42 protein-coding genes and 1 tRNA gene are annotated in these 53,659 nt (G+C 38.1%); 16 read left to right on the top strand and 27 right to left on the bottom strand.

Annotated elements, in window-relative coordinates:
* Positions 1 to 411 precede the first annotated feature (411 nt).
* Positions 412 to 484 (bottom strand) — tRNA-Met (locus ACTBZY_RS02220).
* A 136-nt stretch (positions 485 to 620) separates the two neighbouring features.
* Here ACTBZY_RS02220 and ACTBZY_RS02225 point away from each other — a divergent pair.
* The 5 genes from ACTBZY_RS02225 (at position 621) to ACTBZY_RS02245 (ending at position 5,950) form a co-directional block, all read left to right on the top strand.
* A complete protein-coding gene (locus ACTBZY_RS02225) occupies positions 621 to 2,087 on the top strand; it encodes an acyl-CoA synthetase (RefSeq protein WP_463044734.1) in 1,467 nt (488 codons plus the stop codon).
* A gap of 13 nt (positions 2,088 to 2,100) precedes the next feature.
* Complete coding sequence (madL, locus tag ACTBZY_RS02230) at positions 2,101 to 2,463, top strand: malonate transporter subunit MadL (RefSeq protein ID WP_463044693.1); 363 nt, start codon at positions 2,101 to 2,103, stop codon at positions 2,461 to 2,463.
* A gap of 2 nt (positions 2,464 to 2,465) precedes the next feature.
* Positions 2,466 to 3,209 (top strand): malonate transporter subunit MadM, encoded by a 744-nt coding sequence (madM, locus tag ACTBZY_RS02235; protein ID WP_463044694.1) that lies wholly within the window; start codon positions 2,466 to 2,468, stop codon positions 3,207 to 3,209.
* Between the two features lie 81 nt (positions 3,210 to 3,290).
* The gene (locus tag ACTBZY_RS02240) at positions 3,291 to 4,895 is read left to right on the top strand and encodes a sodium/sugar symporter (protein WP_463044695.1); all 1,605 of its coding nucleotides are present in this window, start codon (positions 3,291 to 3,293) and stop codon (positions 4,893 to 4,895) included.
* A gap of 365 nt (positions 4,896 to 5,260) precedes the next feature.
* Positions 5,261 to 5,950 carry a hypothetical protein gene (locus ACTBZY_RS02245; protein WP_463044696.1) on the top strand — a complete coding sequence of 230 codons (690 nt, stop codon included), beginning with the start codon at positions 5,261 to 5,263 and terminating at the stop codon, positions 5,948 to 5,950.
* A 77-nt stretch (positions 5,951 to 6,027) separates the two neighbouring features.
* Here the strand turns inward: ACTBZY_RS02245 and ACTBZY_RS02250 are convergent, their stop codons facing one another.
* The 7 genes from ACTBZY_RS02250 to ACTBZY_RS02280 form a co-directional block, all read right to left on the bottom strand.
* Positions 6,028 to 6,939, bottom strand: coding sequence for a carboxylesterase family protein (locus ACTBZY_RS02250; protein ID WP_463044697.1), 912 nt, complete (start codon positions 6,937 to 6,939; stop codon positions 6,028 to 6,030).
* Between the two features lie 325 nt (positions 6,940 to 7,264).
* Positions 7,265 to 8,812, bottom strand: coding sequence for a long-chain-fatty-acid--CoA ligase (locus ACTBZY_RS02255; RefSeq protein ID WP_463044698.1), 1,548 nt, complete (start codon positions 8,810 to 8,812; stop codon positions 7,265 to 7,267).
* Between the two features lie 4 nt (positions 8,813 to 8,816).
* On the bottom strand, positions 8,817 to 10,244 hold the full coding sequence (locus ACTBZY_RS02260) for an aldehyde dehydrogenase family protein (RefSeq protein ID WP_463044699.1): 1,428 nt from the start codon (positions 10,242 to 10,244) through the stop codon (positions 8,817 to 8,819).
* Between the two features lie 26 nt (positions 10,245 to 10,270).
* Positions 10,271 to 11,335 (bottom strand): 3-oxoacyl-ACP synthase III family protein, encoded by a 1,065-nt coding sequence (locus ACTBZY_RS02265; RefSeq protein WP_463044700.1) that lies wholly within the window; start codon positions 11,333 to 11,335, stop codon positions 10,271 to 10,273.
* A gap of 6 nt (positions 11,336 to 11,341) precedes the next feature.
* The gene (locus ACTBZY_RS02270; RefSeq protein WP_463044701.1) at positions 11,342 to 12,184 is read right to left on the bottom strand and encodes a sterol desaturase family protein; all 843 of its coding nucleotides are present in this window, start codon (positions 12,182 to 12,184) and stop codon (positions 11,342 to 11,344) included.
* 122 nt (positions 12,185 to 12,306) lie between these two features.
* On the bottom strand, positions 12,307 to 13,911 hold the full coding sequence (locus ACTBZY_RS02275) for a GMC family oxidoreductase (protein ID WP_463044702.1): 1,605 nt from the start codon (positions 13,909 to 13,911) through the stop codon (positions 12,307 to 12,309).
* A gap of 45 nt (positions 13,912 to 13,956) precedes the next feature.
* On the bottom strand, positions 13,957 to 14,409 hold the full coding sequence (locus tag ACTBZY_RS02280) for a regulatory protein RecX (protein WP_463044703.1): 453 nt from the start codon (positions 14,407 to 14,409) through the stop codon (positions 13,957 to 13,959).
* 128 nt (positions 14,410 to 14,537) lie between these two features.
* Here ACTBZY_RS02280 and sppA point away from each other — a divergent pair, with 128 nt between their 5' ends.
* On the top strand, positions 14,538 to 16,292 hold the full coding sequence (gene sppA / locus ACTBZY_RS02285) for a signal peptide peptidase SppA (RefSeq protein WP_463044704.1): 1,755 nt from the start codon (positions 14,538 to 14,540) through the stop codon (positions 16,290 to 16,292).
* Between the two features lie 12 nt (positions 16,293 to 16,304).
* Here sppA and ACTBZY_RS02290 read toward each other — a convergent pair whose 3' ends face one another.
* From ACTBZY_RS02290 to ACTBZY_RS02315, 6 genes are all read right to left on the bottom strand, one after another.
* Entirely contained in the window at positions 16,305 to 16,982 is a 678-nt protein-coding gene (locus ACTBZY_RS02290) for a response regulator transcription factor (protein ID WP_463044705.1), read from the bottom strand.
* A gap of 1 nt (position 16,983) precedes the next feature.
* Complete coding sequence (locus tag ACTBZY_RS02295; RefSeq protein WP_463044706.1) at positions 16,984 to 17,745, bottom strand: sensor histidine kinase; 762 nt, start codon at positions 17,743 to 17,745, stop codon at positions 16,984 to 16,986.
* Positions 17,724 to 18,371: a hypothetical protein gene (locus ACTBZY_RS02300; RefSeq protein WP_463044707.1), complete on the bottom strand. Its 648-nt coding sequence runs from the start codon at positions 18,369 to 18,371 to the stop codon at positions 17,724 to 17,726. The genes ACTBZY_RS02295 and ACTBZY_RS02300 overlap by 22 nt, the downstream gene beginning before the upstream one ends.
* 15 nt (positions 18,372 to 18,386) lie before the next feature.
* Positions 18,387 to 18,824 (bottom strand): hypothetical protein, encoded by a 438-nt coding sequence (locus ACTBZY_RS02305; protein WP_463044708.1) that lies wholly within the window; start codon positions 18,822 to 18,824, stop codon positions 18,387 to 18,389.
* Between the two features lie 86 nt (positions 18,825 to 18,910).
* Complete coding sequence (locus ACTBZY_RS02310; protein ID WP_463044709.1) at positions 18,911 to 20,239, bottom strand: hypothetical protein; 1,329 nt, start codon at positions 20,237 to 20,239, stop codon at positions 18,911 to 18,913.
* A 350-nt stretch (positions 20,240 to 20,589) separates the two neighbouring features.
* On the bottom strand, positions 20,590 to 21,771 hold the full coding sequence (locus ACTBZY_RS02315) for an acyltransferase family protein (RefSeq protein ID WP_463044710.1): 1,182 nt from the start codon (positions 21,769 to 21,771) through the stop codon (positions 20,590 to 20,592).
* A gap of 162 nt (positions 21,772 to 21,933) precedes the next feature.
* Between ACTBZY_RS02315 and gyrB the strand changes: the two genes are divergently transcribed.
* Positions 21,934 to 23,889: a DNA topoisomerase (ATP-hydrolyzing) subunit B gene (gyrB, locus tag ACTBZY_RS02320; protein WP_463044711.1), complete on the top strand. Its 1,956-nt coding sequence runs from the start codon at positions 21,934 to 21,936 to the stop codon at positions 23,887 to 23,889.
* 234 nt (positions 23,890 to 24,123) lie between these two features.
* On the top strand, positions 24,124 to 25,836 hold the full coding sequence (locus tag ACTBZY_RS02325) for an AMP-binding protein (protein ID WP_463044712.1): 1,713 nt from the start codon (positions 24,124 to 24,126) through the stop codon (positions 25,834 to 25,836).
* Positions 25,837 to 25,915: 79 nt separating this feature from the next.
* Here ACTBZY_RS02325 and ACTBZY_RS02330 read toward each other — a convergent pair whose 3' ends face one another.
* The 9 genes from ACTBZY_RS02330 to fmt form a co-directional block, all read right to left on the bottom strand.
* Positions 25,916 to 27,433, bottom strand: coding sequence for a hypothetical protein (locus ACTBZY_RS02330; protein ID WP_463044713.1), 1,518 nt, complete (start codon positions 27,431 to 27,433; stop codon positions 25,916 to 25,918).
* Positions 27,434 to 27,436: 3 nt separating this feature from the next.
* Complete coding sequence (locus ACTBZY_RS02335) at positions 27,437 to 28,003, bottom strand: RNA polymerase sigma factor (protein ID WP_463044714.1); 567 nt, start codon at positions 28,001 to 28,003, stop codon at positions 27,437 to 27,439.
* A 93-nt stretch (positions 28,004 to 28,096) separates the two neighbouring features.
* Positions 28,097 to 29,140: a bifunctional diaminohydroxyphosphoribosylaminopyrimidine deaminase/5-amino-6-(5-phosphoribosylamino)uracil reductase RibD gene (ribD, locus tag ACTBZY_RS02340; RefSeq protein ID WP_463044715.1), complete on the bottom strand. Its 1,044-nt coding sequence runs from the start codon at positions 29,138 to 29,140 to the stop codon at positions 28,097 to 28,099.
* A gap of 38 nt (positions 29,141 to 29,178) precedes the next feature.
* Positions 29,179 to 30,180 carry a glycosyltransferase gene (locus tag ACTBZY_RS02345; RefSeq protein ID WP_463044716.1) on the bottom strand — a complete coding sequence of 334 codons (1,002 nt, stop codon included), beginning with the start codon at positions 30,178 to 30,180 and terminating at the stop codon, positions 29,179 to 29,181.
* An 8-nt stretch (positions 30,181 to 30,188) separates the two neighbouring features.
* On the bottom strand, positions 30,189 to 31,085 hold the full coding sequence (locus tag ACTBZY_RS02350; RefSeq protein ID WP_463044717.1) for a glycosyltransferase family 2 protein: 897 nt from the start codon (positions 31,083 to 31,085) through the stop codon (positions 30,189 to 30,191).
* Positions 31,086 to 31,189: 104 nt separating this feature from the next.
* Complete coding sequence (locus ACTBZY_RS02355) at positions 31,190 to 32,422, bottom strand: glycosyltransferase (protein ID WP_463044718.1); 1,233 nt, start codon at positions 32,420 to 32,422, stop codon at positions 31,190 to 31,192.
* A gap of 8 nt (positions 32,423 to 32,430) precedes the next feature.
* Positions 32,431 to 33,426: a glycosyl transferase gene (locus ACTBZY_RS02360; protein ID WP_463044719.1), complete on the bottom strand. Its 996-nt coding sequence runs from the start codon at positions 33,424 to 33,426 to the stop codon at positions 32,431 to 32,433.
* 152 nt (positions 33,427 to 33,578) lie between these two features.
* A complete protein-coding gene (gene typA / locus ACTBZY_RS02365; RefSeq protein ID WP_463044720.1) occupies positions 33,579 to 35,393 on the bottom strand; it encodes a translational GTPase TypA in 1,815 nt (604 codons plus the stop codon).
* A 191-nt stretch (positions 35,394 to 35,584) separates the two neighbouring features.
* A complete protein-coding gene (fmt, locus tag ACTBZY_RS02370) occupies positions 35,585 to 36,529 on the bottom strand; it encodes a methionyl-tRNA formyltransferase (RefSeq protein WP_463044721.1) in 945 nt (314 codons plus the stop codon).
* Between the two features lie 279 nt (positions 36,530 to 36,808).
* Here fmt and greA point away from each other — a divergent pair, with 279 nt between their 5' ends.
* From greA to ACTBZY_RS02385, 3 genes are all read left to right on the top strand, one after another.
* Complete coding sequence (gene greA, locus ACTBZY_RS02375; RefSeq protein WP_463044722.1) at positions 36,809 to 37,282, top strand: transcription elongation factor GreA; 474 nt, start codon at positions 36,809 to 36,811, stop codon at positions 37,280 to 37,282.
* A 14-nt stretch (positions 37,283 to 37,296) separates the two neighbouring features.
* Positions 37,297 to 37,686, top strand: coding sequence for an HIT family protein (locus tag ACTBZY_RS02380; RefSeq protein ID WP_463044723.1), 390 nt, complete (start codon positions 37,297 to 37,299; stop codon positions 37,684 to 37,686).
* 66 nt (positions 37,687 to 37,752) lie between these two features.
* Positions 37,753 to 37,956 carry a dodecin family protein gene (locus tag ACTBZY_RS02385; RefSeq protein WP_463044724.1) on the top strand — a complete coding sequence of 68 codons (204 nt, stop codon included), beginning with the start codon at positions 37,753 to 37,755 and terminating at the stop codon, positions 37,954 to 37,956.
* 3 nt (positions 37,957 to 37,959) lie between these two features.
* On the opposite strand, the gene ACTBZY_RS02390 is transcribed toward ACTBZY_RS02385, so the two are convergent.
* From ACTBZY_RS02390 to ACTBZY_RS02400, 3 genes are all read right to left on the bottom strand, one after another.
* A complete protein-coding gene (locus ACTBZY_RS02390; protein WP_463044725.1) occupies positions 37,960 to 38,949 on the bottom strand; it encodes an NAD(P)H-dependent glycerol-3-phosphate dehydrogenase in 990 nt (329 codons plus the stop codon).
* Between the two features lie 81 nt (positions 38,950 to 39,030).
* On the bottom strand, positions 39,031 to 40,416 hold the full coding sequence (locus tag ACTBZY_RS02395) for an efflux RND transporter periplasmic adaptor subunit (RefSeq protein ID WP_463044726.1): 1,386 nt from the start codon (positions 40,414 to 40,416) through the stop codon (positions 39,031 to 39,033).
* A gap of 17 nt (positions 40,417 to 40,433) precedes the next feature.
* The gene (locus ACTBZY_RS02400) at positions 40,434 to 41,885 is read right to left on the bottom strand and encodes a TolC family protein (protein WP_463044727.1); all 1,452 of its coding nucleotides are present in this window, start codon (positions 41,883 to 41,885) and stop codon (positions 40,434 to 40,436) included.
* A gap of 197 nt (positions 41,886 to 42,082) precedes the next feature.
* Between ACTBZY_RS02400 and nhaD the strand changes: the two genes are divergently transcribed.
* The 4 genes from nhaD (at position 42,083) to ACTBZY_RS02420 (ending at position 49,705) form a co-directional block, all read left to right on the top strand.
* Positions 42,083 to 43,348 (top strand): sodium:proton antiporter NhaD, encoded by a 1,266-nt coding sequence (nhaD, locus tag ACTBZY_RS02405; protein ID WP_463044728.1) that lies wholly within the window; start codon positions 42,083 to 42,085, stop codon positions 43,346 to 43,348.
* Between the two features lie 335 nt (positions 43,349 to 43,683).
* Positions 43,684 to 46,848: a SusC/RagA family TonB-linked outer membrane protein gene (locus ACTBZY_RS02410; protein WP_463044729.1), complete on the top strand. Its 3,165-nt coding sequence runs from the start codon at positions 43,684 to 43,686 to the stop codon at positions 46,846 to 46,848.
* A 19-nt stretch (positions 46,849 to 46,867) separates the two neighbouring features.
* Positions 46,868 to 48,418, top strand: coding sequence for a SusD/RagB family nutrient-binding outer membrane lipoprotein (locus ACTBZY_RS02415; protein WP_463044730.1), 1,551 nt, complete (start codon positions 46,868 to 46,870; stop codon positions 48,416 to 48,418).
* Positions 48,419 to 48,517: 99 nt separating this feature from the next.
* Positions 48,518 to 49,705 (top strand): hypothetical protein, encoded by a 1,188-nt coding sequence (locus ACTBZY_RS02420; RefSeq protein ID WP_463044731.1) that lies wholly within the window; start codon positions 48,518 to 48,520, stop codon positions 49,703 to 49,705.
* 2 nt (positions 49,706 to 49,707) lie between these two features.
* Here the strand turns inward: ACTBZY_RS02420 and ACTBZY_RS02425 are convergent, their stop codons facing one another.
* Positions 49,708 to 52,971 carry a VCBS repeat-containing protein gene (locus ACTBZY_RS02425; RefSeq protein ID WP_463044732.1) on the bottom strand — a complete coding sequence of 1,088 codons (3,264 nt, stop codon included), beginning with the start codon at positions 52,969 to 52,971 and terminating at the stop codon, positions 49,708 to 49,710.
* 138 nt (positions 52,972 to 53,109) lie between these two features.
* Here ACTBZY_RS02425 and ACTBZY_RS02430 point away from each other — a divergent pair.
* The coding region (locus tag ACTBZY_RS02430) for a sulfatase-like hydrolase/transferase (RefSeq protein ID WP_463044733.1) at positions 53,110 to 53,659 on the top strand (550 nt) is incomplete at its 3' end.

Raw genomic sequence — 53,659 nt, forward strand, 5'->3', positions numbered from 1 at the left:
TATCCTTATCGACCTTTATCAGATTGAAATTATCGACTAACAATTCGGGCAACAATAGCTTTACTAGTTCTTCCAATTTTATAGATGTTAAATTTCTCCAAAATTCAGAATTTAACAGCTATCCCCCAACTTTTGTTCTTGGTCCTAGAATACTCCAAACGACAAATATTTAAATTTATACTTTGGCTTATTTATAGTTTTCAGAAAGCTTTGGGCTATATAGATCTTAAGGGGTATAGGAATTTAACCCAGTGTGAAGTGTAAGTACTTTTTGATAAAAATGAAGTTGTGAAGGTGCTTTTGTGGGTTAAGGCTTTTGTGTTCAGTTGGTTATATGCAAGTTGTCTGATTCTGTGAGCCTAAGAATTGGACATAAAAAAAGAGGTCAGAAGACCTCTTTTTCGTTTCGAGTAGCGGGAGTAGGACTCGAACCTACGACCTTTGGGTTATGAGCCCAACGAGCTGCCAACTGCTCCATCCCGCGATATTGGATTGCAAAAGTACAACTTAATTATTAAGATACAAGGGTTGGGGTGTAAAATATTAAAGATTTATTTTCTTTTGGTTTAAATACCCTTCCCCTTCCTATATTGCTATACAAACCTATATTGAAAATAGACTTGATTAACATCGTAGAACGAGCTCAGGCTCATTTAGACAGAATAGCTGTCCGCAGTGAAGAGAAAGATTACGCTTATCAGGATCTTTTAAACTCTTCTGAACAAATTTCTTTGGCTTTGCTGAAAGGCAGAGAAGACTTAAATGAAGCTAGAATTGCATTTATTATAAATCCAGGATTTGAATATGTGGCCATACAATGGGGTATTTGGAGAGCCGGCGGAATAGCTGTTCCGCTTTGCATTAAGCATCCTTACGAGTCTTTGAAATATGTAATTGAAGATACAGAGGCGGAAACCATTATTTATTCAGATGAATATAAGCCTTTGCTTTCCAAGTTTGATAAGGACCTATTATTGAATTTAAATGATATTTCATCAGGCACTGGTATTTTACCCAAAATAGATGAAAGCCGAAGAGCTATGATCCTTTATACCAGCGGAACTACAGGATCTCCTAAAGGTGTGGTGAGCACACATGCCAATATTGAAGCCCAGGTTACCTCTTTAGTGGAGGCTTGGGAGTGGAAAAAGGAGGACAGGATTTTGAATGTGCTGCCTTTGCATCATGTGCATGGTATTATAAATGCCACTGGCTGTCCACTTTGGAGCGGAGCTTGTGTGGCGTTTATATCAAAGTTTAGCCCGAAAGGAATTTTTGATGTTTTCTGTGAAGGAAAGGTGAACCTTTTTATGGCGGTGCCTACGATCTATTATAAGCTGATTACATATTATAATGACATGGAGGAGACTAGGCAAAAGCAAGTTTCTGAAGCCTTACAGAAATTTAGATTTATGGTTTCTGGTTCTGCGGCTTTACCAATTTCTGTTTTGGAACAATGGAGGGTCATTAGTGGTCAAACACTTTTAGAAAGGTACGGCATGACAGAAATGGGGATGGCCATCTCTAATCCATATAAAGGGGAGCGGAAGCCAGGTTATATCGGTCAAGCTCTGCCAAATGTTACGGTTAGGCTTGCCGATGAAAAGGATGAGGAGATTTTAGACGGAACACAAGGAGAAATTCAGATAAAAGGAGCCAACGTCTTCAAGGAATACTGGCAAAAACCAGAAGCTACCACGGAGGCTTTTACGACCGATGGCTGGTTTAAAACCGGCGATATTGCTGTTTTTGAAGACGGTGCTTACAGGATTCTTGGAAGAAATTCGGTGGATATCATTAAGTCGGGAGGTTATAAGATTTCTGCTTTGGAGATTGAGGAGGTTTTAAGAAAGTACCCTGGAATAAAGGATTGTGGCGTAGTGGGCATCCCTGACGATGAGTGGGGAGAGATTATCGCTGTTAGCCTAATTGCTAACGAATATCAAATTGACTTAAAAGCACTTCATACTTGGTTAAAAGAAAAACTGCCGAATTATAAAATGCCACGTAAGTATATTTTTCAAGACGACTTGCCTAGAAATGTAATGGGCAAGGTGACCAAAAATGAATTGAAGAAGTTGTTTTAAACCTAATTATCATATGAAGATTTACGGTGTTGCTTTATTGGCATTTTGTTATTTGATGGGCAAGTTAGTGGGCACTTTTTTAGGTGAAATGATAGGCGTAAATGGTGACGTAGGCGGTGTGGGTTTTGCTATGTTGCTGCTGATTTTGCTTAATGCTTATATGAAAAAGAAAGGTTGGCTGGAAGCAGAAACAGAGAAAGGGATTTTGTTTTGGAGCTCTATGTACATTCCCGTCGTGGTGGCTATGGCGTCTATTTTAAATGTAAAAGCAGCCCTTTCGGGTGGCTGGGTTGCGGTGATGGTAGGCGTATTGGTCACCTTGGCTTCGTTTTTTTTAGTCCCTGTCATCTCTAAAATAGGGAAACCGAAAGCCTAATCATGGATTTAATAAAAACCCTAATTGACAAGAACGGATTAGTCTTCGCCTTTTTACTGGTCGGCATCATCATGCTGTTTTCGTTCTGGTTTTCTGGAAAGTTTTTGAGGAAAAAGATACCAGGAGTAGCTATAGCCGTTCTGATAGGCCTTTGGTTGGCCACCTTTGGCGGTGAAAATGGGATTTCTGATGTGCCTTATTTTGCAGGAATGGCTCTTCTTGGTGGTTCTATGCTTAGAGACTTTAGTGTAGTGGCTACAGCCATGGGAGCAGATCTGAACAAAATTAAACACGCTGGCTTGGCAGGCGTGGTGGCACTTTTTGTTGGTGTTATATTTTCCTTCTTTTTTGGTGTTAGTATCGCGGCAGCCCTCGGCTACAGCGATGTGATAAGTTTAACCACTATAGGTGCTGGGGCCTGTACTTATATTGTAGGGCCTGTTACGGGTTCGGCTTTAGGGGCAAGCTCTGATGTTATAGCCATAAGTATTGCTATTGGCGTCATAAAAACCGTGGTGACCACCATTTTAACGCCTTTGATTGCGAAAAGAATTGGTTTAGATAATCCACATGCTGCCATCGTTTTTGGAGGTTTATTAGGAACATCAAGTGGTGTTACCGCGGGTTTGGCAGCTACAGATCCTAAACTTGTGCCATACGGAGCTTTAACGGCTACTTTTTACACTGGTTTGGGTTGTTTGCTGTGTCCTTCTTTATTTTATATTATCCTCAACGCACTTGTTTAAGGCTTTTAAATGCATTTTTCCATTGACAATCTTATATTTGTCGCAGTTTGAATTATTACTCTAATCTATATAAATAATTTTATGAATTTCTCAACCTTAGATTATGTCATCTTTGGAGCTTATGCTGTCTTAATCCTTGGGGTTGGACTCTGGGTTTCAAGAAAAGGTGAAAAAACATCTGAAGACTACTTCCTCGCCAGTAAATCACTCCCTTGGTGGGCTATTGGAGCTTCTTTGATAGCAGCCAATATTTCTGCCGAGCAATTTATTGGAATGTCGGGTTCTGGTTTTGCAGGTGGTCTAGCTATTGCTTCTTATGAGTGGATGGCTGCCATTACTTTGCTTATTGTTGGTAAGTATTTCTTGCCTATTTTTATTGAAAAGGGGCTTTATACTATTCCTGAGTTTGTTGAAAAGAGGTTTAGCACGCAGCTAAAAACCATTTTAGCCATCTTCTGGATTGGTCTTTACGTTTTCGTTAATCTTAGTTCTGTGCTTTATTTGGGTGCCTTGGCACTGGAGACCATTATGGGTGTACCTATGATGTACGGAGTTGCTGGTTTGGCTCTTTTTGCTACCGCCTATTCTTTATATGGTGGTCTTTCTGCTGTGGCTTGGACAGACGTGGTTCAGGTGGTATTCTTGGTACTTGGTGGTTTATGTACAACATATTTGGCTTTGGATACGCTTTCAGATGGTGCTGGAATAATTGTTGGTTTCAAGCAGGTTTTTGCTGCGGTACCAGAGAATTTTCATATGATTTTAGACCAATCGAATCCAGAGTATAAGAACTTACCAGGTATTTGGGTATTGGTAGGTGGGCTTTGGGTAGCCAATCTTTACTATTGGGGTTTTAATCAATATATCATTCAAAGAACGTTGGCGGCAAAGTCGCTTAAAGAGGCTCAAAAAGGTATTGTTTTAGCCGCAGGCTTGAAATTGTTGATTCCTTTTATTGTGGTCATTCCGGGTATTGCGGCTTACGTTATGGTCAATGACCCAGAAGTGATGGCAAGATTAGGAGCCTTAGGCCAAACGAATTTGCCAAGTTTAAGTCAGGCAGATAAAGCTTACCCATGGTTGTTACAATTATTGCCTTCTGGTCTTAAAGGGATAGCTTTTGCAGCTTTAACAGCGGCCATTGTTTCATCATTGGCATCTATGCTGAATTCTACTTCTACCATTTTTACAATGGATATTTATAAAGAGTATATCAACAAAAATGCTTCTGAGGGGAAATTGGTTAACGTGGGTAGAATGTCTGCATTTGCCGCTTTAGTTATTGCCTGTATTATGGCTCCACTTCTAGGTGGAATAGACCAAGCATTCCAATTTATTCAGAAATACACAGGAATGGTGAGTCCAGGTATTTTAGCGGTATTTATGTTAGGTCTTTTTTATAAGAAAACGACAAACAAAGGTGCAATTTGGGGTGCTTTATTGTCCATTGTGATTACAGCGTCTTTCAATATATTCACTGATTTACCATTTATGCATCAAATGGGATTATCTGCTGTATTGGCTGCTTTAGTTATCGTGATTATTAGCCATCTTGATGGCAATGGTGAAGAAGATCCAAAAGGTATAGAATTGACAAAGAAAACTTTTGAAACCAGTGCTACTTTCAACATCTCGGCTTTCGCAATAGGAATAGTGGTGATAGCATTATATGCTTTGTTCTGGTAGGTCTATCTAATTGACGGAAGGATAATTAAATCCGTGTCAGCCGATAGGCTGGCGTGTCAAATCCAAAAAAACCGTGTTTCATCATTAAGATAGAACACGGTTTTTGTTTTTAGATAAGTAGGATTAGATTTCTTTATGAATTAAAACCATTTTCTAAATTGCCGAAGAACTCTTAAGTTTGAATTCTTATAGTAAATTTAAAATGAAACACACCTTTAAATACCTTCTATTGTTTAGTTCAAGCATTTTGATATCAAGTTGTTTAAGTCAAAAAGAAGCGGAATTTGAAGAATTATGGTTCCTTTGGTTTGCGTGCTCCCAATACTGTTCTTGTTAATGATACTTTGTTTTGTGACCAAACGGAAATGTCAAATATTGATTGGCTGTTTTATGAGTGGGGAGTTAAGAAGGTTTATGGAGATTCATTAATTCAGCACAAGTTGCTTAAACTTGACAGCGATGGAATAGATGGAGCTGAGAAGGGTTATCTAAGAAATCCAAAGGTCAGACTTTTTCCTTTAGTTTCAGTTAGTTTAGAACAAGCTAAAGAATTTGCAAAATGGAGGACTAGAGCACTTTTTACGTCCTATACCGAAGCAAGAGGTTTAATACCAAAGGGAACTCTTACTGGAGGAAGGTTAGTAGAAATAAACGAGTTCTTTAATTCACATCCAGAATTGAAGGATAAGCTATACTATTTTGAGTACCGAATACCCACAGAGGAGGAGTGGAGGCTTTCCTTCAAATATGCCATTGAAATAGAATTAAAATATGGCAAAAAGCATAGACAGCTTCGTGGCAGAAAATCAAAATCGGAAGCGTGGGAAATAGAGAACGGATTGTCTAATGTTTTAATAGGCAATCAGGTGGCTGAACGCAGAAACCCTATTCTTAAAATGAATGAAAATGTCTCAGAAATAATCCTAGAAGAAGGTTATTCTATGGGTGGAAATTATTTTGAGAAAGACCCTGAAGGCATTAAGAATAAATTTGAACGTCCTAATGCATGGACAGGTTTTAGGTGTGTAGGTTCTTGGAAGAAATGGGGGGAATGAGGACCTTTCAAACTCAATTTACCCTTAGTATGTGATGGCGAATAACTGAAAAGTATTCTGGAGTTGTCTAAAATGACTTACTTCTTTTTGTACTGTAACATCCAGTCATAAATGTTCATATCGAATTTGCTATAATTAACGCCAGTCACTGCGAACTGGTTTTCATAGGGTCTTGTCCAGGCGTTATGCCCTGTGTTTAAGAATAGCGTTACTTTTGCTGGAATTATTGGGTTTTGAGCATTTATAGCTTCTACCATGGTTACAGAACCATAATTATTAAATGGGTGCACCAGGCCATCAGTGTCTCCATGAAATGCCCAAATGGGCACGGTTTTAAGGTTTTTAACAAGGTGAATATCCCCGCTAGCACTAATGGGTACTATGGCCGCAGCATAATGATTATCAATTTCACCTACATAATACCAGCTGCCACCACCACCTTGACTTAATCCTGTAACGTAAATTCGTTTCTTGTTGATACGGTATTTTTTAAGCAGATATTTAATGAAATCATGGACTTCATTTGGAGCCCAATATTCAGTTACTAGTTGTGGCGAAGCCACAATGAATGGATAGGAAGGATTCCACCTACCAGCTTCTATTAATTTGGGTGGTCCCCAAGTTTTTACCCTATTTAAGATGCTGGAATCAATCCTACTGTCTCCTCTTTCACCATAACCGTGCATAAATAATATGAGAGGATAATTAGAGGTATCACTATCATAGCCACTTGGTGTGTAGAGATAATGGCCAAATACAGCGTCTGTCGTACCTAAGGGATATGCCGCATGTTGACCTCCCAGATCTTTAGGTAAATAGAATAAATCTGTAGTGTCAATATTGGCCTTAGGTAATTCAGTACTTATTTCACCTTCAAAAACTTTTTTCGGAATTGCTTCTTGTTTTTCAGTACAAGAAAAAACAATCGTAATTAAAGTTATAAAGAGGGCTGTAAGGGTGCTCGTTGAAATGGATTTTCTAAAATTCATTAAATACAAATTTCGTTTTTTTAGTGTGGTTCTACAACCCGATTTATGCATTAGGAAATCTCCCGAAAGCTATCGGAACCATAACTAAATTACTTTAAATCAGTTCGTAAACCCATTTAAACGCAATCACCATAGCCCTTCAACATTAGCTCAGGGTAAACGCTATGCTAATCTCATTTAAATGTCTGATTTATTACACTTTAGCTACTCATTACAATTCTCCAATGCATAAACCGGGTTCAAGCGAATTTAAAATGACAAATCTGAAAAGAAAAAATCCATGTTCCATAAATTAATAGCACAAGCATGAGACAGGGATTTTTGCTTAATCCCTAGAAATCTCTTTTTTCAATATTTTACCCGTAGCACTCATAGGAAGTGCATCCATAAATCTGATTTGTCTTGGATATTTATAAGCGGCAATTCGTTCTTTAGTCCAAGCTATTAAAGTCTCTTCGCTGATAGATTGACCAGGTTTTAAAACCACACAAGCTCTTATTTCTTCACCTCTTCTTTCATTTGGTATTCCTATTACGGCTACCATAGAAACCATATCATGCTGCATAATTACTTCCTCCACCTCTCTTGGATAAACATTTAGTCCACCTCTGATAATCATTTCTTTGGTTCGGTCTACAATGAAAAAGAATCCGTCTTCATCTTTTACGGCCACATCTCCAGAGTAAAGCCAGCCATCTTTTAGCGTTTTGGCGTTGGCTTCTGGTTTTTTATAGTAGCCTTTCATGACATTATGACCCCTGTAAATCAGTTCTCCCTTTTCGCCAATTGGCACTTCATTATCTTCGGTATCCACAATTTTGACATCAATTCCCCAAACGGGTTTCCCTACGGAGCCTGGTTTTCTTCCTAATTCTAGTTGATTAAATGTGACCACCGGAGATCCTTCCGACATGCCGTAACCTTCTAAAATATCCACTTTAAATCTGGCTTCAAATTCTTCTAGCACATTAACAGGCAGTGCAGCTCCTCCTGAAGCACAAATCTTCAAATTCGCCGCTATCTGGGGATAGTCAAATTTATCTTCTGTGTAATTTAATAGACCCCAATACATACTCGGGACACCAGCAAAAACGCTCACCTTGTGTTTTTGTAATAGTGAGAAAACTGCTTCTGCGTCAAATTTTGGTAACAAAATAGATTTAGCTCCTCTGTAAGCGGCAGCGTTCATTAAAACCGTCATGGCGAAAATATGAAACAAAGGCAATACGATGAGCACGGTGTCGTCAGCGTTCATGGTGACCAAATCTGCCGAAAGGATAGCATTTTGAAGCAAATTACTATGTGTCAATTCTGCTCCTTTAGGTTTGCCAGTTGTTCCTGAGGTATAAATAATTACGGCGGTATCTTCAGCACCAGTTTGAATGGTGTCAAACAATGGCGATTGACCGTTCATTAAACTGCCTAAAGTTTGTGTTCCTTCTATAGAAGATGGCATTTCTGGCTTTGGCATGATCATGAAAAAGCTTTCGCAAGAGTTGGCTTGCTGAAAACCATCATAACCCATTTTTCCCATCGGAAGATCCTCTGTTCCTATAAAGCAAAAGTAAGCTTTGGCGTCGCTATCAGATAAATGATAAGCTATTTCGTCTTTCTTTAATAAAACACTCAATGGTACTACTACTGCACCTGCTTTCAAAATGCCAAAATAAATGATAGGGAAAAAAGGTAGGTTTAAGCAGCTCAGGGCTACTTTGTCTCCAGGCTTAATTCCTTTTGCCAGAAGCCCGTTGGCCACTTGATTTGCCGCTCCATTTATTTGAGCAAAATTGAGTTCTGTATCACCAAAAACATAGGCGATCTTGGATGGAAACTTTCGGGCACTTTCTTGAATACAGGTTGATAGATTGAGCATAGTCTTAAAAGTATTTTACAGTGAGTTCTATTAGTTTTCTTTTGAGGTTGGAGTATGGCGGCATTAGAAATTCTAATGCACCGGGTATTATCTGGCGGTAAACGCCTCTGGCATTTGAAAACGCTTCAAAACCAAAAAAGCCATGAGATTTACCTATCCCGCTATTATTGGAGCCACCAAAGGGCAAGTTGTTATTGAAGAAGTGTACCGCACTATTGTTAATACATGTGCCTCCTGCTCTAGTATTATTTTGAATGTGATTAATGTTTTTATTACTACCACTGTAGATATAAAGAGCTAGCGGTATTTCCCCAGCATTTATTTCACCTATGACATCATCAATATTCTTAAAGGTCAATATGGGTAAAACGGGCCCAAATATTTCATTCTGCATTAATGCCGAATCTCTGGGAACATCTATCACTAGGGTAGGGGCTAAATAGCTTTCACTTTCGTTGCTTTGTCCACCAGTTATCACATTTCCACCCTTGCTCACAGCGTCTTGAATATATCCTACGAGCCTACCAGTATGTTTCTGATTAACTACACGAGCGTAAGAATCGGATGTCTTAGGGTTATCACCAAAGAAATGTGTGATATTCTTGTTCATTTCTTCAATAAACGCATCCTTTTTATCTTCATGAACCATGACATAATCAGGAGCGATGCAAACTTGACCTGTATTAAAGAACTTGGCCCATGTCACTCTTTTTGCCGCAGATTTAATATTAGCGGTTTCGTCAACAATTGTTGGTGATTTTCCACCTAGTTCTAAGGTGACGGAAGTTAAATGTTTGGCGGCTGCCGCCATGACTATTTTGCCTACCTGTGGCGAGCCTGTAAAGAAAATATGATTAAAAGGTAGGTCTAATAAATGGGTGGAGGTTTCTACAGCTCCTTCTACAATGGCTACTTCGTTTTCTTCAAAAACATTTTCCACTATTTTCCGCATCACGGCAGATGAATTAGGGGTCATTTCAGACGGTTTTATGATTACCGTATTTCCAGCCGCCACCGCCGAAATTAAAGGACCAAATGTTAAGTTGATAGGGAAGTTCCAAGGAGAAATGATCAAACAAACGCCTTTGGGTTCGTATTTAATATAAGATTTAGAGCCCATCATAGCCATTGGTGTATCCACAGGCTTGTCTCTCATCCATTGGCCTAAATGATGCAAGGCATGTTTTATTTCCGCGGTTACCACAAAAATCTCACTTAAATCTACATCGGCAGCAGGCTTTTTGAAGTCTGCCATCATAGCGTCTTGAATGTCTTTTCTGAACGTTACTTCAACAGCTTTTTTAAGGGCTTTAAGCTTAGCCTTTCTTTCTTTTACCGTTGTATTACCTATGACATATTGATTGGCTTTTTGAGACTCAAATATTCTATTAATTTGCTCTACACTAGTAGAATCTGCTACCATATTATTCATAATCTTGTGTTTTATTGATGAAGGTTCTAAAACTTATATACCAGAGCGTTGCAATGCATGCCAGCACCTACTGATGCCATTACTACGGTCATTCCTTTCTTTATTTCATAAGCTCCAAGTTGATTTTTCAAAATCAGGGCTAACATAGTGGGCACTGTGGCTACTGATGTATTTCCTGTAAACTGAATGGTAGTAGGTATTTTACCTTCAAACGAAGTGCCTTCCATGCCATACATTTCTGCCAAATTGTTTGCAAAAGCATGCAGCATTTTACCGTTGGCCTGATGAAATAGAAACATATCTACGTCTGCCACGGTTAGTTTGGCTTTATCTAGGGCTTTTTTAATAACCTTTGGTACCCATACGGTGGCATATCTGTAAACATCTTTGCCATTCATTTTGAAAAGGGTAGGGAGGTTTAGCTCAGGATTGTTTGACTTGTCTAAATAAATACACCCTAAATCTTCTTGAGCATGCGAAAAGGTGACGTAAGAAAGTATTCCATTATCTTTTTCAACGGATTTTGAAATAATGGCCGCTCCACAGCCATCTGCCAAAATCATGGAGTCTAAATCATGTGGGTCTAAGAGCCTGGATGCCACCTCTATACCTAAAACCAAAACATTTGTGGCGTCGCCGGCTTCAATGGCCTGTTTAGCTTGAATGATTCCCTGGATCCAGCCTGGGCAGCCAAAAAGTATGTCATAAGCAAAGCACTCGTGATTGCTTATTGCTAATTTATTTTTCAAAATCGCGGCCATATTTGGTACCGTATGAAAACCTGCAGTGCCTTCAAGCATATTTCCAGCATTATGGGCTACTATGATACCATCAATCTCATTTTTATCGAGCCCAGAATCTTTTATGGTTTTCTCAGCAGCGGCTACCATCAATGGAGCAGAGTCTCCTTTTTCTGAGATGTATCTTCTTTCTTTTATACCGGTGATGGCTTCCAGCTTTTCTATTATTTCGTGCTGAGGTTTGTTGTTAGGCACACCTTCAGGGCTCATAAATTTATGGTTCAAGAAGAAATCATTTGTGATGACTCTTTCTGGAAGTTCGGTACCGGTTCCTTTTATTATAATGCTCACTTTTATCTATTTTTTTTCAAATTTCGTGTTTTCTGGTATTCTATATTCCCCAAAAGGGATTTTTAAAAGCGTCCCAATATTTTCGTTTTCCGAAGGAGACATATAAGTGTCTATGCCATAAATCAATTCGCTTTTATCTAAACTGCTGTAAGTGCCAAATACTCTGTCCCAAATAGAGAAAATGTTGCCATAATTGGAATCGGTATATGGTTGTGTGTAATGATGATGCACATGATGCATGTTTGGTGTAACGATAATAAAACTTAGCGGCTCATGAAGCCATTTTGGCAATGCAATGTTGGCATGGTTAAACTGAGAAAGCACCACAGAGATAGACTGATACATGAATACCATCCACATAGGAGCTCCTGTAATAACTACGGCAATGGTGGTGAAAACAAACCTAAAAATGCTTTCGCCAGGGTGATGCCTATTGGCAGAAGTGGTGTCTACATTAAGATCAGAATGGTGAATTAAATGGAACATCCACATCCATTTTACTTTATGCTCTAGCCAGTGAATGAAATAGGCACCTATTAAATCCAGTAACATAAGTCCTAAAAGGGCGTAGAGCCAAATAGGCATTTCTGGAAGCCAGTTTATGATGCCAAAATGATTGCTTATTGCCCAGTCTGAAGATTTTACCAAAATAAATGCCAATGGGAAATTGACAAGAATGGTGGTGATGGTAAAAAAGATATTTAAGCCAGCATGCTTTCCTTTTTTGTATTGAAAGATAAGGAATGGGTTGACCGACTCCAAAATCCAGAAAAACGCAATGCCACCTACAAGAATGACGGTTCTATGTAAGGTAGGTATGGTCTCGAAGTAGTTAATAATATTTTCCAAAGCGATTTTTTAGATGGGTAATTGATGAAGAAAGTGCAAGTAAATATACAAATATTCATAAAATAAAGTTCTTCAAATAATAATAGTCAGCGTTTTAAAGATTCTTAATTTGAAGGCATCATTTATGAATTCAGAATCATGTCAGCTCCTTTTTCCGCAATCATATATATAGGAGCATTGGTATTGCCTGAAACAATAGTGGGCATAATGGACCCATCAATTACTCTTAGGTTTTCAATGCCATGTACCCTCAGGCTTTGGTCTACCACGGCCATTTCATCCGAACCCATTTTACAAGTTCCCACAGGATGGTAAACGGTTTCTACCTGTTTTAAAATGTGCGTCATAAAAGCATCGTCAGAACTATAGTCTGGTGGCGTTAAGTGGGCTTTCATATGTTTTGAAAGAGCATTTGAATGCAGTATTTCAAAGGCTTTTTTTCCAGCATTCAGCAACAGCATTCTGTCTTCTTCTGCTTCTAGGAAATTTGGCTGAATGATAGCCTTTACGCTGGCGTTTTTACTTGCTAGGCTAACTTCGCCACGACTTTTAGGTCTTAAAAGGGTTGGCAAAATGGTGAAACCGTCTTTTAGAGGAAGCGATTTATGATCATAAAGATCCACCGTGTAATCATTTCCTATGTTTATAGCCGCAAAATGCAGTTGATAATCTACCCTATCTGGACTCGCGGAGGTGCTGCCAAAGGCCACCGATTCTAAAGGCCCTATGGTTAATGCTCCTTTTTTGGTAAATAAATATTGAATAAAATCTTTGGTTTGGTTAAGGAGGCTTAAATGATGGTTTTGTCCTTGCTGGCTTGTAGCTAGTCCGCTTACGCCATAAAATAAATGGTCTTGGAGGTTTTTTCCTACGCCGTTTAGTTCTTTAAAACATGTAATTCCCTGAGATTTTAGCTGCTCCTTTTCGCCTATGCCTGAGAGCATGAGTAGCTGTGGTGAGGCAAAAGAACCCGCAGAAAGGATGACTTCTTTAGTGGCATAGAATTCTTGAATGCTGCTTTTGCCCGTTTGAACAGAAATGCCAATAGCTTTATCATTTTCGATAATGATTTTCTGAGTAAGTGCCTTGGTCAGTATGGTGAGGTTTTTTCTTTTCATGGCGGGCTTTAAAAAAGCCCCAACGGCACTGTGCCTCTTGCCGTTTTTTATGTTGAATTGGAAATCTCCTACACCTTCCTGAGAGGCTCCGTTATAGTCATTATTATGTTTGAAACCTTGTTCTATGGCGGATGCTATGAAGGCGTCGGAAAATGGCGTGGTAAAACTTTTATTGAAACCTACGTTTAGTTCTCCTTTTTGACCGTGAAATTCGTTTGTGATATCTTCGTTATGTTCAGACTTCTTGAAAAATGGCAACACCTCTTCATATGACCAACCATGGTTACCCATTTTCGCCCAGTCGTTATAATCTTCTTTGTTGCCACGCACGTATGCCATGGCGTTGGTGGAACTACATCCGCCCAACACTTTACCTCTTGGTAAATATATTTCTCTATTTAGTATATGTTTTTGGCGTGTTGTCCAATACCCTCCATCTACATGAGTTTTGTGGAGTTTTACGTAACCTGCTGGAATGTGAATCTCTAATTTACTGTCTGGACCTCCCGCCTCTACAAGCAAAACATTATTTCTAGGATCTTCTGACAGTCTATTGGCTAAAACGCAGCCTGCACTGCCCGCACCAACGATGATGTAATCGTATTTCATTATAAGGGTTGATATCTTTATTAAAGATGAAATCTTTCCCTTAATTTAACTATTATTTTTGATGATATCCCATATTAACTCTGACTCAAATCCCTTTTGCATAGCGTATTTAGCTACTTTTTGATTTCTCGTGAATAGATTCGTTTCTAGTCTCAGGCTATGCATTTTTTTGTGAATGAGGGCCTGTAGCACTAAATAGTACTCTTCATCATCTATTTCTAGCATGCCTTTTTGAATACAGTAAGAAGAGAGGTTCCTTTTTTTTAGTTCTTGTTGGATTTTTAGTCGTCCCCATTTCTTTACACGGAATTTGCTGCCCGCAAAAATTTTGGAAAAGCGTTCCTCGTTTAGATAGTTTTCTTGGATAAGCTCCGCAATAATTCCCTCCGCTTCGTCTCCGAAAGCGTACCATTCTTTAAGTTTTTGTCTTACTTCTTCTTGTGTTCTTTCTTGATAAGCACAATAGTTGCAAGCTTTTAGAAATATGCTTCTATCCATTAAAATTGTTCATATGCCGTTTTTTGACCTGCAAAATACCATTTATCAATAAAAACATCTTCTACTACCAATCAATCTTACTTTTGTATCTCTATTTTTGACATTATTACAACTTTAGAATTTGAAATATGCTTCAATTCCTTAAATATGTGCTGGCCACTATAGTTGGTCTTTTTATGTTTTTTGTTCTTTCTCTATTCCTTTTGGTAGGAATAGGGGCTATGTTTTCTGGTTCAGATTCGGTGGTATCGGTGAGCGAGAACTCTGTTTTAGAAATAAACCTGAATCAGATTATTGTAGAAGATGCGGCTACCGAAGACCCATTGGCAATGATTTTTGACGATGGCCCAGGTAAAGTGGGCTTAATAGCGTTGAAGGCCGCTATTAATAATGCAAAATTGGACCCCAATATTAAAGGTATTTATTTGGCCTCTGAGTACCCTCAGGCTAGTTTTAGTACGCTAGAAGAATTAAGAAATGTACTGGAAGATTTTAAATCTTCCGATAAGTTTATCTATGCTTACGGCGAGGTGATGTCTGAGCAGGCGATTTATATTAACTCAGTGGCAGACAGAATTTTCTTAAATACGGCTGGTGGATTAGAGTTCAACGGACTTTTTGCTGAAGTCACTTTTCTTAAAGGTCTTTTTGATAAAATTGGTGTGGAGCCCTTAATATTTAAGGTAGGAGACTATAAAAGTGCGGTGGAGCCTTTTATTAGAACCAACATGTCTGATGCGAACCGTGAGCAGGTCACTTCCTATATCAATTCTATTTCAGACCATGTTTATCATCAAGTAGCGGTATCTAGAGGTTTAACAGATGATGAAATTAGAAGCTTATTGAATGATGCGGTAAGTTCTCCTAAAGAAGCTTTAGAAAGAAAGCTCATTACAGATATCGTATATTTTGACGAGTTTGAGGCAGTTTTACGAGAAAAGCTAGCATTAAAAGAGGATGATGAGATTAACTTCATTTCTGCTGAGAAATATGGTAAGGCAAAGAAGATGATTAAGACGGGCGACAGGAATAATAGAATAGCGGTTATTATAGGGCAGGGAGATATTGTTTCTGGAAAAGGAGAAGGAGATGTTATAGCTTCAGAATCTTGGATAGAGGAGCTAAGAAAGGCCGTAAAAGATGATAAAATAAAAGCCATAGTGCTAAGAATCAATTCAGGCGGAGGTTCTGCCTTGGCATCAGATGTGATGTGGAGAGAGATTCAAGTAGCAAAAAAAACTAAGCCAGTTTATGCCAGCATGGGAGATTACGCGGCATCTGGCGGGTATTATATGGCGATGGGTTGTGATACCATTTTTGCGAATCCTACGACTGTAACAGGCTCTATTGGTATTTTTGGAATGTTATTTAATGCAGAGAATCTTTTAAATAATAAACTGGGTATCACTTTTGACGGTGTTGAGTCTCATGAACATTCAGACTTTCCTTCTGTGGTAGGCGAAATGTCTGAGGTGGAAAAAATGATGATTCAAAAGAATGTAAATGATGGTTATGAAGAATTTACCTCTAAGGCTGCCCAGGGTAGAAAAATGGATATTGATAAACTAAAGGCCTTAGCGGGAGGAAGAGTTTGGACTGGACTTCAGGCTAAGGAAAATGGTTTGGTAGATGTTATCGGCTCCTTAGAGGATGCCATACAGTTGGCGGCAAAAAATCAAGGCATCGAAGATGATTTTCAGGTGAGATATTATCCTAAGGCTAAAAGTGATATAGAGGTCATTATGGAGAAAATATCCGATCAAAGCTCGATTAAATTAGACCAGAGGTTGGGTCTTCTGGCTCCTTATTTAAAAGAGCTAAATCTCATTCAGAAAATGGATAAGATTCAGGCCAGAATGGCTTTTGATATTAAAATAAAGTAATGGCAAAGTCATTTATTTGAGTAATATGGCTGGGTCAAGTAATTGGTTTTTTACCGCATAAATTACTAATCCAGCCGTATTTCTAGCTCCCGTTTTTTCGAGTAGGTTGTTTCTGTGCCCTTCCACCGTTCTTACACTTAAAAAGAGTTCGTCTGCTATTTCCTGACCCGTCTTCTGATGACAAATAAGGCTTAAAACCTCAATTTCTCTTGGTGATAGAATGGAAGGGGAGTTGTTCTGAATAAACATTTTAGACTTCTTGCCATTGATTCTTTTGGCAATAGCAGAAAGTAAAGCTTCATTAAAGTAAAGGTCTTTTATGAGTACCGTTCTTATGCCTTCTATAACTTCTTGCGGTTCAGAATTTTTCAGTAAATAGCCGGAAATGCCCATCTCCATCAAATGGCTTATAAATCTATCTTCACTATAGACAGAAAGAATCAAAACCTTGATTTGAGGATATTTTTTATGAAGCACCTTCATGGTTTCTACCCCATTTAAGACGGGCATAGAAAGGTCTAGTAAAACAACTTCCGGGTTTTCTTGGTCGCTTTCTAAATAATCTAAAAGCTCCTGACCATTTCCGGCTTCTAAAACAAATTTTAAATCCTTCTCATTTTCCAGAATGGATCGCAGGCCTTTTCGGAAAAGTACTTGATCGTCTACAATCGCTATTTTAATTTGACTCATTTTACTTTGGAATTTGCATTTCAAATTTAAAGCCTTTTTCAGGAGCTGTTTCAAACTTAGCTTCTCCTCCAAGGGATTTTGCCCTAGCGGTTATGTTTTTGAGACCTAAGCTTTTTGCTTTTAGGGCCTTATTAAGCTCAAATCCGACGCCATTATCTTGATAAAACAAATCTAGCGTATTGTCTTTTTCAATAAGTCTGAAGACTATAGTATCCGCCTGAGCGTATTTTATTGAATTATTAATGAGCTCTTGGAGTATCCTATAAATCATAAGCTCTTTACGGTGCATGCCTTTTGATAAATTCTCAATTTGATACTCGATGTTCATGTCTGATGCTGTAGCATGGTCTTCGATGAGATTTTCAAGGGCAAACTCAAGTCCAAATTCTTCTAAGCCAATAGGCAGAAGGTCATTTGAAATTCTCCTTACATTATCAATAGTGGTGTCAATCAGAGCTTTTAAGTTGTTTTCTGCATTATTTCCAAGGTTTCCAGATATCAGTCGCATAGCAGAAAGTGAAGAGCCAATTTCATCGTGGAGCTCTCTGGCCACTCTTTGTCTTTCAATTTCTGTAGCTTCTAGTGTTCCCAAATACATTTCTTTTTGGTGTTCTAGCTCTGTGTTTCGTAGTTCTAAGTCTTTTTCTAGAATTCTTCTTTTGTAGGTAATAATGAATGTGACAATAGCCCCAGAAAGAAGTAAGAATGCTAGTGTGCCGCCAATAAGAAGAATGTATAAATCTATTGACGAGTTATTTTCCATAAACCAATGATAATTAAAGTATGTAATACGCCTAATAGGAAGGCGTGCATAGCCCAAGCAGCCATGTTGAGCTCATAGCTCTGTGATTCTATAACATTGCTTAGAACAAAAAGTACGAAGCTGCCAGAAAAATAGACAAAAAAGGCCGTGTTTAGCCAGAAGTCGCTATTCTGTGTAGGGTTTTTTGTTTCTAATTCAACCAACATTTTATAATAAAGAACCAGCGAAAGGGCCATGATGATTAAACATTCTAAAGGGCGTACATAGGAATTGTAGACATAAAGGCCTTGTACAAAAAATGCATTGATGATGGCCCAAGTAGAAAACAGTACTATAATGCCTATCAACATCTTTTTGCCCATTATTGGCACAAGCAGACGATAATAAAATAGACTCACCACCAAAAATTCTAGAAAAGTATAGAGATGCAGATAGGGCAAATTGTTTACTTTTCTACCATAAAGGACTCTTGAAAGGATCTCAAAAAAGACCGCTAGAGCAAGAAATAGAAGTATTTCAGGTTTAGTTTTCTTTATGGTTTTGAACTTTAAAATGCCAATAAATGCGGATACTCCGATCATTAATGGAATAAGCTCTAGAATCCATCTTAAGGTTTCATTGCTCATTGGCTATCGCGGTCTTTAAACATATAAGGGACTGTTGGTGTCACAGGTGGATGGGCAAGGGTGAGAGAAATCATTTACAGGTAGCGTGGTTCCTACCTCAATGTTATCTCCTAATTTTTTGACTAATTCTTCGTCATGAATTTCTCCTACTAAATCAATGGCTTCAGCAGGAGAGTCTCCAATGGCATTTACCATCAATAAATGAGGTACCTTTCCCTTTTTTGATTCTTCTGAGACACTCATGTAAAAACGAACATAATTGGCGTTTTTGGCTTGAGCAAATAAAGCAAGAAGGTCTTTTTTTGCCACTAGAAAAGCCCTAACATCTGAGGTGTCATACTTATCTTCTTCAGATAAATTTGTTTCATTTTGTTTTAGGTCTATCCAATTTTTACACCATTGCTGAGCTTCTTCCAAGGGTATGGCATAAGGGTCTATGCTACTAGAGTTCATAACTATTTTAATTTTAGAGTGATATGCTGATAGATTATTTTATGTGCTAGGCACATAAACAAAATTACCTTTTTTTCACTTCTAGCCTAGTTTTCTACCATGTTTGATTGAATAGACCATGTAAAATCTAGTTGAACTTTATCAATAAAAAAGGAATCTGACATGCTTATATATTGGGCGGTGCTGTAAGGTGTGTTTTTAGAATGGTTGGCTAGTGCGTGGCATGACATGCAATTGGTCTGAATGCCAAACTTAAAGTTTGGGTCAAGGCGATTCTTAAATGTAAAAACGGTACTGTCGAAAGCGGCTTCTAAATAGGGATTGAAACCAATTACGGGTATAACGCCGGAGTTAGTGCCGCTATGTATTGGTTGGTTTGGCATAACCATGGCATAGGATAACGTCATGGCATAATGAGCGGCTTCGTTTTTAAGGGTGTTTGGCATTTTACTGGCAATTCTTCTTGAACTTGGTAAGGGCGGATTGCTAGGGTCTGCTGTCCACCAAAAGCTTTGCCATGTCCAATTGCTTATTTCTTTTGTGCCGACATGCATGGCTACCAAAAGAGCCAAGTCGCCTATCTGAGCTTTTGAATCTATGGTTTTAATATAAGATAAGCTGTTTTTGTCTACTTCAAAGTAAATGAAGTCTTTAAGGTTGTAGGTGGTTTTAGAAGTAGGATTTAGGCTGTCGTTTGAGATAGAACCGTCTCCTTGGCCATTGTTGGTGATGTCCACAAAAACATAGGAATTCCAGTCTTTTTCGCCATAGGATTTTGGGTTAGAGGGTATTCCCGGCCATACAGGGATGGCTGAAATGGCATTTGACTTACTGATAACTTTATACGTGGGTTTACAGGTAATGGCATTGTTTGGGAACTCTGGAATTTTACCAATGGCGTTCTTTTTCTTATATGATTCTATGACACTCTTTTTGAAAACTTGGTTTTCAATCGCAAACCTACTGGCTGTTGGGCTATAGGCCACCGTTTCAAATACTTCAGTTACTTGTGGTAAACCAGCATGGGCAAATTGTGTGGGTCTTCTTAAAGGAGTTCTTAGGTGTTTCTCTTTGGTTAGCCCTGTTTTCATTCTTTCTGCTAATGCACTGGGACTTTCCCAGGTTTCAAACACCCTTAAATATTGACCTGAAGAGTCTTGTTGTGTGGTTTGGGGGGTGATGGAGGCCCACACACCCCAAGCGTGTTTAATGATTTCATCTTGATTGCCGGTATTAAGCCAGTTGTAAATTACGGTTGAATCTTCTGGGAAATTGAACCCAGGGATTTCTGGGTCAATTGGATCGGTAGGTTGAATAAAGTTGTGGGATTCAGAGTTGTTTCTGTTACCGGATTGGCATTGACTAAAAAGTAATCCTAGGAGGACTAAAATTTGTAAATTATGGTAAACTTTCATGGCTATAAATTGATCTCGAAAGCAAAATTAGAGCCTAGCCATCTCTTTATTATGAGTAAAATTACCTGTTTTAGAAATCGAGTAAAATTGCGAAGAACAGCTTAGTCTATAGACCTGATTAAGAAAACGGGTAGAATTGCTCATGTTTATATTGATGTCATATAAGACCTTTGAGGCATCCTTTTCTATAAGAAGAGATTTTGGTAACTGGTCATAGGGGTATGCTTAAGTTACAATGAAGGCTTCCGTATTATCATGCGGAGCCTTTTATTGGACTTCAAAGGAGAAAAAGTGTCTTATCAAGTTGGATAGCCTGCTTCAAGCCGGAATTAAGGTCTTTAGTAATATTTTTAAACTTTAATAAAAACTTTGTGGTCATACATCCACTTAAGAATTAACCATTCCATTAGAAGGATGACACTGCCAGATATCAATGTTTCGTATGAGGTGCCGAAAATTTGGGAATAGTTTTCTCCTAAATGAATCTGAAAACTATTATCAATAAATTCATTAATGGTATGTGCAAGTACGTAAGCTGCTAGGGAGTTCATCCCAATTATTTTTAACCAATTAAAAGGTGTTATAATGCCTTTTAGGTCTGCTAGCCAGTGAAAACCTGCAAGTATTAAGAAGCATGCTCCGCCACTAAAGAGTGTCCATGATGGTGTCCAGATTCTTTTAACTATTGGGTTTATTCCTATGAAATGGCAGATTAAACTGATTGTTATTAGTACTAAGCCTATTTTGACAAAATAAAAATGTTTGGAAGTTTGCTTGCTTAGTAGGACTTGGCCAGCCACCAAACCCAAAACCATAGTTCCGAGCGTAGGAATAAAACTTAAGGTTGAATAACCGCCCGAGTTAAATCGAAATAAAGATTCTCTTGGGAAAATATTCATAAACCATGTGTCAAATGCCCAAGCGAAATTGGCATTTTTGTTCCAGTGGCTGGAGAATCCATTGAAATTGTGAGGCCAATCTGCCGGAACTCCCGTGTGCTCAGGGTTGAGATGACTTTCAGGCATGTTATACAAGGCAAATGCTAACCAATAGAAAAAAAGGATGAGTCCTAGAGCTATCCATAGACTTTTTTGTTTTCTATTACCTAAGAGAAATAGGATGGGGTAGCCAAGGCCAATTTGTGAAAGTGTATCTTCAAATGTCCAATTCGTCATATCAGAATGCATGGACCTTAGAAAAACACCGAGTAAAACCAATATCAATGATCTCTTCAAGACATGCAGGTATAGGTTTTTCGAAGAATTACCTTTTTTAATTCTGGCTTGAACCGAAAAAGGTAGTGCCACACCCACTAAAAAAGTGAAGGATGGTTGAATCAAATCATGTAAAGAGCAACCGGCCCAAGAAACATGAGATTGGTTGAAGGCAAGAAACTTCCAAAATGTGCTTTCGGGTAGACTAGAAGCAATTTTGCTGATGTGCCAAACTTCCGCCATCATTAAAAACATAACTAGACCCCTATAAATGTCTACAGAAAGGATTCTTTTTGGTGCCAACATGTGTTTTCTCATTTAAGTGATTCGTGTGGAAAATTACTCAATCTTTTGAAGAATTCTTTATTCTCATTTACCATAAAAAATAACTACCTTTACGCTATGAATCGCAAGTCCACTTTGTGGGCTTTTTTGTAAAAGAAATATAATCTAAACTACAGAAAACAAACCTTTAGCAATATGTCTGACGGAGCAGAGAATAAGAAAGACTACGGAGCAAATAATATTCAAGTTTTAGAAGGATTGGAGGCTGTTAGGAAAAGGCCTGCCATGTATATTGGAGATGTAGGGTTTAAAGGCCTTCATCACTTGATATGGGAAGTGGTAGATAACTCTATAGATGAATCTATGGCGGGTTATTGTGATACAATTGATGTGACCATTGAAGAAAATAACTCCATTACAGTAAGAGATAACGGTCGTGGAATTCCTACAGGATTTCACGATAAAGAGCAGAAGTCTGCCTTGGAGGTAGTAATGACGGTACTTCATGCAGGAGGAAAATTTGATAAGGATACTTACAAAGTTTCTGGAGGATTGCACGGCGTAGGTGTTTCTTGTGTGAACGCCGTATCCAGCGACTTGAAAGTGGTGGTGTATAGAGATGGAAAGGTACACGAGCAGGAGTACAAAAAAGGTATTCCTCAGTATTCGGTTAGAGAGATTGGAACTACGGAAGAGCATGGAACTTTTGTTCAGTTTCTTCCAGATAGCAGTATTTTTGAAGTTTCAGAATACAAATATGAAACCGTTGCCAACCGTCTACGTGAATTATCTTTCCTAAACAAAGGACTGACCCTTAATCTAACAGATAAAAGGAGAATAGAAGAAGATGGAAGCATAGCTACAGAGAGTTTTCATTCAGAAGGTGGCCTTGCTGAGTTTGTTGAATACATGGATCAGTCGCGTGAGAGACTTATTCCAGCACCTATGTTTATGGAAGGTGAGCGTGATGGTGTACCTGTGGAGGTAGCCATGATTTATAATAGCTCTTATTCGGAAAATGTAGCCTCTTTTGTAAATAACATCAACACCCATGAAGGTGGAACCCACGTATCGGGTTTCAGAATGGCTCTTACAAGAACACTTAAGGGCTATGCCGAGAAGTCTGGGATGTTGGCCAAAGAGAAAATAGAAATTGCTGGAGACGACTTTCGTGAAGGTTTAACAGCTGTTATTTCTGTAAAGGTTCAGGAGCCTCAATTTGAAGGTCAAACAAAGACTAAGTTGGGTAACTCGGAAGTAACTTCTGCGGTGAGTGGTTGTGTACAGGAAATGCTTCAAAACTACTTAGAGGAAAATCCAAAAGAAGCCAAAACCATCGTTGATAAGGTGATTATAGCCGCTAAGGCTAGGATTGCGGCCAAGAAAGCCAGAGAAATGGTTCAGCGTAAGAATGTTTTGACAGGAAGTGGGCTTCCTGGAAAACTGGCTGACTGTGCCAATTCAGACCCAGCGGTTTGTGAGGTATACCTCGTGGAGGGAGACTCTGCAGGTGGTTCTGCAAAACAAGGTAGAGATAGAGCTTTTCAAGCAATTTTGCCTTTAAGAGGTAAGATTCTTAACGTAGAAAAAGCACAAGAATATAGAATCTACGAGAATGATGAAATTAAGAATATCATTACTGCCCTAGGAGTAAGAATGGGTAGAGATGGTGATGAAAGAGCATTAGATATGGAGAAGCTCCGTTATCACAAAATCATCATTATGACCGATGCTGATATTGACGGAAGTCATATTAGAACCCTTATTTTAACTTTCTTCTATAGGTTTATGAGAGAGTTGATTGAGAAAGGTTATCTGTACATTGCTCAGCCGCCTTTCTATTTGGTTAAAAAAGGGAATAAGTCTGAGTATTGCTGGACGGAAGATCAGCGTCTGGCGGCCATAAAGAGATTGGCTGGAAATGGAAAAGAGGACTCTGTTGGCGTTCAGCGATATAAAGGTCTTGGAGAGATGAACCCTGAGCAGCTGTGGGAAACGACCATGAACCCAGAAGGTCGTACTTTAAAACAAGTGACTATTGAGTCGGCCTCTGAGGCAGATTTATTATTCTCAATGTTAATGGGAGATGAAGTAGCTCCAAGAAGAGAGTTCATTGAGAAGAATGCAAAATATGCCCACGTCGACGTTTAATATTGACTAAGCTTATTGTTATAATAAAAAGAACCGGCTTTTGCCGGTTCTTTTGTTTTTTAGTGTATTCTTAATATAGTTTTAATGGAAATTATAAAATCGGGATTCAAATTCGGAATTAGTTACTACGTTTAATTATTCTAAAAGAGAAGGTTTGAGACTATATTTCGTTTATTTTATCCTTTTAAAACACTAAATTTACTTCTAGAAATACAAACTAAAAACCTCAAAGAAATGACTGATTCTAAACCCTGGCTAAAAAATTATCCTAAAGGGATATCCACAGAAATAAATCCAGATGTTTATACCTCTTTAGTCGAATTAATAGAAGAGGGCTTTAAGAAATATGCAGGGAGAGCGGCATATTCCAATATGGGCAAGGAAGTTAGTTTTGCTGATATTGATAGATTGTCGGAAGACTTCGCAAGCTACCTACAAAGTATTGGCTTACAGAAAGGAGACAGGATAGCTATTCAAATGCCCAACTGTCTACAGTATCCCGTGGTTTTGTTTGGTGCTCTTAGGGCTGGCTTGGTCGTGGTTAATACTAATCCGCTTTATACGCCAAGAGAGATGAAGCATCAGTTCAAAGATTCGGGAGCAAAGGCCATCGTTATTGTAGCAAACTTTGCTCATAATTTAGAGAAAGTACTAGCCGATACCCAGATTGAACATGTCGTATTGACGGAGCTTGGAGACATGCTTGGCTTTCCTAAAAAGCAGCTGGTTAATTTTGTGGTGAAGACCATTAAAAAAATGGTACCTTCTTATTCATTACCCAATTCAGTTAAGTTTTCTACAGCTTTAGAAATAGGGGCTAAACTTAAATATGTTAAGCCAGATGTAAAAAGTTCTGAATTGGCTTTTATACAATATACCGGTGGAACTACAGGCGTCTCAAAAGGAGCCATGCTTTCTCACCGAAACTTGATAGCAAATTTGGAGGCCAACGATGCATGGCAAAGTGTGATCATGGATGACATTACCGATGATAAGATAGTGGTGGTGGCAGCATTACCGCTTTATCATGTTTATGCTCTTACCGTGAATGCCTTAACAGCATTAAAGACGGGTGTTATGAATCTTTTAATTACTAACCCTAGAGATATGGCTGGTTTTATTAAAGATTTGAAAAAGAATCCACCTCATATTTTTACAGGATTAAATACCCTTTATAATGGTCTTTTAAACCATCCAGACATTGATGGTGTAGATTGGAGCAAGTTGAAAATTACTTCGGCGGGCGGCATGGCCTTGCAAAAGGCGGTAGCTAATGCGTGGAAAGAGAAAACTGGCTGCCTTCCGGTGGAGGGTTATGGATTATCAGAAACATCACCGGTGCTTACTTCAAATCCTATAAAAGGCGACAATAGGATAGGAACTATTGGTGTGCCTTGGCCCAGTACAGATATTAGAATAGTGGACGAAGATGGGAATTGGGTTAAACCTGGTGAGGCTGGAGAGATTTGTGCTTTTGGGCCGCAGGTGATGTCTGGATATTTTAACAGAGAGGAAGAAACGGATAAGGTTTTCCTGACAGATCCAGAGGATGGTAGAAAATGGTTTAAAACAGGGGATATAGGTGTGATGAGTGAAGACGGCTACTTTAAAATAGTAGACCGAAAGAAAGACATGATTATAGTTTCTGGTTTTAATGTTTATCCTAATGAGGTTGAAGATGTTATAGTAGAGCATCCAGGTGTTTTAGAGCTGGCTTGTATTGGGGTGGCAGATGCCAAGTCCACAGAGGCGGTAAAAGTTTTTGTGGTCAAGAAAGACCCTAATCTTACTGAGGATCAAGTCAAGGCTTTTGCAAGAGAGAATTTAACGCCGTATAAATGCCCAAAATATGTGGAGTTTAGAGACGAGCTGCCCAAAACCAATGTAGGGAAAATTTTAAGGAGGGCTTTAAAAGAAGAGGAAATAGCAAAGTCCAAATTGGCTTAGAATAAAGTGTAAATACCCCACTGAAAAACTTCGGTGGGGTATTTTTTTGCGTACAGTTTATTAAAAAAGTTTATTGTTTTTATTTGAAACGGTAGCTAACGCCGTAGTTAATGCCTAGATATCTAGGTTTAAATGAGAAACTTTCTGTTTTCTCTACACCAGATGTTAAAGTTTGCTGAAGACCAGAGCCTAATGAAATTTGCCAATCATCTCTCACCGAATAATTGAATTTCACGCCTGCCAAGCCACTCAGATTTAATGGCTTATAGGCAGAGTTTCCTGCGGTAAGTTTACTGCCGCCTTCAGAAATATTATCGAAAACGTTATTAATGATAAAGTCGCCAGATACACCCGTAGTGAAAGATGCTTCTAGTTTTGAGGTCATAGGCAAATGATAGCCCACCTGTACTGGTATCATCAGAAACTTATAATCACTATCTATATCGCCACCAGAAGAGATAACAGTGTTGTCAAAAACACCTGCGTCTTGGCGAATGTAATTAGACTCTAAGAAGCTTTGTACACTTCCGGTATATTGGTTATACGAATAAACGTTACTGGCCACTAAAGAGTTACCCGCTAAATATCTCACACCACTTTCTACAGACCAGTGCTTCTTTATTCTTTTTCCATAATTAACACTAAGGTTTATGGACCTTCCAGATTTTACGTTGTTATACGGCTGAGAAAGCGGTATGGTAAATGTTTCATTTTTAGAAAGCGGCCCACCCGTATCCCCTACACTGTTAAATTCAAAGGAAGAACGAGGTACGTCACTGGCAGAAACTAATGCGGCTCTCTCAAAGTTGTTAATCTTAAAGTTAGGGTCAAAAGGAGATATGCCTGAAAATAATCCGAACCATGAACGCTTTACGAAAGAGGCTTGATTGTCGGCCAAAAGATTGTCTGGCGTTTCAAAGGATAACTTTTTCCTCTTCATGGTAAACCTATTTCCGTAGTTATCAAACTCTTTTTTAATAAGGAGTTTTAAAGAAGAAATAGATTCATGGATAACGCTTGACACCTTCTCTTCTTCATTAATCAATGTCTCTAAGATTGTTTTTGAAGAGGATGGGGACTTTGAGTCTAAAACCAAAGTAGCCTTTGATGATCCTAAATTATTCGATAATGTTTTACTGTAATAAGTAGGGCTAAATGCCTTCGAGCTTAAGGTTTTTGAATTCAGTGTTTCTTTAGAATTGTCTTCAGATCCATTATAAGAATCTCCTAGTAATGCCTTACTCTCTAGTAGCGACACATCGGCTTGAAATTTTTCTTTGGACGAGTCTCTGTCAAATAGATTATTAAGCAAAGAGAAACTTAAGGCCAAGAAGACCATCGCGGCAATTGCGGTGGAAGCGTATTTCTGAAACCAAATTACCAAAACTGGCTTTTCTTTATCGAGTTCTTTCTCAATATTAGCCCAGACGGAGGCGTCAGGTGTTTCTGATGCTGATAATAGCGTATGAACTAAAGAGGCTTCAGATATGGCTTCTTCGTCTAACTTTCCCTCAATATTTCTCCAAATATCAATCGGAGGGATTTCCTCGGCATCTTCAAATGCCTTTTTCCATTGATTTTCAAAAAAATTATTCATCACTTATATTTTTGCGGATAGTTTTCCAGCTTCTCTACTATTTTCTTTCGCAAGTTTTTCTTGCAATAAGGCCTTTGCTCTATAGTACTGAGACTTTGAGGTTCCCTCAGTCACTTCTAGCATAGTGGCAATTTCCTGATGTTTAAAGCCTTCTATGGCGTAGAGGTTAAAAATGGTTCTACAACCCTCTGGCAATTCCCCTATCATATTTAACAAATGCTGATAAGACAGATTTTCAAAGCCCAAGTTGCTATAATGTAGTTCTTCAACAATCATATAGTCGCCTTCTAGACTTTGTGTAAGCTTTTTGTCCTTTTTCAAGGCTTTGAGAGCGGTATTAACCACTATTTTTCTCATCCAAGCTTCTAACGGGCTATCAAATCTGAATGTATCTAAATATTTAAATATCTTAATAAAAGAATCTTGCAATACATCTTGAGCATTTTCCCTATCTCTCATATACCTCAAGGCCACGATAAACAGTTTACCTGAATACAGTTCATAGAGCTGTTTCTGGGCATTCCTGTCTTGTTTAAGGCAGTCCTGAATTATTTGAGTTTCATTGGGCATTCTATCTTAAAATTGCAATTATCAGTGATTCTCATCCTGATAATGAAACAATCTCTTAAGATAGGGTCATTAAGCAGGACTCAATAAAGTAAGTTAAGGTTGGAATTCTCTTGAAAAAATCCTTAAATAATCTGTTTTTAAATCAATATTTTGTATCTCTAAAAGATTTTTGGGAATAGAAGCTGAATTTAGCCCTTGCGAGACGATTAACTTTTTACTCTTAAAAACTCTTATTTCGTCGTAAAGGTTGTCTTTAATAAACATTTCATGGAGTTTTGGTCCACCTTCTACGATTAATGACATCACCTTTCTTTCATGAAGTTGTCCTAAAACGAAATCAAGAATATTCGAATTTACGTCAATCTTTATGAATTCCGTATTCCCATCCTTAAGAGAATAATTTTTATTAAGTACGTAGGTTACAACACTTTGGTCTAATACCTTAAAATTGTCGGTAGGTTTTATTTCTGGGAAAAGGATGACTCTAATGGGGTTTTTTCCTTCCCAGTGTCTAGTACTTAGGCTAGGGTTATCTTTAATAACGGTATTGCCGCCTACCATAATGGCATCTTCTGTAGCTCGCCATTTATGAGAATGGATTTGAGCAAACTCTCCACTAATGCTTACTGGATTGCCGTCTTTATCTGCTACGCAACCGTTGGCAGATTCTGCCCATTTTAGAATAATATAAGGTCGTGTTTTTAATTGAGAGGTGAAAAAACGTCTATTAAGAAATGCTCCATTTTCTACTAATAATCCTGTGGAGACCTCAATTCCCGCGTTTTTTAATTTTTGTATTCCGTTGCCATTAACTTTTTCATTAGGGTCGGTGTTACAAACAACTACTTTTTTTAGTCTTTCTTTAATAAGCAAGTCTGCACAGGGTGGTGTTTTACCAAAGTGTGAACAAGGCTCTAAACTCACATATGCTGTGGAAAAGGGAAGGAGGGATTTGTCCTGGACGTTGTTTATAGCATTGACCTCTGCGTGAGCCTCGCCATATTTCATATGCCAGCCTTCCCCAATAATTTTGTCTTCATGAACTATGACACAACCCACCATTGGATTAGGACTTACGTGACCGGCTCCAAGTTTGGCAAGTTCTAGAGCCCTTTCCATGAAATGTTTTTCCTTCATTCCGAAATATAAATTTTATTTCTGGAGATGGAAAACTATTAAAGGTTGCTTAGTTTTTGAAGCTCGTAAAAGGAACTTTCAAATTGTTTCTTTTGAAGTAAAATAGCTTCGCAAAAGGCTTTATTTCTAATTTCTGCGATTTCATAATCTTCTTTAGATATTTTTCCTGTATTTTTTTTAAGTTTCAACAAAGCCAAAGCTACTTTTTTGCCGAGATAGTTAACCCACCATTTCTTCCTAAGTTCATTCAGTAGGCTAGTGTTCCCTTCAGATTTATTATAGATGTAAGTATACGGAAGCACAAAAACATCTGCTTGTCCGAAGCCTGCAGTCATTTCTCTTAAACGCTGCCATGTAAGCCTATCTGGTATGATGAAATGTTGCGTATTGAGTTCGTTAGAGTAGTAAATTTTATAACCTAAAAGTCTAGAAACCAGGGTTAATTCAGAATCTCCACCACCAGATTGTTTTTTGCCAACCCTGTCTGTAAGATATGGTTTCCAGTTTTTTTGATCCAGTTTCTGGAAGATTTCTTTTCTCATGGTCATTCCCGCACCATATACTAATCCTGCACTGGTTACATCTCCAAACTTTAAGTCATAAAGCTTACCCGTGGCAAAAGATAGTTTGTGCCTTTCGTACCATTCCGGGACTGTGAAATCAAATTTACCAATAGAGGTAACGCCAAGAACACCTATGGCAGGGTCTTCAAACACTTGGGATAGATAGTTTATCCAATTTGTAGGAATAAGGTTGTCATCATCTACAAAAGAGATAATGTCATATTTTGATTCCTTTATACCTCGCAGTCTTGCATTTGAAAGCCCAGACTTAGATTCTTTAAATATTTTTAGGTTTGGGTTTTTCTCAAAATTCCAAGAGGACTCAGAGACCTTTGCGGTTTCATCGGTAGAATTATTGTCAATAAGTATTACCTCCCATTCGATTTCTGTTGGTTCTTGCTTTTGGACGTAGTCTAAAGTTTGCTCAATGATTTGAGCACTATTATAACAACAGATGATAAGGCTAATTCCTTTCATTAATTCTTTTAGGACGCTAAAAATGACATTAAACTACTAATGGCCGGACTTACCGCATAAGAAATTTTGGCAGGAAACGGTAGGAGTCCAATAAACCTTTTTTTATTCTCAATACTGCTCTTTCTTAGTTTTTGAACCCAGTAAAAGATAAGTTTTTGTTTTTCAAAAAAACTGAAATGTTGTTTTTCAAAAATATGATTGACTACCTTAAGACCTTCCGAAAATTGTAGCCCTTTAGACTCTGCTTCGAAAGAGACATTGTTTGAATGTCGTCTGAAAAAATTAAGTCTCTTGCTCGTTCTGTTTATTTCTGTGTTGGCCACTAAGTCTACCCAAAATAGCCAGTCTCCACAGTATTTGTACCCAATAACAGCCTTTAATGTTTCCCAAGGAACCAATGATTTTTTAAAGACACATGAGCTGGCATTATAAATTAAATTGCCCTTTATGAAATAGTCTTTAAGCAATGTAGAACCCTGAGCGTATAACTCATATTCATGTTCCGGCTCATGAAAGGTTTTTCCTTTCTCGTCTATCCAAGTGGAGGCCGAGAAAGAAACTCCAAGGCTTTTGTTCGCCTTGAACATTTTCATATGATGTTCAAGAAAGTTTAGTTCGGCTAGGTCGTCGCTTTCGGCTATCCAGATAAACTCACCAGAAGCAAGGGCAAGACCCTTTTCCCACTGCTTAAATGTACTTCCTGAGTTTTCTTTATTGATTACAATGTGACTTAGTAATGGATGGTCTTCATAAGACTTAATTATCTCACAACTAATATCAGAGGAGCAGTCATCTAGGATAATCAGCTCAAAATCTTGAAAAGATTGATTTAAGATACTCTCAATTCTGTCTCTAAGGAAATCGGCGTGATTATAATTGGGTAATATGACACTTACTGATGGCATTTATCTCTGCAACGCTCTTATTATTTTTGTGCTATGTTGACAAGTTTGTTTATGGATATCAAACTTACGCAAAGGCTTTAATGGATTAACTATTGACATAGGAATTATTTAAAAGTATTGTAAAGAGCGTTTCGTATTTCTCCGCACTTTTCAATTTGATATTGGTCGGTAATTAATTTTTGAGACTGCGTTATTAATTTTTCGGCCAGTCCTTTTGTTTCTATGAGTTCTAATGTTTTCTGTACAAACTCATCTGCATCATGAGCCAGCATACAGTTTTTGCCATCTACCATAGGTAGGCCTTCCGCTCCAACCACGGTGCTAATAATAGGCATTTTCCATGAAATGGCCTCCAAGATTTTCATTCTCATACCACTCACTATTCTTAGAGGAACGATCATAATAGAACCTTTAAAACTATGGGATAAGTCTTCTACAAAGCCTAAAAAGAATACATTCTTTTTAGTTTTATGAAGCTTTTTAAATTCATCAGACCATCTTGAAACTATTTGAAGTTTTAGATTTGGATGTTTGGTGATTATTCTTTCCCAGCAGTGCTCCAGGAACCAATTTACACCATCCAAATTAGGATAATGGTTTTCTGGTCCTAAGAAGACGATGTTCCCTTTAAAAGTAAATGGCGAATTAATGTCGGCCATTTTGAAATTTATAGGAAGGGTAGAAGTGAATAATAGTTCCTTTTTAACACCCGCTTCTTCAAGGTATCCTTTATCTGTTTCTGTTACAGATACTACCTTATCATAATGATTTAGTAGAGCTATTTCTAAATCTTTTGTAGCTGAAATATGCCAAAGGTCTGACAGCGTTTTATTTTCTAGGGTGTCGTATTCCATTTGCAACCTCTTAAATCTTAATTCGTGGTGAATGAAGATTTTAGGAAGGTTTTTTGGCAGTAAATGAACGATTCCGGCAAATTCTATAAATTCGACCTGGGCTAAATCATAGTTTTCATAGGTTACTTCTTCCTTTACCAATGCTAGAAATCCTGGGAAGTAGAATTTGGATAAATCATTAATGGCCAAGTGGGTTTTAGGATAGAAATAATCTAAAACGGTACCTTTTATGAATTGATTTAGCCTTAAAATGGCTTTATAAGTTTTTAAAGATAAACTCTCACTGCCATTTTTTTTGGTAGTTAAGATTTTAACATTGGGCCATAAATCCTGGAGTTTTTCTTTGTTGACCTCAGCTACATTCGGACAAATGAAAGTTATTTCATGCTTATGTCTTAAATAATCAATCATGTTGAAAGTAGCAGCACCGCCGCCATTGTCAACAGGGTAAGGAAAAACAATAGAAATAATAGCAATCTTCATCTTTATGATCAAATCGGTAGTCTTTCAAAGAAAGCAAAAACTCTGTAGGACGCAGACATCAATACCTTTTTTAGGAAACTTCGGTCATCTACTTTTATATCTCCTTTTGCGTAAACGCAATCAAAGGCTTTAAAATATTTATTAGCGTAGTTTTCTATCTGTGCTCTGTACGATTTGAAAAGAGGAGCTAAGTCTGGTCTGCTATTTAGGTCGAATCTGTTTTGCCATCTTGATATATTGATAGGGTCTGCAGAATTCATGCCACTGTAATGATAAAAGATTAAGGGCTCACCATTTACATAGTACTTTCCGTTTTTTTCGGTAATGGTTCTTTCGTGTAGATTCCAGTAAGCGATGTTATAACCCGGATTTTTTTCAATAACAACATTGTCAAAATAAAGAGGCACCATGTTACAGTACAGCTGATCCACAAACATCCCTTTTTGGATGTCCATGTAGCACTCTGTACGAAGTTTTATCATCCACCAGTTCATAAACTCGTCTACTGGTTTCGACCTTTTTACGGCCAAAAAACCTAGATTGTATATACCGTTGACAAACATTTCTTGCTCTGTACGAGAACAATTGTCATAGACTGGTGTGTAAAAATGGGGTGTTAAGACAATGTCAGATTCCTCTAATCTGTTTTCTATGCCTTGGAACGTATCAAAGATTTCAATATCAGGGTCTATGTAGTAGAAGTTGATAAGATCTGGGCGACTCTTTAAGAAATAGTTGAAATAGAATGGCTTTACCGCGGTGTTTAATTCTGTGATGTCGTATCGTTCACACATCTCGTCAAAGCCTTCGATACCAATTTTGTGAACTTCTAGAATATTTAAGCCCTCAATTTTTGATGGGTCAATATCTCTACCTTCTATTTTGTCGCATAAGCCTATTACAAATTCAAAATTCGGGTTGGTTCTTTTTAAGGACTCTGAAAGTACTTTGGCTTGAGCCAAATAGTTGACAGAGCATATGGTAAAAGCAAGTGTTTTCGACATTAAAAGGAGGGTTCTTCTATTTCAATGATTGACAAAGTTAATAGGAATATTGGTTTTGTAGGAGCGAAACCAAAAAGTGAGATGAGCTTAAATGCAAAACCACCAAAGCAACTGGTATAAGTCAGCTTTGGTGGTTTTTTTTAAGCCTATGATTACGCTAATTCAGTCTGACGACTGTTACGTTTTCTTTCGTTTTCGTCTAAGTATATTTTACGCATTCTTAGAGATTTTGGAGTGATTTCTAAGTACTCGTCTTTTTGGATATATTCCATACAATCTTCTAATGAGAATTGTACTTTGGGAGCAATCTTAACTTGATCATCTGCACCAGAGGATCTCATGTTACTTAATTTTTTAGTAGTTTGTAAGTTAACCACGATGTCATTCTGACGATTGTGCTCACCGACTACCATACCCATGTAAATCTCTTCTCCTGGATCAATAAAGAATACCCCTCTATCTTGAAGTTTATCTAAAGAGTAAGGAATGGCAGGTCCGTTGGCCATTGAAATAAGAGAACCGTTTATTCTTCCTGGTAAAGTTCCTTTATATGGCTCGTAAGACTTGAATCTGTGATTCATGATAGCCTCACCTTGTGTGGCTGTAAGTACATTACTTCTTAAGCCGATAAGACCTCTAGATGGAATGTTGAATTCAAGGTGTTGCAAATCGCCTTTAGGCTCCATAATAAGTAACTCACCTTTTTTCTGTGTAGCAAGCTCAATTACTTTACCAGCACTTTCTTCAGGTACATCTACTACTAAGGTTTCAATAGGCTCTAATCTTTCACCGTTCTCTCCTGTTTTGAAGATTACTTGTGGCTGACCTACTTGAAGCTCATAACCTTCTCTACGCATTGTTTCTATCAATACAGAAAGGTGAAGAATACCTCTACCAAATACGATAAATTTATCTTCAGACTCACCTTGCTCTACTTTAAGGGCTAGGTTCTTCTCCATTTCTTTCATCAATCTATCTCTCAAGTGACGAGAAGTGACAAATTTGCCATCTTGTCCAAAGAAAGGAGAATTGTTAATAGTGAAGAGCATATTCATCGTAGGCTCATCAATAGAAATTCTTGGAAGAGCTTCTGGTTGATCTATATCTGCTACAGTATCTCCAATCTCAAACCCTTCGATACCTGTGATAGCACAGATTTCTCCAGAAGATACTTCTGATACTCTAACTCTACCAAGACCTTCAAAAACATGAAGTTCTTTGATTTTATTTCTTTTCAGTGAGCCATCAGCAGTGCAAAGCATTACATTCTGACCTTCTTTAAGAACGCCTCTAGCTACCAATCCAATGGCAATTCTACCTACGAAAGAAGAATAATCTAAAGAAGTGATTTGCATTTGAGCAGGACCTTCTTGTGTTTTTGCCGCAGGAATATGCTCAATAACCGCATCTAAAAGAGCGATAATGTTATCCGTTGGTTTTTGCCAATCATCACTCATCCAGCCTTGTTTAGAAGAACCGTAAAGTGTAGGGAAATCTAGTTGGTCGTCTGTAGCATTAAGGTTAAACATTAAGTCGAAAACCATTTCGTGAACCTCGTCTGGTCTACAGTTTTCTTTGTCAACTTTATTAACAACTACAATTGGCTTAAGTCCTAAGTCCAACGCTTTACCTAATACGAAACGCGTCTGAGGCATTGGACCTTCAAATGCATCTACTAAAAGGATAACTCCGTCAGCTAATTTCAACACACGCTCCACCTCACCTCCGAAATCGGCGTGACCAGGTGTGTCAATAATATTTATTTTGGTGTTACCATATCTTACAGATACGTTTTTTGAAACGATGGTAATTCCACGTTCTCTTTCTAAATCATTGTTGTCAAGGATTAGATCACCAAATTCCTGATTTTCACGAAATATTTTAGAAGCGTGGATGATCTTATCCACCAAAGTCGTTTTGCCGTGATCTACGTGGGCAATTATCGCGATATTTCTAATGTCTTGCATAATTTTTAATTTTCTAGAGAGAACATTTTGTTAACTAGAAGTTTATGAAAAAGTCCGCAAAAGTAACCATAAATATCCTGAAAGACTATTACAGTATTTTAATATATGATTAATCTACTGATAGTTAAATAATTGATTGGCATTGTGCAATTACTTGTGTATTCACTATCCGTGTAAACTTCTTGCTCTCATTACGATAGCTTAATGTTTGAGGCGTCGTATCCTCTTAAAAGCTCATCAATTTTTAGTCTTTTTTTGCCAGGAATTTGAAGATTGAGGAGCCCTATCCTGCCATCCGCGGTTGAAACTTCTATAAAAGACTTATTGTCGGTATGTATCTGGCCTGGTGTTTCTTTGTCGTTACGCTCTATGATGATAGAATCAAATATTTTTAAAGAGCCAATGGTATCGGTTTCGTTGGCCTGGAAATTTGTCCAAGCTCCAGGATAGGGGCTAAGGCCTCGTATAAAATCATATACTTCTTTAGAAGTCATAGACCAGTCTATTTGGCAGTCTTCTTTAAATATTTTAGGGGCAGACTTCAATTGCTCAAACTCCTCTTGTTCTATCTGTGGGTAGTCATTGTTTTCAATGGCCTTTACGGTTTTTAGCACCAGTTGGCCGCCTAACTGCATAAGTTTATCATGAACGCTGCCTGCATTGTCGTTTGCTGAAATGTTAATGGTCTCTTTGAATATGATTTTTCCGGTATCAATTTCTTTTTCAATAAAAAAGGTGGTGACGCCAGTTTGGGTTTCACCATTAATAACGGCCCAATTTATAGGTGCTGCCCCTCTGTACTGAGGAAGTAAAGAGCCATGTAGGTTAATGGTACCTGATGTCGGCATAGCCCAAACCACTTCAGGAAGCATTCTGAAAGCCACCACAACTTGAAGGTCTGCTTTGTAGCTTTTTAATTCTTCTATAAATTCAGCGTTTTTTAACTTGGGTGGTTGTAGGACTGGAATGTTCTGAGAAAGTGCGTAAGTTTTTACAGGCGATTGCTGTAGTTTTTTCCCTCTTCCTGCGGGTTTGTCGGGTGCTGTTAGCACCGCAACAACCTGAAGATCAGATTCTACTAAAACCTTGAGGCTTTCTACCGCAAAGTCGGGCGTACCCATAAATATGATTCTCATGCTTGTTTTCTTTTGGATAAGTCTACAAAGCTAGAAAAAATGAAATTTGAAATGTGGTCTACCTGTTGATTTACCGAGAATAATTTGTAGTTTTGAAATGAAAATTTTGAAAATGAGGAAAGAACAAAAAATAATAATATTTAAAGAGCGACTCTGAACTAGTTTCCAGAATACAAAATTTGTTTGTTTGGAACGGTAAGATTTACGCCGTTCTTTTTTTTTACCCACCTGTGAAGGCGGGCAATTTTTTTTTAATAACACTAGTAAAATTTTATATATATGTCAAAATATCAATACTATACCAAAGAGGGTTATGAGAACCTTAAGAATAAGCTCGCTTATTTAAAAGGAAAAGGAAGACAAGACATAGCCGCTCAAATTTCTGAAGCAAGAGATAAAGGAGATTTATCTGAGAATGCTGAATATGATGCAGCCAAAGATGCACAGGGTCATATGGAATCTGAGATATCAAAATTGGAAACGCTGATGTCTGTAGCGAGAATTTTGGATGAGTCTACCATTGACAATTCAAAGGTTTCATTATTGAACAAAGTGACCATAAAGAACTTAAAGAATGGGGCCAAAATGACTTACACTTTGGTGGCAGAGGAAGAAGCAGATTTAAAGCAAGGGAAGATTTCTATTAATTCTCCTTTTGCAAAAGGGCTTTTAGGTAAAGCTGTGGGAGATAAAGCAGAGATTCAGGCTCCAGCAGGTGTGGTGGAAGTAGAAGTAGTAGAAATAACCATGTAATCAAGTTATCAACAATGGCGTCTATATTTTCAAAAATTATTAGTGGTGAAATACCTTGTCATAAAATTGCAGAGACGGAAGATTTCTTGGCTTTTTTAGATGTTTTTCCATGTGCTAAAGGTCATACTTTAGTGATTCCTAAAAAGGAGGTAGATTACATTTTTGACCTTGACGATGATTTGTATCTGGGTTTAATGGCTTTTGCGAAGAGTTTGACTTCAGCTCTTAAAGGAGCCGTACCTTGTAAAAGAATAGGAGTGGCGGTGATTGGCCTTGAAGTGCCACATGCACATGTTCATCTAATTCCTTTAAATAGCATGGCGGACATTGATTTTAATCACAAAATAAAGATTTCTGATCAAGAACTTTCTGAGATTTCTGCTTCAATTCGAGGTTTACTTTAACTGGTATTATCCATAGATTATTCTTACCTTTTAGGTCAATAAACAAACTATAAAATTTAAAATATTATGGCAATCGTTAAAGTAATTGAACTCATAGCATCTTCGGAAATAAGCATAGAAGATGCCATTCAAAATGCAGTCACTTCAGCATCAAAATCTATTCATAATATAGATTCAGTTTATGTGCAAGATATTAAAGCACATGTGCAGGATGGTAAAGTGACTACCTACGGATGTATATGCAAACTGTCTTTTAGAGTAGACGCCTAGGCATTAAGAAAGCTTGGATTTCAATGAATTAAACTCCTTTTTAAGGGAGTTTTTTTCGTATAAGGCAGCGTAGGTAAAATCTACGATGGGCATATAAGCCTTAATTTTTTTGTTGATTTCGTAAATACTTTTGACGGCATAATACCCTTCAGCCACCATATTCATTTCCATTTGAGCGGTTTTTACGCGGTATCCTCTACCAATCATACCTCCAAAGGTTCTGTTTCTACTAAACTGAGAGTAGGCTGTTACTAAAAGATCACCTAGATATGCTGAGGAAATAAGTTCTCTTTCTAATGGGGCAAGTAAACTGACAAAGCGTTTGATTTCCAGCATGGCATTTGACACCATAACCGCTTGGAAATTATCCCCGGCCCCCAGCCCATGTGTGATTCCGCAGGCAAGAGCCACAATGTTTTTCATTACTGCTGAAAGTTCTACCCCGTATAAATCTGTTATAGCTGAGGTATTGACATATCTGCAGGCTAGAATTTCAGCGAACGTCTGACCCACTTCTAAATCTGGTGCAGCTATGGTTAGGTAAGATTGTTTTTCTGAAGCAACTTCCTCTGCATGACAAGGTCCCGCTATAGCACACTGACGAATAAGAGGGATGTCATAGCTGTTGAGTAAGAAATCAGAGATGAGTTCATTGCTTTTTGGAATCATTCCTTTTACGGCAGATACCATATACTTCCCTTCGAAATCACTCTTTTTTACACTAGAAATGGCCTCGGCAAGAAATGCCGCTGGAATGGCTAAAATAACCCACTCAGTATTTTTGAGAGCTTCTTTTAGGTTTATGTACGGCTTTACCTTTGAAGGGTGAAACTCTATACTGCTAAGATATTTAGGATTGTGATGGTGTTTTTTGATATGCTCTACAGCTTCGTGGCTTCTCATCCACCACTTTATCTTGATTTTACTATTCTCACTTAATATTTTAACCAATGCCGTGGCCCAGCTTCCTCCTCCTATGACTGTAACTTTCATAAAGCAAATATATTTCTTAGATAACGAAAAAGAGAAGACTGACGGTCTTCTCTTTTTCAAATTAGCCAATAAGTGACGCTTTTAATCTTCTTTCTTGTCTTGTTTTTTCTTTTCAGTAACGCGGTCTCCTTCTTTCAGGCGTTTAGAAACTTCTACAAAAGGGCCAGAAATGATAATGTCTCCTGCCTTTAGGCCTTCTATTACCTCTATGGTACCTGCTTGGGTATCTGTAATTCCTGTTTTTACTTCTCTTATTTTAGCAACACCATTGTCGTTGATGAAAACAATCTCCTTAAGTTTTTCTTTTGAAGCTATGATTTCTTCTTTAGCTCCTAAGTTCATACCGTTATCTTTATTTTCTTTTTCCTCCGTGTCTTTTTCATCACCACTTCTTGTGGTTACGGCCGAAATGGGCACAGAGATAACATTTGTTTTAGTTTCCGTGATGATATCTACTGTGGCGGTCATACCTGGTTTAAAAGGATATCTACTTCTTGAGAGCAACTCTTTATAAGAAGAGGGTAATATGTTTATTCTTACTTCAAACTCGGTTACTGCTTCCGTAGAATTGGCATTAGCGGCCAGTGAGCCACCAGAGCCATTCGCGGTATTAGCTATGTGCGTTATTACGCCCATAAATTGTTTGTCGTCAGCACTGTAGGCATCTACATCAATCACCACTTTATCTTCTTGACTTACTCTTACAATGTCGTTTTCGTTAACATTGACACGAACCTCCATGTTGTTCAAGTTCGCAATTCTTAGCATTTCTGTCCCTGCCATTTGAGATGTACCCACCACTCTTTCTCCAAGCTCCACCACTAATTTTGAAACTATACCGTTCATTGGGGCATAAATATTGGTTTTTCTAAGGTTTTCAGAAGCATCTTTGAGGTTGGCCTCAGCACTTTTAATACCATACTTAGCGGCTTCATAACTGGCTTTAGCGGCTTCTAAATCTTGTTTTGCCACTCGGAAGTTGGTCTCTGAGATTTCATAGTCTGAGCGAGAGACCACTTTGTCGTCAAACAACTGCTTTTGTCTTTTAAAGTCCAATTCGGCTCTTAAAAGTTGAGACTCGGCTCGTGCTATCTGAGATTTAGACTGTTCTGCAGAAGCTTTAGATTGATTCACCCCAGCCCTAAACCTTTCAACCACAGAAATGTAGTTTTCCGGTTGTATTTTAAGCAGTAACTGTCCTTTTCTGACGGAGTCTCCTTCTTCAATGTACAGGCCAATGATTTCGCCAGGAACATCAGGAGTGATGGAAACTTCTAATTCTGGTTGTATTTTTCCAGAAGCAGAAACGGTTTCTGTCAAATCGGATGTGGTGACTGTAGTAAATTCTACTTCAGTGGGTTTTTCTTGGCCTATCCATCCTTTTTGCTTCGCGAGGAATAGTAAGGCTATAAAAATTAGGGCAATAATCCCTACTATCCACCATATTTTATTCGATTTCTTATTCATTACTTTTCGTTTTTATATCAGAATTCTAGTGGTTTGTTTTGATAAAAATCTAAGATTTTAATCTTAAAAATGTAATCGTATTTAGCTTGTATTTGATTGGCTAAGGCTCTGTCTAAATTGGTTTTGGCTAAATTGTAATCTACAAAATTTGATGCACCGGCATTATAGCTAGCTTCTGCAGCTTCAAATGCTTTTTCAAGAGCGTTTACTTGAACTCTATTGGCACTGTAACTTTTTGACGCGTTGAGCATATTAATGTAGGCTTGGTCTATATTTTGCCTAATGGTCACTTTGGTGATTTCAGTATTGAGTTTAGATTGTAACTTCTGAATTTCGGCAGACTGTGTTTGGTATTTCTTGTTGAATCCATTAAAAATAGGAATCTGAGCAGAAACACCGATGTAGACATTTTGATTGTTGTTTATTTGGCTGAAGTAAGGGATGCTCTCTCTTACAAACCCCTGCTGAGGGAAATTGACGATGAAAGGAATGGTTTGCCCTTCAAATTCTGCCGTAACAGCCGTTGGTTTATAGGTAGTTTCACCTGGTAAGATGTTTTTGGCAATTGTGGAGTAAGAAGACCCCCATCCCAAATTAGCTCTTAAGCTTGGTAATCCAACGGACTTGGCTATCTGAATATTAACCTCTGCCATTTTTTCTCCCATAACGGATGATTTTACCTCTGGGAGATAATTTATGGCGGCTTCATAAACTTCTGTGGGGGTTTCAGGATATAGCTGTAGTGAAGGACTTGGCAGGTCTACTCTTTCTACCTGAAGCTCTTGGTCTCCAGGTAGGTTCATATTTTGCTTAAGCGTTAGGATGTTAGACTGTCGTGCATTTTCTGCATTGACCAGTTGCAGTTCGTCGTTGGCTAACTGGGCGTTTAGGTTAAACATATTAGTTTCTGGCAATGCCCCTGCTTGTACCAATTTGGAGGTGCGGTCTAATTGAAGCTGGCTGACAATCACGTTTTGACGAGCCACTTCTATCATATCTTCTGAAGACAGTACATTTAGATACGATACTGCTATTTGAAGAGAGATATTGTTCTTTTGAGTCTCCACGTCCAGTTTGGCAGCCTCCAAGTCCATCTCACTCCTAAGAATAGTATTTTTTAATCTATACCCGTTATAAAGTATCATGCCAGCGGTTGCTCCCAGAGAGTTGGTTCCGATGGTGCTGGTTACTACATCATTTGAAAAAGGGTCAATGTTCCTACCAAAATTGGTGTTGGCGTTAAACTGTCCATTTATGCTTGGAAGAATGTTTGCTTTGGATTGATTTAGCCTAACTATACTGCTTTCTATGGCTAGCTGGTTTTGTCTTAAAGTAATATTATGTTCTAAAGCGTAATCTATGCAGTTATAAAGTGAATAGGTTTTGGAATCATTGGCTCCAGAGAGTTTGGTCTGAGCCTTGGAACTGAACGCTGCTAGTAAAAGAATAAAAAAAAATCTATAATTCATCCGTGTCGTCTGTTTGCAGTGACAATGTTAGTAAACATTGTTTATTCCTATAGGTGGAATAGGATAAGCGGCAGATTGACTAAATGAAAAGGGCAATTTTGAATATTTAGGTTGATGATAATACTCAAAATTTTGTTTGGATAGGCTGTTTTGATGGCTATTTTTGTCACGTTTTGATTTGAACAAATAAATATTCTATGACTACTCTTTTAATTCTAGTTTTTATTATAGGCTATGTAGGAATTGTGCTAGAACACAATATTTCTATAGATAAATCGGCTTCCGCGTTGCTTACGGGAGCACTTTGCTGGACAGTGGTGGCTTTCATGTCTCACGACCCTGTACATTTAAATGAAGAACTTTTACATCACTTAAGTGAGATAGCCAGTATTCTGTTTTTTTTAATGGGAGCCATGACCATTGTGGAGCTTATTGACACCTATGATGGCTTTGATATTATCACCGATAGAATTAATACCAGAAGCCAGACTAAGCTGATGTGGATTATATGTATCCTAACGTTTTTCTTGTCTGCTCTTTTGGATAACCTTACTACTACTATAGTGATGGTGACATTAATGAGGAAGATAATTGACAAGGCTGAAACCAGGATGATTTTTGTTGGTCTTATTGTGGTAGCGGCAAATGCTGGAGGAGCTTGGTCTCCGATGGGTGATGTAACTACCACCATGCTATGGATAGGTGGACAGATAAGTGCGGGTAATATTATTTATAAACTGATTCTGCCAAGTTTAGTTTGTATGCTAGTACCAGTTTTGGCTATTATGCCGTCGCTAAAAGGTGATTTACCTAAGAAGTCCTTTATTTCTGATGGTGAAATTTACCATTCTAAAGGCGAGAAGCTTATTATTTTCTGTGTGGGTATCGGTGGATTACTTTCTGTACCACTTTTTAAAACGGTGACACACCTTCCGCCATTTATGGGTATGATGTTGGCTTTAGGGGTAATTTGGTTAGTTACGGAGCTTATTTTGAAAGATAAGAATGAGCACTTTAGAAAGAATTACTCTGTTTATAAGGCTTTAGAAAAAGTAGATATGCCGAGTGTTCTCTTTTTCTTGGGTATTCTTTTGGCGGTGTCTGCTTTGCAAACAGAAGGTGTTTTATCAGGTTTAGCGGGCTGGTTAACAGAAACAATAGGAAACCAAACGATAACTGTGGTTCTTATTGGTTTGTTTTCTTCCATTGTAGATAACGTTCCTTTGGTAGCGGCTTCTATGGGAATGTATGATTTGGCTACATACCCAATGGATGATTCTTTCTGGGAGTTATTGGCATACTGTGCAGGTACAGGTGGAAGTGCACTTATTATAGGTTCTGCCGCTGGGGTAGCTGCTATGGGCATGGAGAAAATAAATTTCTTCTGGTATGTAAAGAAAATTTCATGGTTAGCTCTGATAGGATATTTCGCGGGTATTGGTATGTATCTTCTGTTATTTTAGCCTCACGTTTTATTTATAGTCTTTTTTTGATTAAAAGTTAGTATAGGTTAATTAACTATTATATTTATTTAGTAGCTCTTTTTCAGTTGGTTCGTGTATTGAAAACGGATCTTGTCACCTTAGTGATGAGTTCCGTTTTTCTTTTTTGCATGCCTTAGTAATATAATCGGATAAAATAGTGCTAAAATCATTTGTCTGATTAAATGGTACTATAATGCGTTTTTATTTACCTTTGCTGATGTAGGTTTACTTCATAACCCTAACGAAATAAACTACAGTAACCCCTAATTCCTTTTTCTTTATCAAATTTTTCAACTATTTAAAATCTTAATTCTATGAGAAAAAAACTATCTATATGGAAAGTTTTTAGCCTCACCTTGATCTCGTTTTACTCTATGGCTCAGACCGTAAGTATTACAGGGAAAGTGGTGGAGGATGATGGTTCTCCTCTATATGGGGTGAACGTAACTGTAAAAGGTACTACGAATGGTACCATTACGAATGATGGTGGAAATTATACTATTTCTGTCAAAAAAGGAGAGACTATTACTTACAGTTATATCGGGTTTGAGTCTCAGAGTATTACAGTTGCTAACAGTAATGTTATCAATGTAACCCTTGCTACTGATGCAAATGCATTAGGAGAAGTAGTAGTTACAGCTCTTGGGGTGGAAAGGGACAAAAGAGCTCTTCAATATTCGGTAACAGAGGTTGGTGGAGATAATTTCACCAAGGCTCGTGAAAACAATTTAGGAAATGCACTTGCAGGACGTATTGCTGGTGTGAACGTTTCGGCTCCTGCAACTGGTGCTGCGGGTTCTTCTAGAGTTGTGATCAGAGGAAATAAATCTTTAGGTGGCTCAGGCCAGCCATTATATGTAATTGATGGTGTGCCTATGGATAATAGCCAAAATGGATCTGCCGGTTTATGGGGAGGTTCTGATGGTGGTGATGGTCTTTCTAGTTTGAATCCTGACGATATTGAGTCTATCACGGTACTTAAAGGTGCCAATGCAAGTGCACTTTATGGTTCAAGAGGAGGAAATGGTGTTATAAACGTAACTACCAAGAAAGGAACAAAAAGAAAAGGACTTGGCGTTCAGTACGGTCTAAACTATGTGGCAGAAACAATCAATGATCAAAGTGAAAAGCAAAATCAATATGGTGCTGGAAACTATGTGAATGAAGTGGCTACTGCACCTAGAACTATTCAAGAGGCAAGCAACTGGGGTTCTATTGGCTGGGGACCAAAATTAGGAAGTGTAAGCTCTGTTCCTAATGTATTTGGCGAAAATAGACCATATACCGATCAAGGAAATGCATTTGATGCTTTTTATAGAACAGGTAGTGCTTTAACGAATAGCGTTTCTCTTTCCGGTGGGAATGGAGAACAAAACTTTAGATTATCATTGGCTGATTTAAGATCGAAAAGTATCGTTCCTAACTCTGATTTTGATCGTACTAATATCGCTTTTTCTACCAACTCTAAGTTTGGTAAGAAGCTTACTGTAAATGGTAAAATACTGTACTCGAAGGAAACTGCAAAGAATCGTCCAAGGGTATCTGACTCTCCAGGTAACCCACATCAAGCGGTATGGAAAATACCTGCCAACGTTGATGTTACGGACACAAAGGGAGATCCTGATAAATTAGGAGCTTTACCTTCTGGTTTAGATCCGAGCGTATATGCAGCTGGAAATAGAGCACCTGGTACTGAAATGCTTTCTGATTATGCCAATTTCTGGGGTTCTAATGCCTACTGGTCGGCATATCAATATAACGATAATTCGGTAAGAGATCGTGTAACAGCTTCAGGGCAATTAAGATATGATATAACTGACTTTCTTTTTGTTACAGGTAGACTAAGTACTGACTTTTACTATACTAAAGGAGAGTCTCTTACGCCACAGGGTACAGGTTTTCAGCAAGGTGGTAGTATCAATGAGCGTTTCCAAAATCGCCAAGAAAGAAACATGGATGCCATGTTAGGTTTTGACGATGTATTTGGTAAAATATCAGTAAACGCCTTTGTTGGTGGAAATAAGCAGTATAGCAAGTATGAGGAAATATCCGCTTCTGGTAATGGATTCTCAGTTCCCTTCTTTCATGCTTTGAATTCCGCTAATAACAGAAACTTTGGTTATGGTTTTAGCGAGTCGGGTATCAATTCTGTTTTTGGTTCTGCTGAAGTAGGATACGATAACTATTTATTCTTAACGGCTACGGCTAGACAGGATAAATTCTCAATTCTGGACGGAAAGAGCATTTTGTATCCATCAGTAGGGGGTAGTTTTGTCTTCAGTGATGCTTTTCTAGACGCAATGCCTACTTGGTTGAGCTTTGGTAAAGTAAGAGCTTCTTGGGCCCAAGTAGGGATAACTGGAAGTTTAGGTTCTTATGCAACCTCACAGCCTTATGGTTTGAATGGAAATCCGCACTTAGGTAGGAATATGGCTGGTTTCTCTAACAGGAGTACTATTGCAAACCCATTTATTACCCCAGCACTATCTACGGAAACTGAGTTTGGTTTAGATTTAAGATTTCTTGGAGGTAGAATTGGTTTAGACTTAGGTTATTATGACCAATTCACTACAGAAGATATTCTTGATGCGAGTATCTCGACAGCGTCTGGTTTTAATGCCACTACCGTTAACTTAGGTAAGATTACCAATAAAGGTTTTGAATTCCTTTTAACAGCCAATGCGATAAGAAAGCAAGATTTCTCTTGGGATGTTTCATTGAATTTTGCTACGAACAAAAACGAAGTAGTTAGTTTGATTGAAGGTTCTACGGAGCTTTCTGCAGAAGAGTCAAGAACACGTACCACAAGAATCAAGAATATTGTAGGTTCTCCTTATGGAACAATTACGGGTATTTCTCAAAAAGTAATCAATGGTCAGCCAGTGTTTACAGACCAAGGGATACCGGTCAGAGATGATATTTATGCCATTCTAGGACAAGGAGTTGCTCCTTTTACAGGTGGTATTAATAATAGCTTCACCTACAAAGGCTTTAATCTAACTTTCTTGATTGATGGCAAGTTTGGTGGAGATGTTCATTCTGGTACTAATCAAAGATTGGATGAGTGGGGATTCTCTCAGAATTCTTTAATCGGTCGTGATGGAGAAACGCCACTTACAATATCAGGTGTTAATGAAGCAGGAGAACCACTTAATTTGACACTTACTCCTAGACAAGCTCAAGCTTACTGGCAAAATTTGGGAAATAGAAATGCTGCTTCTTATATGTACAGTTCCGATTTTGTAAAGTTACGTCAGTTGACATTTGGTTATAATTTACCACGTAACATTGTTGGAAAAACTCCTTTCCAAGCCATTAGTGCTTCTATAGTGGGAAGAAACCTTTTAGTACTTTACAAAGACATCCCAAATGTGGATCCAGAGTCTTCTTACTCTGTAGCTGGTGGTGCCCAAGGACTTGAGTACTTTGCCCTACCTGCAACTAGAACCCTGGGATTTAGTTTAAACTTTACTTACTAATTTTAAAAGTAGAAACAATATGAAAAAAATAGCAATAGCATTCTTTTCAATGCTCTTTTTCGCTACAAGTTGCGATGAGGAAAAATTGAAAGAATTAAATATAAACCCACAAGCGATAAACGAGATCGACATGAATTTCTTGTTGACTTCAGCTCAGTTGGGTACAGCTTCTGGAGGAAACAGGGGTGATAATAGATATATAGACTGGCGTACCAACATGGGAATGTTTGGTCATGCTATACAGCAAATTGCCAATGTTGGCGGTGGAATAGCTCCTGGAGATAAATACACGGAGAATCCCGAAACAGATGCTGCTCCTTGGGATTTCTTATACAATGGTGTTTTACAAGAGTTGCAGGAAATTATCATTCAAGCCGGGCCTGAAGGTTTCCAAGCTGGTAAGCGTGAGAATACACTTCAAGCAGCAAGAATCTTGAAGGCTTATAATTTTATGAGATTGACAGATTACTATGGTAATGTGCCTTATACAGAGGCTTTGAAAGGTAAATCGGATGGTATTTTCTTTCCAAAGTATGATAGTCAAGAGTTAATCTACAAGGATATCATGAAAGAAGTGGCAGAGGCTACTAAAGCCTTGAATGCAACAACGCCAACGGAAGGTTTTGCAAACGCAGACTTATTCTATGGTGGTGATATCGCTAAATGGAAGAAATTCGGTAACTCTTTATTACTAAGAATGGCCATGAGAGTTTCCAAAGTAGATGCTGCTTTGGCAAGTCAATACGCTACCCAAGCTATCAGTGGAGGTCTTATGACGAGCAATGAAGATAGAGCAATGATCATGACAGACTTAGGTCCTAGTGAGTGGACAAACCAAAATGGTATTTCTCGTGCTTTTGCAACGGGTGACGGAGGTCAGCCTTCTCCATTGAGTAAAACACTAGTGGATTGGTTAAAAGCCAAAAATGACCCTAGATTATCAATATTGAGCGGTGGAGTTGGTAAGCCTGGTGAAAGAAACATGGCCCCAGCGGCACAAAAAGGTCTTCCAAACGGCTTAGACGCAGGTACGCTTCAAGACTACTTAGGTAGAGCTGGAGCTAACGTAATGGAAGAGTTTTCGGTTATCAACCCTAAGTTGCTTGATGATGATGAGGATTACGTTTTTATGGAGTACGCTGAAGTTGAGTTTTTACTGGCGGAGGCTGCCCAAAAGAATATTGGTGGAGCATCTGATGCTGCTGGTCATTATGCTAAAGGTGTAAAGGCTGCCTTGCAACAGTTCGTACATTATGATGAGACTCTTACGGTCTCAGATGCCGCTGTTGCAACTTACCTTACTGCGAATCCTTATGATGGATTAAAGTCAATAGGTGAGCAAATGTGGGCGAGTAAGTTCTTCAACTGGTGGGATGCATGGTCAGATTGGAAAAGAACCGGATACCCAGTACTTACTCCTGTAAAATACCAAGGTAACATTACAGGTGGAACTATTCCTCGTAAACTGAGAATTCCTAATGGTGAGTTATCTATTAATGGTGAGAACTTCCAAGCGGGAGCTACATTACCAAATGAGTATACTTCTCGTGTTTGGTGGGATGTTAAGTAAGTTTTAATTTTTGATAAATTTATAAGAGGGAGCCATAATTTGGCTCCCTCTTTGTGTTAATTTGGGTGTATTATTTCGTATAAAATTCACGAGCTATAAATGAAAACTAAATTAATTTTTCTTCTCTGCCTATGCCATATTCTTGGCTTTTCGCAAAAAGACTTTCTTCCTGGTTTTTTGATTAACAACAGTGGAGATACTTTAAAATGTGATATTTCTGAGAAATCTCTAAAGTTTCCTTTCAATGAGGTGGAGGTTATGTTTTCTGGAGCTTCTAAAACTCAGCGATTTTCATCCCATGAAAGCCTTGGTTTTGGTTTTGATGATGTGACCTATAGGACTATTAAAACGAGTGTTCATTTAACAAAAATAGAATCATCAAAGTCAAAATGGGAGGTTAGAGATAATTCTAATATCTTTTTGAAATTGGTGACTTCGGGTGAGATTGATTTATATGCCTCGAAAAACAATGATGGTATTCCCATTTTTTTTGTAGGAGATGTAAATAATGAAGTTACTCAGTTAATCTATCATAGTTATTACAAACCAAATGGAGAGTTGGCTTTAAATAGAAACTTTGTGAATCAGCTTTACCTTTTAACAAAGGATAAAAAGCTCTCATTAACAGATTTAGCATATGACGAACCATCATTAAAGAAGTTTATTAACAGGTATAATAACCTTGCTGATGGTAGCCATTCTAAATCAAAAGTTATAAAATATAGATTAGGTGTGGGAGCTACTTATTTTCTGCCTCATTTAGTCACAGGCGTAGTTTCAAATGTGGACTTTTCCTCCGCAGTCTCACCAAATATAAGTTTGGATATGATTTATCCCTTAGGGAAAAGCTCGAGTTTTTTTAGTTTTGGTTTAAATTATAACTTTTACAAAGCCACTAAAACATCTGGAAATATCTATTCACACATACATTCATTTTCTTCTAACAATCTCTTTGCTTATGCTGGATTGAGAAATTACTTTTTTAAGTCTATCAAGGTAAATCCTTATTTGACAGGAGGATTCGGAATCAACGAATCTTTTGGAGGTTATACTTTTCTAGAAGACGGTAAGAAGGTACGAATGAAAGGCGGCAACCTACTGAATAAAGACTTTATGGTAAGAGCACATTCTATTAAGTGGTTTGCGGGTGCAGGAGTTCGACTTACCGAAAAAGTTGAAACCGAGTTCAAATTCGAAAGGATTGAGAGGTATAATGAAAGGTCAGATAATGGAGGTACCTCAAGATTAAATGGCTTTAGTTTTGCTGTTTTATATAACTTGAATTAGACTTAAAACGAATAAGCCTTGACTCCAGCATTGTTTCTGGCTACAATCATTTTATTACCGAAAGTTAATACATCACGGATTTGACCTTTTATGTCAATTCCTGCTTCTTGGTTGGTCATAGGAAGGAAAGTTTTATTACCCATACCTTTGAGTAAAACGCCTCGGCTGGCATCGTGACGACCGAGCTGCGGTTTTAAACCGTAAAAATTACCTCCGAGCCAAATGTCCATTATGCCATCATGGTTAAAGTCGGCAACGGAAATACCAAAAACGGGTGAAACTTGGGCTTCTAAAGGCAATGCTTGAAATTTAAACTGACCATTTTCATTCCAAAGGATGCCTGTCTTTAGGTTTTCCGCTTTTAAGGAGAGCGTGCTGTTATGGTCTGGATTTGTGACAAAATCCGCATATTTCATATTGGCAAATGCCGCGAACTTGATGTTCTTTTTCTTTAAGGAAGGAATCTGAGTGGTGATTTCCATCTTTGAGGCAAACGGATATAGTTCGTTATTTCCAGGAGCTTTCCAGTTAATGATAAAATCTGTTTTCCCATTGCCGTCCAAATCATCCACTTGTAGGTCTATTGGAAGTTGAGACGATGTTTGGAATTTGGTGTTAAGGCCCCAGTTTCCGAGAACGAAATCTAGGTCTCCGTCATTGTCTAAATCTTTTGATTCTATTCTTTGCCACCAGCCTGTGCTATTTGGGACTAGGATGGGTTTAGATAATTTGCCTTTTTCATTCATGAAAATTTTGATGGGCATCCAGTCGCCCACCACAATAAGGTCTTTGTCACCATCTGAATCTATGTCTTCCCATGCGGCGTCGGTAACCATTCCTAAATGGGTAATTTCTGGGTCTGCAAGGCTTACCCAAGCTCCATTCTCATTTCGGAATAAATAACTTTTTGGGCTTAATCCGTAACTTCCAACTACCGCCCTTGCTCCTAAAAAGAAATCAGGATCGCCATCTTGGTCAAAATCGCTTACCTCTAAAGTAGAAAAGTTTCCTACTACAGGAGGTATATGATTGGGGTCAACGGTAAAGTTCCCTTGACCGTCGTTGATATACAGTCTTACGATATAGTTGATTTGGTCTACGCCAGATTCATTTCCTCCAGCACCTATCAATAAATCATTGTCGCCATCAGCGTCATAATCTAAGAAAGACCCACAAGTGCTTTCAAAGCCCTTATCTGTTTCAAAACTGACTGAAGGTTTAAATTTAAAAGTACCATTTTTTTGCTGGATAAAAAGTTTGTCATTGTCTCCCTTTGCACCTAATAATATAAAATCTTCAAGCTTGTCACCATTGGCATCACCGGCGATTAATCTTGGACCTTCTGTGGAGAGCATTTGATGTAAAAGATATTCGTGATCGAAGTCATTATAGTTGTTTTCGTGATGAACAGCCTCTGGTGATATTAATTTCTCCGTATTGTCTGAAAACCAAGGTGCTATTTTTGACTGTTCATGGCTATAAATTCCGGTGGCGTTTTCATAACTAAGATTCAATAACTGGTCGGCATTTACCTTTTCCATAATCTGGAATTTTCTGTCTGGCCAGATCACGGTTATTTTTTTAATCGACGTGGTTTTACCTAAACCAAAGAGCAATTGTGGTTCTATACTGCTTTCAAAACCCCTATTGATGAAATTTTCTAAAACCTGTGTTTGGTTTTCAGTTTCCACCACAACTTTGGCTCCAATGCCAAATGCGTTTTTCGAAGAACCCGTAAATTTGACTTTTAAATAATGATTCTCGGAAGTGTGATTTTCATATATAAAACTCGGCATGTTGACATTGTTTACCACCAAATCGAGATCGCCATCATTATCTAAATCGGCATAAACGGAACCATTGCTGAAAGAAGGTTTCTCAAGCCCTAAATTGACGGCTTCGTTTTCAAACTGTAAATTGGATTTTTGCACAAAAGCATAATTCATCAAAGGTGTGGATGGCATATGCTGTGTAAGCTTGGTCAAATCTTTGTCTGCTTCACCATTGTTCAAGCTTTTTCTGATTTCTGGTTCTTCCACAAATTCCCTAAAGTCGCCTGAGATAATGTCTTTATAAATCCCATTGGCTACAAAAATGTCTTTTATGCCATTATTATCAAAATCAAAAAACAGAGCACCCCAGCTCCAATCCGTGGCAGACACGCCGCTCAGTAAGGCTATTTCCTGAAATTCGGCTTTCCCATTGTTTAGCTGAAGACCATTTTGAATCATTTGGTAGTGGTAGTTACCTCGGTATTTCAAATCCTCTAGATGAAAGGGTTCAAAAGTGGTCATTGTTTTAATTCGGTAATTGTCGGCAGGAAGCATATCCGTGGTGAATATTTCTGGGTAACCATCGCCGTTAAGATCACCAATATCTGCACCCATGCTTGACACAGAGCAATAATTGATTCTATTGTTTAAGTCTTCCGTGAACGTGCCGTCACCGTTATTGAGATAGAGATAATCTCTTTCCCAGAAATCGTTGCTGATGTATATATCAGGCAAGAAATCACCGTTTAAGTCGCCGGTGGCTACACCTAAGCCAAAACCAATTTTACTGCTATATATGCCAGCTTCTTTGGATACATCGGTAAAAACATTGCCATCATTTCTCATGAGCCTATCACCTCCAATAGGATCTGGAATATCTCTCATGCTCTGGTATAGTTCTATCCTGTCTGGCTCTTTAAAGCTGTTATTAAGAATATAACAATCTAAATCACCATCTAAATCATAATCGAAAAATGCGGCGTGTGTGCCATATCCTTGGTTATTGAGATTGTACTCCTTCGCCATTTCTGTAAATGTGCCGTCCTGATTATTAATGAATAGCTCATTTTCTTTTTGTTCGCCCTCTAAATCTCCAGAGTTACAGACATATATATCTAGCCATCCGTCGGCATTGACATCTGTCATACTCACTCCTGTACTCCAGGCTTTAGTGCCTCCCGTTCCAGATGTTTCTGTAATGTCTTCAAAAGTGAAGTTTCCTTTGTTGAGATAAAGTTTATTTTTCTTTTGGTTGGCGGTAAAGTAAAGATCTGGTAGGCCGTCGTTGTTGATATCTCCCACCGCCACGCCGCCGCCATTATAGAAGTTGCGAAAGGTTAAAATATTAAACTCCTTGGTTTCTTTAACCTCATTTATAAAGTCAATACCCGTTTCTTCCGCCGTTTTTAATTCAAAAAGTTTTTGTTTATCGCTTGATTTCTGACAAGAAAGGAATTGACCAGCAATAACTATAGAAAAGAGAAAAACTCGCATTAAAGGTTAGGTTTTTGATAATTACAGTATGTCAAATTTAGTTTAAAAAATTGGAGGTTTTTTAGTTAATTTTGACTGATACGTAAAGGAAAGCTTAGTTTAGCTGAAGTGTAGTTTGAAGACTAAAAATGGTAAAAAATGTGTAAAAAGTATCTTTGGGTCGCCTTATTTTTAATAGGGGGGATGTCGGTTTCTTGTAAGGAAGAGAGAAAGCCTAACATCATATATATTCTTACAGACGATTTGGGAATAGGCGATGTTTCTGCTTACAATTCCGAAGCTAAGTTCCAAACAGCCAATATTGATAATTTAAGTAAGGAAGGAATGCGTTTTACCGATGCCCATTCGGGTTCAGCCGTTTGTACACCCACGCGTTACGGTGTATTAACAGGCCGTTATAGTTGGCGAGGCGTTATGAAAAAAGGGGTGACATGGAGTTACGATTCTTCCATCATAGAGACAGACAGGGTTACAGTGGCACAGATGCTAAAAGAAAATGGTTATAAAACGGCATGTATTGGCAAATGGCACTTGGGTTTAGACTGGGCTATAGATAGCACCAGTAAATGGCCCGTGGATTTCGCTCAAAAAGTAGGGAATGGTCCTAACCAGTACGGTTTTGATTATTCTTACATCATTCCTGCATCACTCGATATTCCTCCTTACGTTTATTTGGAGAATAATAAGG

The organism is Arcticibacterium sp. (genome assembly GCF_055134445.1).

Excerpts from the sequence above, each read along its gene's own strand:
- fmt (WP_463044721.1), bottom strand. The coding sequence starts at position 36,529 with ATGAGAATCATATTTATGGGTACGCCCGACTTTGCGGTAGAAAGCCTC.
- ACTBZY_RS02385 (WP_463044724.1), top strand. The coding sequence starts at position 37,753 with ATGGCAATCGTTAAAGTAATTGAACTCATAGCATCTTCGGAAATAAGC.
- ACTBZY_RS02305 (WP_463044708.1), bottom strand. The coding sequence starts at position 18,824 with ATGAACTCTAGTAGCATAGACCCTTATGCCATACCCTTGGAAGAAGCT.
- madL (WP_463044693.1), top strand. The coding sequence starts at position 2,101 with ATGAAGATTTACGGTGTTGCTTTATTGGCATTTTGTTATTTGATGGGC.
- ACTBZY_RS02290 (WP_463044705.1), bottom strand. The coding sequence starts at position 16,982 with ATGAGTCAAATTAAAATAGCGATTGTAGACGATCAAGTACTTTTCCGA.
- ACTBZY_RS02260 (WP_463044699.1), bottom strand. The coding sequence starts at position 10,244 with ATGAATAATATGGTAGCAGATTCTACTAGTGTAGAGCAAATTAATAGA.
- ACTBZY_RS02355 (WP_463044718.1), bottom strand. The coding sequence starts at position 32,422 with ATGAAGATTGCTATTATTTCTATTGTTTTTCCTTACCCTGTTGACAAT.
- ACTBZY_RS02280 (WP_463044703.1), bottom strand. The coding sequence starts at position 14,409 with ATGGATAGAAGCATATTTCTAAAAGCTTGCAACTATTGTGCTTATCAA.
- ACTBZY_RS02250 (WP_463044697.1), bottom strand. The coding sequence starts at position 6,939 with ATGAATTTTAGAAAATCCATTTCAACGAGCACCCTTACAGCCCTCTTT.
- gyrB (WP_463044711.1), top strand. The coding sequence starts at position 21,934 with ATGTCTGACGGAGCAGAGAATAAGAAAGACTACGGAGCAAATAATATT.
- ACTBZY_RS02390 (WP_463044725.1), bottom strand. The coding sequence starts at position 38,949 with ATGAAAGTTACAGTCATAGGAGGAGGAAGCTGGGCCACGGCATTGGTT.
- ACTBZY_RS02345 (WP_463044716.1), bottom strand. The coding sequence starts at position 30,180 with ATGAAAGGAATTAGCCTTATCATCTGTTGTTATAATAGTGCTCAAATC.
- ACTBZY_RS02415 (WP_463044730.1), top strand. The coding sequence starts at position 46,868 with ATGAAAAAAATAGCAATAGCATTCTTTTCAATGCTCTTTTTCGCTACA.
- ACTBZY_RS02400 (WP_463044727.1), bottom strand. The coding sequence starts at position 41,885 with ATGAATTATAGATTTTTTTTTATTCTTTTACTAGCAGCGTTCAGTTCC.
- ACTBZY_RS02310 (WP_463044709.1), bottom strand. The coding sequence starts at position 20,239 with ATGAAAGTTTACCATAATTTACAAATTTTAGTCCTCCTAGGATTACTT.
- ACTBZY_RS02245 (WP_463044696.1), top strand. The coding sequence starts at position 5,261 with ATGTCAAATATTGATTGGCTGTTTTATGAGTGGGGAGTTAAGAAGGTT.
- ACTBZY_RS02360 (WP_463044719.1), bottom strand. The coding sequence starts at position 33,426 with ATGTCGAAAACACTTGCTTTTACCATATGCTCTGTCAACTATTTGGCT.
- ACTBZY_RS02330 (WP_463044713.1), bottom strand. The coding sequence starts at position 27,433 with ATGAATAATTTTTTTGAAAATCAATGGAAAAAGGCATTTGAAGATGCC.
- ACTBZY_RS02275 (WP_463044702.1), bottom strand. The coding sequence starts at position 13,911 with ATGAAATACGATTACATCATCGTTGGTGCGGGCAGTGCAGGCTGCGTT.
- ACTBZY_RS02425 (WP_463044732.1), bottom strand. The coding sequence starts at position 52,971 with ATGCGAGTTTTTCTCTTTTCTATAGTTATTGCTGGTCAATTCCTTTCT.
- typA (WP_463044720.1), bottom strand. The coding sequence starts at position 35,393 with ATGCAAGACATTAGAAATATCGCGATAATTGCCCACGTAGATCACGGC.
- greA (WP_463044722.1), top strand. The coding sequence starts at position 36,809 with ATGTCAAAATATCAATACTATACCAAAGAGGGTTATGAGAACCTTAAG.
- ACTBZY_RS02295 (WP_463044706.1), bottom strand. The coding sequence starts at position 17,745 with ATGGAAAATAACTCGTCAATAGATTTATACATTCTTCTTATTGGCGGC.
- ACTBZY_RS02315 (WP_463044710.1), bottom strand. The coding sequence starts at position 21,771 with ATGAGAAAACACATGTTGGCACCAAAAAGAATCCTTTCTGTAGACATT.
- madM (WP_463044694.1), top strand. The coding sequence starts at position 2,466 with ATGGATTTAATAAAAACCCTAATTGACAAGAACGGATTAGTCTTCGCC.
- ACTBZY_RS02420 (WP_463044731.1), top strand. The coding sequence starts at position 48,518 with ATGAAAACTAAATTAATTTTTCTTCTCTGCCTATGCCATATTCTTGGC.
- sppA (WP_463044704.1), top strand. The coding sequence starts at position 14,538 with ATGCTTCAATTCCTTAAATATGTGCTGGCCACTATAGTTGGTCTTTTT.
- ACTBZY_RS02350 (WP_463044717.1), bottom strand. The coding sequence starts at position 31,085 with ATGCCATCAGTAAGTGTCATATTACCCAATTATAATCACGCCGATTTC.
- ACTBZY_RS02325 (WP_463044712.1), top strand. The coding sequence starts at position 24,124 with ATGACTGATTCTAAACCCTGGCTAAAAAATTATCCTAAAGGGATATCC.
- ACTBZY_RS02410 (WP_463044729.1), top strand. The coding sequence starts at position 43,684 with ATGAGAAAAAAACTATCTATATGGAAAGTTTTTAGCCTCACCTTGATC.
- ACTBZY_RS02240 (WP_463044695.1), top strand. The coding sequence starts at position 3,291 with ATGAATTTCTCAACCTTAGATTATGTCATCTTTGGAGCTTATGCTGTC.
- ACTBZY_RS02380 (WP_463044723.1), top strand. The coding sequence starts at position 37,297 with ATGGCGTCTATATTTTCAAAAATTATTAGTGGTGAAATACCTTGTCAT.
- ribD (WP_463044715.1), bottom strand. The coding sequence starts at position 29,140 with ATGAAGGAAAAACATTTCATGGAAAGGGCTCTAGAACTTGCCAAACTT.
- ACTBZY_RS02300 (WP_463044707.1), bottom strand. The coding sequence starts at position 18,371 with ATGAGCAATGAAACCTTAAGATGGATTCTAGAGCTTATTCCATTAATG.
- ACTBZY_RS02395 (WP_463044726.1), bottom strand. The coding sequence starts at position 40,416 with ATGAATAAGAAATCGAATAAAATATGGTGGATAGTAGGGATTATTGCC.
- ACTBZY_RS02255 (WP_463044698.1), bottom strand. The coding sequence starts at position 8,812 with ATGCTCAATCTATCAACCTGTATTCAAGAAAGTGCCCGAAAGTTTCCA.
- ACTBZY_RS02335 (WP_463044714.1), bottom strand. The coding sequence starts at position 28,003 with ATGCCCAATGAAACTCAAATAATTCAGGACTGCCTTAAACAAGACAGG.
- nhaD (WP_463044728.1), top strand. The coding sequence starts at position 42,083 with ATGACTACTCTTTTAATTCTAGTTTTTATTATAGGCTATGTAGGAATT.